General features: G+C 29.6%; 41 protein-coding genes and 1 tRNA gene (2 of these 42 cut by a window edge). 21 read left to right on the top strand and 21 right to left on the bottom strand.

Annotated features, from left to right (window positions below; translation table 11 throughout):
• The 10 genes from alaS to EYW44_RS03870 all read left to right on the top strand — a co-directional run.
• Positions 1–2054: the 3' portion of an alanine--tRNA ligase gene (alaS, locus tag EYW44_RS03825; protein WP_132722347.1), read on the top strand. It extends 562 nt beyond the left edge of the window; only the last 2054 of its 2616 coding nucleotides appear in the window; its start codon lies beyond the left edge, outside the window; the stop codon is at positions 2052–2054.
• Between the two features lie 659 nt (positions 2055–2713).
• Complete coding sequence (locus EYW44_RS03830; protein ID WP_132722348.1) at positions 2714–3517, top strand: DUF2490 domain-containing protein; 804 nt, start codon at positions 2714–2716, stop codon at positions 3515–3517.
• A gap of 12 nt (positions 3518–3529) precedes the next feature.
• The gene (locus EYW44_RS03835) at positions 3530–4402 is read left to right on the top strand and encodes an MORN repeat-containing protein (RefSeq protein ID WP_132722349.1); all 873 of its coding nucleotides are present in this window, start codon (positions 3530–3532) and stop codon (positions 4400–4402) included.
• 360 nt (positions 4403–4762) lie between these two features.
• Complete coding sequence (locus EYW44_RS03840) at positions 4763–5713, top strand: GSCFA domain-containing protein (RefSeq protein ID WP_132722350.1); 951 nt, start codon at positions 4763–4765, stop codon at positions 5711–5713.
• A 188-nt stretch (positions 5714–5901) separates the two neighbouring features.
• Positions 5902–6435 carry an OmpH family outer membrane protein gene (locus EYW44_RS03845; RefSeq protein ID WP_132722351.1) on the top strand — a complete coding sequence of 178 codons (534 nt, stop codon included), beginning with the start codon at positions 5902–5904 and terminating at the stop codon, positions 6433–6435.
• 226 nt (positions 6436–6661) lie between these two features.
• Positions 6662–6856, top strand: coding sequence for a hypothetical protein (locus tag EYW44_RS22450; protein WP_132722352.1), 195 nt, complete (start codon positions 6662–6664; stop codon positions 6854–6856).
• A 128-nt stretch (positions 6857–6984) separates the two neighbouring features.
• Positions 6985–12021, top strand: a complete 5037-nt coding sequence (locus EYW44_RS03855) for a hypothetical protein (protein ID WP_132722353.1) — start codon at positions 6985–6987, stop codon at positions 12019–12021.
• A gap of 2 nt (positions 12022–12023) precedes the next feature.
• A complete protein-coding gene (locus EYW44_RS03860; RefSeq protein WP_132722354.1) occupies positions 12024–16955 on the top strand; it encodes a papain fold toxin domain-containing protein in 4932 nt (1643 codons plus the stop codon).
• 8 nt (positions 16956–16963) lie between these two features.
• A complete protein-coding gene (locus EYW44_RS03865; RefSeq protein WP_132722355.1) occupies positions 16964–17284 on the top strand; it encodes a hypothetical protein in 321 nt (106 codons plus the stop codon).
• A 328-nt stretch (positions 17285–17612) separates the two neighbouring features.
• Positions 17613–18347: a LytR/AlgR family response regulator transcription factor gene (locus EYW44_RS03870; protein WP_132722356.1), complete on the top strand. Its 735-nt coding sequence runs from the start codon at positions 17613–17615 to the stop codon at positions 18345–18347.
• 85 nt (positions 18348–18432) lie between these two features.
• Here the strand turns inward: EYW44_RS03870 and EYW44_RS03875 are convergent, their stop codons facing one another.
• The 12 genes from EYW44_RS03875 to EYW44_RS03930 all read right to left on the bottom strand — a co-directional run bounded on the left by EYW44_RS03875 (position 18433) and on the right by EYW44_RS03930 (position 35567).
• Positions 18433–19749: a TolC family protein gene (locus tag EYW44_RS03875; RefSeq protein ID WP_132722357.1), complete on the bottom strand. Its 1317-nt coding sequence runs from the start codon at positions 19747–19749 to the stop codon at positions 18433–18435.
• Positions 19739–22939: an efflux RND transporter permease subunit gene (locus EYW44_RS03880; protein WP_132722358.1), complete on the bottom strand. Its 3201-nt coding sequence runs from the start codon at positions 22937–22939 to the stop codon at positions 19739–19741. Before EYW44_RS03880 ends, EYW44_RS03875 begins: the two co-directional genes overlap by 11 nt.
• A 6-nt stretch (positions 22940–22945) precedes the next feature.
• Entirely contained in the window at positions 22946–24058 is a 1113-nt protein-coding gene (locus tag EYW44_RS03885; protein WP_132722359.1) for an efflux RND transporter periplasmic adaptor subunit, read from the bottom strand.
• An 11-nt stretch (positions 24059–24069) separates the two neighbouring features.
• Positions 24070–24537 carry a MarR family winged helix-turn-helix transcriptional regulator gene (locus EYW44_RS03890; protein ID WP_132722360.1) on the bottom strand — a complete coding sequence of 156 codons (468 nt, stop codon included), beginning with the start codon at positions 24535–24537 and terminating at the stop codon, positions 24070–24072.
• A 103-nt stretch (positions 24538–24640) separates the two neighbouring features.
• Positions 24641–25012 carry a DUF423 domain-containing protein gene (locus tag EYW44_RS03895; RefSeq protein WP_132722361.1) on the bottom strand — a complete coding sequence of 124 codons (372 nt, stop codon included), beginning with the start codon at positions 25010–25012 and terminating at the stop codon, positions 24641–24643.
• A 3-nt stretch (positions 25013–25015) separates the two neighbouring features.
• The gene (locus EYW44_RS03900; protein WP_132722362.1) at positions 25016–28660 is read right to left on the bottom strand and encodes a metallophosphoesterase; all 3645 of its coding nucleotides are present in this window, start codon (positions 28658–28660) and stop codon (positions 25016–25018) included.
• Between the two features lie 34 nt (positions 28661–28694).
• The gene (locus EYW44_RS03905) at positions 28695–29597 is read right to left on the bottom strand and encodes a helix-turn-helix domain-containing protein (RefSeq protein WP_132722363.1); all 903 of its coding nucleotides are present in this window, start codon (positions 29595–29597) and stop codon (positions 28695–28697) included.
• 204 nt (positions 29598–29801) lie between these two features.
• A complete protein-coding gene (locus EYW44_RS03910) occupies positions 29802–30404 on the bottom strand; it encodes an START domain-containing protein (RefSeq protein WP_132722364.1) in 603 nt (200 codons plus the stop codon).
• Between the two features lie 620 nt (positions 30405–31024).
• Positions 31025–32596 carry a protein adenylyltransferase SelO gene (locus EYW44_RS03915; RefSeq protein ID WP_132722365.1) on the bottom strand — a complete coding sequence of 524 codons (1572 nt, stop codon included), beginning with the start codon at positions 32594–32596 and terminating at the stop codon, positions 31025–31027.
• Between the two features lie 766 nt (positions 32597–33362).
• Positions 33363–34583: a bifunctional alpha/beta hydrolase/OsmC family protein gene (locus tag EYW44_RS03920; protein WP_132722366.1), complete on the bottom strand. Its 1221-nt coding sequence runs from the start codon at positions 34581–34583 to the stop codon at positions 33363–33365.
• A 143-nt stretch (positions 34584–34726) separates the two neighbouring features.
• The gene (locus EYW44_RS03925) at positions 34727–35203 is read right to left on the bottom strand and encodes a hypothetical protein (protein ID WP_132722367.1); all 477 of its coding nucleotides are present in this window, start codon (positions 35201–35203) and stop codon (positions 34727–34729) included.
• A 100-nt stretch (positions 35204–35303) separates the two neighbouring features.
• A complete protein-coding gene (locus EYW44_RS03930; RefSeq protein ID WP_132722368.1) occupies positions 35304–35567 on the bottom strand; it encodes a hypothetical protein in 264 nt (87 codons plus the stop codon).
• 258 nt (positions 35568–35825) lie between these two features.
• Here EYW44_RS03930 and EYW44_RS03935 point away from each other — a divergent pair, with 258 nt between their 5' ends.
• From EYW44_RS03935 to EYW44_RS03945, 3 genes are read left to right on the top strand one after another with little or no spacing between them, the layout of a single operon-like run.
• Complete coding sequence (locus EYW44_RS03935; protein WP_132722369.1) at positions 35826–36245, top strand: hypothetical protein; 420 nt, start codon at positions 35826–35828, stop codon at positions 36243–36245.
• Between the two features lie 51 nt (positions 36246–36296).
• Positions 36297–37961 carry a tetratricopeptide repeat-containing sensor histidine kinase gene (locus EYW44_RS03940; protein WP_132722370.1) on the top strand — a complete coding sequence of 555 codons (1665 nt, stop codon included), beginning with the start codon at positions 36297–36299 and terminating at the stop codon, positions 37959–37961.
• Between the two features lie 12 nt (positions 37962–37973).
• Entirely contained in the window at positions 37974–38711 is a 738-nt protein-coding gene (locus EYW44_RS03945) for a LytR/AlgR family response regulator transcription factor (protein ID WP_132722371.1), read from the top strand.
• A gap of 78 nt (positions 38712–38789) precedes the next feature.
• Here EYW44_RS03945 and msrA read toward each other — a convergent pair whose 3' ends face one another.
• Positions 38790–39320: a peptide-methionine (S)-S-oxide reductase MsrA gene (gene msrA / locus EYW44_RS03950; protein ID WP_132722372.1), complete on the bottom strand. Its 531-nt coding sequence runs from the start codon at positions 39318–39320 to the stop codon at positions 38790–38792.
• Positions 39310–39762: a peptide-methionine (R)-S-oxide reductase MsrB gene (msrB, locus tag EYW44_RS03955; protein ID WP_132722373.1), complete on the bottom strand. Its 453-nt coding sequence runs from the start codon at positions 39760–39762 to the stop codon at positions 39310–39312. Before msrB ends, msrA begins: the two co-directional genes overlap by 11 nt.
• Positions 39763–39866: 104 nt before the next feature.
• Between msrB and EYW44_RS03960 the strand changes: the two genes are divergently transcribed.
• The 4 genes from EYW44_RS03960 (at position 39867) to EYW44_RS03975 (ending at position 43695) form a co-directional block, all read left to right on the top strand.
• Positions 39867–41099, top strand: a complete 1233-nt coding sequence (locus EYW44_RS03960; protein WP_132722374.1) for a Pycsar system effector family protein — start codon at positions 39867–39869, stop codon at positions 41097–41099.
• A gap of 136 nt (positions 41100–41235) precedes the next feature.
• The gene (locus tag EYW44_RS03965; RefSeq protein WP_132722375.1) at positions 41236–41595 is read left to right on the top strand and encodes a hypothetical protein; all 360 of its coding nucleotides are present in this window, start codon (positions 41236–41238) and stop codon (positions 41593–41595) included.
• Positions 41596–41693: 98 nt separating this feature from the next.
• On the top strand, positions 41694–42527 hold the full coding sequence (locus EYW44_RS03970) for a type IV pili methyl-accepting chemotaxis transducer N-terminal domain-containing protein (RefSeq protein WP_132722376.1): 834 nt from the start codon (positions 41694–41696) through the stop codon (positions 42525–42527).
• 130 nt (positions 42528–42657) lie between these two features.
• On the top strand, positions 42658–43695 hold the full coding sequence (locus EYW44_RS03975) for an energy transducer TonB (RefSeq protein WP_132722377.1): 1038 nt from the start codon (positions 42658–42660) through the stop codon (positions 43693–43695).
• 79 nt (positions 43696–43774) lie between these two features.
• Here the strand turns inward: EYW44_RS03975 and EYW44_RS03980 are convergent, their stop codons facing one another.
• From EYW44_RS03980 to era, 6 genes are all read right to left on the bottom strand, one after another.
• Positions 43775–46171, bottom strand: a complete 2397-nt coding sequence (locus tag EYW44_RS03980) for a GAF domain-containing protein (protein WP_132722378.1) — start codon at positions 46169–46171, stop codon at positions 43775–43777.
• 102 nt (positions 46172–46273) lie between these two features.
• Entirely contained in the window at positions 46274–49045 is a 2772-nt protein-coding gene (locus tag EYW44_RS03985) for an outer membrane beta-barrel protein (RefSeq protein ID WP_132722379.1), read from the bottom strand.
• Between the two features lie 98 nt (positions 49046–49143).
• The gene (locus EYW44_RS03990; RefSeq protein ID WP_132722380.1) at positions 49144–49329 is read right to left on the bottom strand and encodes a hypothetical protein; all 186 of its coding nucleotides are present in this window, start codon (positions 49327–49329) and stop codon (positions 49144–49146) included.
• 61 nt (positions 49330–49390) lie between these two features.
• On the bottom strand, positions 49391–50698 hold the full coding sequence (gene der, locus EYW44_RS03995) for a ribosome biogenesis GTPase Der (protein ID WP_132722381.1): 1308 nt from the start codon (positions 50696–50698) through the stop codon (positions 49391–49393).
• Between the two features lie 131 nt (positions 50699–50829).
• Positions 50830–52386, bottom strand: a complete 1557-nt coding sequence (locus EYW44_RS04000; protein WP_132722382.1) for a choice-of-anchor I family protein — start codon at positions 52384–52386, stop codon at positions 50830–50832.
• 172 nt (positions 52387–52558) lie between these two features.
• Positions 52559–53440 carry a GTPase Era gene (gene era / locus EYW44_RS04005; RefSeq protein WP_132722383.1) on the bottom strand — a complete coding sequence of 294 codons (882 nt, stop codon included), beginning with the start codon at positions 53438–53440 and terminating at the stop codon, positions 52559–52561.
• Between the two features lie 120 nt (positions 53441–53560).
• Here era and EYW44_RS04010 point away from each other — a divergent pair.
• Positions 53561–53633, top strand: a tRNA-Met gene (locus EYW44_RS04010).
• A gap of 115 nt (positions 53634–53748) precedes the next feature.
• On the opposite strand, the gene EYW44_RS04015 is transcribed toward EYW44_RS04010, so the two are convergent.
• Positions 53749–56343 (bottom strand): tetratricopeptide repeat protein, encoded by a 2595-nt coding sequence (locus tag EYW44_RS04015; protein ID WP_165872150.1) that lies wholly within the window; start codon positions 56341–56343, stop codon positions 53749–53751.
• A gap of 48 nt (positions 56344–56391) precedes the next feature.
• Here EYW44_RS04015 and EYW44_RS04020 point away from each other — a divergent pair, with 48 nt between their 5' ends.
• From EYW44_RS04020 to EYW44_RS04030, 3 genes are all read left to right on the top strand, one after another.
• Positions 56392–56844 (top strand): hypothetical protein, encoded by a 453-nt coding sequence (locus EYW44_RS04020; RefSeq protein WP_132722385.1) that lies wholly within the window; start codon positions 56392–56394, stop codon positions 56842–56844.
• Positions 56845–57042: 198 nt separating this feature from the next.
• On the top strand, positions 57043–57222 hold the full coding sequence (locus EYW44_RS04025) for a hypothetical protein (protein WP_132722386.1): 180 nt from the start codon (positions 57043–57045) through the stop codon (positions 57220–57222).
• Between the two features lie 62 nt (positions 57223–57284).
• Positions 57285–57671, top strand: partial view of a hypothetical protein gene (locus tag EYW44_RS04030; RefSeq protein WP_132722387.1) — the 5' end (the start) only. 993 nt of this gene lie beyond the right edge of the window; the window shows 387 of its 1380 coding nt (coding positions 1–387); it begins with the start codon at positions 57285–57287; its stop codon lies off the right edge, out of view.

Raw genomic sequence — 57671 nt, forward strand, 5'->3', positions numbered from 1 at the left:
ATGAAAAAGCCAAAGTAGATGGGAAGTCTTTAGTAAATGAAGATCATCCGCAGGTAGTTGAAATATGGAACTTAGTTTTCATGCAGTATAATCGTAAAGCTGACAAGTCTTTAGAAGAATTACCGTCTAAACATATTGACACAGGTATGGGATTTGAGCGCCTTTGTATGGTTTTACAAGGAGTACAATCAAATTATGATACTGATGTTTTTACACCATTAATTAGAGAGATTGAAACAATTACTGGTGTAAAATATGGAAATGATGAAAAGATAGATATTGCTATACGTGTAATAGCGGATCATATTCGTGCAGTAGCCTTTGCTATTGCAGATGGTCAGTTACCAAGTAATAATGGAGCGGGATATGTTATTCGTAGAATTTTAAGAAGAGCAATTCGTTACGGATTTACATTCTTAGAACAAAAAGACCCATTTATTTATAAGTTAGCAGAAACGTTATCTCATCAAATGGGAGCAGCATTTCCTGAAATAAAAAAGCAAGATCACTTAGTATTAAATGTAGTGAAAGAAGAAGAGCAATCTTTCTTACGTACATTAGAACAAGGTTTGGTATTGTTAGATACTATTATGAGTAATAGTAAAGGGAAAGAAATATCTGGTCGTAAAGTATTTGAGTTAAAAGATACGTATGGTTTTCCTTCAGACTTAACTTCGTTAATTCTATCTGAAAAAGGGTATACGTTTAATGAAGAGGAGTATGAAGCAGCTTTAAAAGAACAACAAGATAGAGGGCGTTCTGCAACGGCATTAACTACTGATGATTGGGTTACTTTAATAGATGATGAAGAGGAAGAGTTTGTTGGTTACGATACATTACGTGTTGATGTTAGGTTAACTCGTTACAGAAAAGTAACAACTAAAAAACAAGGAGATCAGTATCAATTAGTATTTAATATGACACCTTTTTATCCTGAAGGAGGAGGACAAGTAGGAGATACTGGGTTTTTAGAAGATGCACACGGAGACGTAATTTATATTACAGATACTAAAAAAGAGAATAATGTAATTATTCATTACACTAAAAACTTACCAAAGCATTTAAATGAGTCTTTTAAGGCAGTGGTAAACGAAGAAAGTAGGTCTTTATCGGCAAGCAATCACACATCAACGCATTTATTACATCAAGCATTAAGAACCATTTTAGGAACGCATGTTGAACAAAAAGGTTCGTTGGTAAGTAGTGATTACTTACGTTTCGATTTTTCTCATTTTTCTAAGGTAGATAAAGATCAGTTAGAAGAAATTGAAGCTTTCGTAAATGCTCGTATTCGTGAAAATCTTCCATTAGAAGAGAAAAGAAACATACCAATGCAGCAAGCAATTGATGAAGGAGCAATAGCATTATTTGGAGAGAAGTATGGAGATAGTGTAAGGGCTATTCGTTTTGGACAGTCAATGGAGCTTTGTGGAGGAACGCATGTAAAGCAAACTGGCGATATTTGGTATTTTAAAATTAAATCTGAAGGAGCAGTTGCTGCTGGAATAAGACGTATTGAAGCAATTACAAATATTGCAGTAGGAGAGTATTTTGAAGATGTAGAACGTAATTATAATTCGGTAAAAGAGTTATTGAAAAATCCGAAAGATATTACAAAGTCGGTGAGTGCTTTACAAGATGAAAATACTGCTTTAAAAAAGCAAATTGAGCAACTTTTAAAAGATAAGGCAAAGAATATGAAAGGTGATTTGAAAAATCAAATTACTGAAGTAAATGGAGTAAACTTTTTAGCAACAAAAGTTGATTTAGATCCGGCGAGTATTAAAAACTTATTATTTGAAATAGGAGGAGAAGTTGATAATTTATTTGTTTTATTAGCAACAGCACCTTCTAAAGAAAAAGCAATGTTGACTTGTTTTATTTCTAAAGATTTAGCAAATGAGAGAGGATACGATGCAGGAAAAGTAGTAAGAGAATTAGGAAAGCTTATCCATGGAGGTGGAGGTGGACAAAACTTCTTTGCAACAGCAGGAGGTAAAAGTCCAGGAGGAATTCCTAAGGCATTAGAAAGAGCAAAAGACTATATTGTATAGTAATAAAGATTAAACATATTAAAAGGTTCAAGGTAAAATCATCTTGAACCTTTTTTGATTTATAGAATTGTTAAAATAATTGCGAGTCAAATTTACTTGATAAAAGAAAGTTCTGAAGAACTGCTTTCTTTCTTAAAGTTAAACAAGTATGACTACAGAGAAATAAAAGAATGGTTTCAGCAGAATATGCCTAATGTTAAGGTGTTGAATTTTGATTCAGAAATATAAAAGAGTCAAAAAAACATTTCGTCGATTAATTTAAACCCTTCATCTACAGATTGTAAGTTTTAGAACGATTTCAGCACAATTAAATTTAGAATCCGATCTATCTTTGAAGTGTAATTAAGAAGTTCAAAACATTAATTTGTTTACATTATATAAGAGCATGTTTTTTAAAGTAAAACGTCTCACAAAATTTTTTCATTTTTTGAAATTTCCCACTTTGGAAATTTTTTTAGATTTATTTGGTTGATTAATGAAGTCTTTTGCATCCCCAATATGCAAAAGGCTTTTTTATTTTCAATTAGTTAGAAGAATTTGAATTAACATTCAATTTTAGATATGTTAAATATTTATAATAAAGAGTAGGTGCTTGCGTTTATAGAAAAATCAATAAAATTAAAATTGATTCAAAGCTATATTGAATTTGTTATTTGAGTATGAAGATTGATCGCTATTTAAAACTATATTTCTTTTTTTTTGTGTGTGTATTTGAGTTAGTACAAGCACAAGAAACCATTACATTTAAGGAACCCGTAACCAAAACATGGATTAATACTTATGGAAACATAAGATTAACCAATCGTTTTTATTGGGTAGCTCAAACACACTTTCGTTTTCAAGAAACTGAAAAAACACCTTATGTAGGGCAACTTGCTCAAATTTATAACAGGCATGCGATAGGATATATATACTCAAAAAACTTTAATGTGAGTTTGGGGGGTGTTTTAAGACTTAATTTTAATACAGATGAAACATCAACAGGCAGAAATTTAGTTCCTGAATGGAGAATATGGCATCAGTACATGTTTGCGGCTCCTGTTTCTTCTTTATTATTTTACCATCGTCTTCGAATAGAACATCGTTGGACCAAAAAGTTTGAGGATGACAGTGAGTATATTTTTAGAAATAGATGGCGTTATATGTTTAAAGCGAAGATTCCTTTAAATTCAGATAAATTTAAACCTAAAACTTTTTACGTATCCCCTGAAGCAGAATTAATTTTACAGAGTGGTAAAAAAGTGGTTGGTAGTTTAATGGAAGATTTACGATTGCATATGTCTGTTGGATATGTAGTGAGTCCGAAGCTTACTTTAGCAACAGGTATTATGTATTCTCACGGGCAAACGCTTTCAGATGCTACTGTTTTTAAACAAAGTTGGACAGCTAGATTCCATATGTATTTTTCTCTTGATCCTAGAAATATCAAAAATAAAATTCCATCAATCCATATGGATGACTAATTTTTAAAACTTATGAAATTATCAAAAACGTTAATTATCTTTTTTACAGTATTGTTGATTGTTTTAATGATTGTAACAATTAGCGGAAAGGCTAATGAGTATCATCTTCAAAAACAATTAGTGACATTAGAAAAGGATTATCATGCATCTGTAGAAAAAATCAATCAGAAGAATAGTTTGGTAAGTATCGATTCAATGTTGATAAAAGGAGAGTATGAAACTGCTTTAAATGCTTATGAAGAACAATTTTCTGATTCTGTAGTAAAAGAAGATAAAGATTATGTACAGTTTCGCATTAAAGTTGCGAAACAGTTTATGGATTTAGAGCAAAAATCACTCAAAAGAAATTTAGATCGTTCTTTAGATAAAAATGAAAACAAATCAGCGAAACCAAATGACAATAACTTGACGGTTAAAGATTATGATTCGGTGTATAATGCATTGTTAAAAACAAAGAAGCAACTTTATGAGACTAAAAATAAGTTAGGTAATAAGTCTTTTATGGATTACTTGACTTTTAAAAGCTCTAAAAAAGATAAGTTACACTATGTAGGGCAAGTTATAAGAGATAAAGCAAACGGTTATGGAATAGCAGTTTTTGATACAGGAAGTAGGTATGAAGGTATATGGAGGAATAATAAAAGAGAAGGGAAAGGGAAGTTTTATTGGGCAGATGGTGAACGATATGAAGGAGATTACAAAAATGATAGAAGAGAAGGAGAAGGTGTGTATTATTGGACAAATGGAGAAAAATATAAAGGAGGGTGGAAAAATGATAAACGTGAAGGAAAAGGAGTTTTTTATAATAAAAAAGGCAAAATAGTAGCCGAAGGAATCTGGAAAAAAGACAAGCTTGTAGAAGAGGAGGATGAAGAAAATAAGTAGTTTACATGTTTTTTGTCGTTTAGAGTTTCGTTTTATCGATTTGTTTTTGCAATTCATCTAACTATTAGGTGTTTATGACGAATATTTGCTAAAAACAATAGTTGTTGATTGTACTTTAGAAGCGTAGTTTTAAAGTTCTATTAAACATTTATTTGTTTAAACAAGATATGATGTTTGAAAAGCATCGAAATTTTTTTTCATTTTTTGAAATTTCCCACTTTGGAAATTTTTTAGATTTATTTGGTTGATTAATTAAGCCTTTTGCATCCCCAATATGCAAAAGGTTTTTTTATTTATAGTTTAAGGTATCAAATAATAGTATTTATAATTGTGCTAAATTCGTGGTATAAAACTAAGCTTGTGATTTTACAAACTCATATACCTTTAAAAAAGCAACAACATTCATTAATAGATTACTCTTCAAAATTATTTTTGTTAGGTTCATGTTTTTCTGAAAATATAGGGAATAAACTGTCGTATTATAAGTTTCAATCTAGTCAAAATCCATTCGGAATTTTATTTCATCCCAAAGCAATTGAAAGATTAATTTTAAATGCAATCAATGAAAAAAAATATACTGAAGAAGATATTTTTAATTTTAATGAACGTTGGCATTGTTTTGAAACACATTCTAATTTAAGTTCTGTAGATAAAGATGAGTTTTTAAATACTTTAAATATTTCGATAAAAGATACTTTTCAGCAATTGCAAAAAGCATCACATATTATAATTACATTAGGTACTGCTTGGGTGTATAGATATATTTCTTCGGATGTAGTAGTTGCCAATTGCCACAAGGTTCCTCAAAAACAATTTTTAAAAGAAATTTTAACGGTCAATGAAGTGTCTGAAAGTTTAGCAAGTATTTGTAGTTTGATACGATCTGTAAATAAGGAGGCTTCTATTTTGTTTACAGTATCTCCTGTGCGTCACATAAAAGATGGTTTTATAGAAAATAAAAGGAGTAAGTCTCACTTACTGTCTGTTATCCACGAAGTGATTGATCCAAGAAAAAATATACATTATTTTCCTTCGTATGAAATTATGATGGATGAATTACGTGATTATCGTTTTTATAAGGAAGATATGATTCATCCCAGTCAAACAGCTATAGATTACATTTGGAATAGATTTGTAGACACCTGGTTTCATGAATCATCATTATTTACAATGAAAAAGGTAGAGGAAATTCAAAAAGGAATAGCTCATAAACCTTTTAATACTAATTCTGATGCACACCAAACATTTTTAAAGAAATTAACTCAGAAGAAAGAAATACTCTTAAAAGAGTTTCCTTTTATGAGGTTTTAGGGAAAGATGTTGTCATATAAAAGGAGTTTTTAGATCTTTCTAAATAGAGGTTCTTTTTTAAGAGAGTAAAACTAAATGGTTTGTTATCAGGAGTACTTGAAATATTTTTTTATAAAAAAATGTTAATATTTAAAAAAAATAAATAGATTTGCGCCTGATTTTAAATATAAACGGGGGACATATTTACTATGAAAAAAATTACTTTAGGAATTGCTATAGTTGCATTGTTATTTTCTGTAATTACATTTTTTTACACTCAAGAGAGATCGAAGTTAGTGTATGTAGATGTAAATAAACTTTTAGAAGGCTACAAAAGAACAAAGGTAGTACGCGCTGATTTTGAGAAGAAAGCAAAAGTATTACGTGCTAATGTTGATAGCTTAGTTACAGATTGGCAAAAAGAGTTAAAACTATATGAAAAAGAGCGTGCTAATTATTCAAAAAAGGAGTTGCAACTAAAGCAAGAGTTATTGGGTAATAAACAGCAACAAATTAATAATTATCAACAAGCTATTCAAAAGCAAATTCAGGAAGAAGATAAAAAAGCTACTCAAACAGTAGTAAATGATATCAATGATTACGTGACTGAGTTTGGTAAGCAAAAAGGATACAAAATGATTTTCGGTGCCAGTGGAGGTGGAAATATAATGTATGCTGATAAAAGTGCAGATCTTACAGAGATTGTTTTAGAACAATTAAACGCTGAATTTGAGGGAAAATAAACATTAATGGCTAACGCTATATTTATGTTGAATAGAATGATTATAAAAATTTCTCGATTAGTCATATTACCATATAAATCTATAGGCATGTCAGAAGGTCAAGAGCTGAGAATGATGGATATACTAAGTAAGATGTTGGGAAACTTCGGGGAAAATATAAAAATTATCTATAATCCATTGCTACCAATGCCAAGAGATAGTAAAGAATCTACAAGAATTTGATACTATGATAAATGAAATTGCTTTTCATGTGTTTATATTTCAGAAATATCTCTTAGAACTCTTGAGTTATGTATGTTCAAGAATGTATAGAATTAATCATGCTAATATGATATCATTTGTATATCCAATAGATGAAAAGTTTTTAAGAAGAATATTTTTAAGTATTAATGCAAAGAATGTAGAGGTTTATGCACTATAAGTAAAGTTTAAAGTAGAAACTTAGTACAAATAACAAACGAAAAATTTAATAACAAAAGAGTTTCATTTTTTATAAGATAAATTTTATATGAGAATGATAATTAAGAATAAAAGATCAAATTATATATTATGATAAAGAATCCAATGGTGAGAAAGATCATTTTAGTTTTAGCTTTAAAGATGTGTTTTTTTGAGGGTAATTCACAAGGTCCTATATCACCAGAAGCAGGAACCTTTGAACCAATTGATGCGTCAGATATGGTTAATTTAATTACTGGAGATTTAAGTTATGTTTTACCTCTATTAGAAGTCCCTAGTCCGGAAGGAGGTTATCCAATTACATTGAATTACCATGCTGGTATATCATTAGACCAAGATGCTAGTTGGACAGGGTTAGGATGGAACATTAATCCAGGAGCAATAAACAGAAATGTAAGTGGTGTTCCAGATGATTGGAATGATGCTTTAAGTTCTTCAATTTCAAGGAGTGTAGGAGGAACTGTTAGGAATACTCAGATTTTTGCAGGAGTAGGTTGGGGAGATGATGATAGTAATTCTATAGGTTTACATGCTAATATTCAGTCACACAAGGCTTTTGGGGGGGAGACTACCTATAATTATACAATTGGTGTACAGGCAAAATTAGGAGATCATAGTTTTGGAGCTAATTATTCTAATAATGGATCATGGGGAGTAAATTATAGCGGGTTAAATTATAATTCTAATTCTGGTTTGGGAGTAACTTTATCATTACCAGTAATGGAAAATGGTCTTTATGCTAATTTATCATATTCAGCAAAAACAGGTTTGGGAGTTTCACTCAGTTCGCCAGGATTAACTCCATTAAATGATGTTTCTGTAAACTTAGTAGGTAGTAGTGGGGCAAACTCAGGTACTTCTTCGAGTGCAACAAGTATGGATTTTGGAGATATGTTTAGTATAAATTTAAATTTTGGTTTTTTTAAAATAGGAATTAAGACTCAAGAATATGATTACTGGCATTTTGATGAAAAAACCTATGGAAGTACAGGAGCTTTATATGCGGGGAAATTATCTAACACTTTAGAAAATAAAGTTTTACCTAGGTTTCATGCATTTGATGCATCTCAAAGTTTAAACGAATTTGATAGAGCTATAGAAGGATCATTAAATAATCCAACATATATAAATTATGATAAATATGATGTAAATGCTCAGGGTATTAACGGATCGATAAGTCCTTATTTATTCAATACAGGTTTTTTACATTTACCAAGTAGTTATTATGTTCGTAGAAAAACTAATTTATACGGAAAAAATACAGAGTTAGTACACCAATTTTATGATATTCCTGACCTTTATAAAAACTCACTAAGTTCAAGTATAGATCAGAATAATGGAGTAGCTTTTTATTTTAAGAATAGATATGCTTCCTATATTAGATTTAAACCTGAAGATAATGTATCTTGGACAAATGACAATCACAATAGACAGGGTAAAATTTTACAGTCAATTAGAGTTGGACAAGAATCTACAGAATATCAGGGGTATAATAGTACAAAAAATCGTTTACAAAGAGGATCTTACATTCAAACATTTACAAATAAACAGTTAAAAGATATTCCTTTTTACAATAATGGCATTGATAGGAGAAAATTTGATGAAAACGGTATCGGTGCTTTTAAAATTACTAAAGCAGACGGTTTAACTTATCATTACGCTCTACCTGTCTATCAAAAAGAGAAAATAAGCAGAGTAACTCAATATAAAGAGAATATTAATAATAAGTATACAGAAGAACAATCTTTAACCCCTTATGCAACGCATTGGTTATTAACAGCAATTACAGGACCTGATTACATAGATAAGAATGCAGATAACGAGTTAGATAGTAATGATTATGGTTATTGGGTGAAATTTGATTATGGAAAATGGTCTGATGGTTTTGGATGGAGAGTTCCTAAAAGAGGATACCATTATGGTGAAAACTCTAAAAGCTTTTCATGGGGATTAAAAGAGGTTTATTATTTGAATAGTATAAAAACTAGAACACATACGGCATTATTTATAAAGGAAGATAGAGTTGATGGAAAATCCAATGTTTCGAATCACTACAATTCTACTAGAACTAACTTGAGAAATTATAATGCAAGGTATAATACATTAGATCAGAATTTACCTGTTTATGGTGGGGCAGATGGTAAAACTTATTATCCAGGTGTATATTCGTTACAATCTCCAGATGATTTAGCATCCTATTGGACTACATATAGTATAATAAATATAGATAATGGAATGTATGCTCAGAGTTTTGCTCAAAAATCACAAAAACTTAGTAAAATAATTTTGTTAAAAAATGAAGATGTTCCTGTAAATTTATCAACTCATACAGATGGACATCCTGCATCTAAGAAAGCATCAGATATTTTCTTTAGAGAAAAAACTATCATTGTAAATGACGGACCGGGTTCTAAAGATTATAACTCAGGATGGGTGCCTTATGTTAATTCAACATATTATGGCGAATACTACCATAAAATATATGATGTAAAAGATTCGTATTATAACCTTGAAGAAAGAGCTGTTAAGATAGTTAGTTTTGATTATGATTACTCTTTAGCAAAGCAATATGACAATATTGGAAGGTTATCTTTAAAAAGTGTAAATATTAAAGGTAAAGGAGGGGTAAATGTTATACCTCCTTATGATTTTCAATACAAACAAAATACTTTAAGATTTAATAACAATGATAATAAAAACTCTTGGGGACATTATAAAACAATACCTTCTCTTTGGAGTTTAAATAAGATAAAAACCCCTGTAGGAGGAGAAATCAATATTCATTATGAACCAGATGATTATTCAAGTGAAGCAGCTTTAAGCAGAATATTTTTTGATAAAAATATAAGAGTTAAATTTGAAAAAAATAATTTCGGTGAAAAGTTTGTAAGGTTTTCTAATAGTACAGGTAATGATTCAAGACAAAATATTAATTTTGAGAACTATTTCAAAGAAGGTAGAAAAGAGTATATAGACCTATTATATTGGCAAAATGATTATATAGTAGATGTTGCTGCAGAATGTGAAGTGACCTATGTTAGTTCAAATCATTTGTATTTTAAACTTCCAAATTTAAGCAACAAATCAGATGTAAGAAAGAATTATAATTGTAGTAAAAAATCATGGTTTTTTGTTAAAAATTTTGACGGAGCTATCAATAAAACGATTAATTGGAAGGATGAGATTAATGAGACTTTATGTGATAGTAAAGGAGAGAGAATAAAAATAAGAATTACTTCATCTTATCAAAAACAAAATACAAAAGGTGGTGGAATAAGGGTAAAAAAGATTGACGTAGATAATAAATATTACACTAACTATTTTTATAGTAAAAAAGGCATGTTTTATGCGACTAGTAGTAATTATAAATCTTCAGGAGTAACAAGTTTTTCACCATCTAAACAGTTTAAAGAAATACCGTTTAAAGATTATGTTTCTTCTCCAGTAGTTATGTACGAGAATGTATCTGTTCAGAAAGAAGATGGTACTGTAAGGAAATTTAATTTTAATGTATTAAAGCCATTTACAATTCAAGGTAATACATATAAATTAGGAGACTTTTTATCTGTAACTAAAACAACTCCTATAATGGAAAATATTCCTAGAGTTCCAATTAATGATTACAGATTTTATCCAGGTTATATGCTTAATAAACAAAATTTTAAAATAAAGTCAAATTTTGAATCATTAGGTACTTTAATGTCTAGTGAAGTTATAAATGTTAAAGGACAAGTTTTAAGTAAAATAACCAATAATTATAAATTATTAGATGATGGTAGCAAAGGAGTAATCCAAGAAAACTATTCAAATGTAGAAAGAATTACAGGTTATGATGGTCAAAACCATGGAGTAGCTATAAATATAGGAAATACAACTAAATTAAATTATCCTAGTGTTATTGAAAGTATTACTCAAAGTTCTGGAGGTATTACTTCAACAAGATATTTTGATAAATTTGATATAATCACAGGTAGTCCATTAGAAATAAAAACTCAAGATAGTAAGGGTACAAAAGTAAAAACAGAAATTGTTCCTGCTTTTCATAAATATTCACAAATGGGACCTAAATCTGATAATAATAGTTATTATAAGAACATGTTATCTCAAGTAGCAGAACAACATTATTATATTTTTAAAAATGATGAATGGAAACGAATGGGATCCACTGTTACAACATGGAAAAACAATTGGCTATATCCTTTTGACGGAGGTGGAGTTGAAAATTCTTCAGACGTCTGGCGTAAGCATAAAACATTTGTTTGGAACGGAAAAATTACTGATGGGGGAATTTATGATGGTTTTACAAACTATCTTCATCGTGAGGGAGCTTTAAATACCAATTGGCTTGAAATTAGTGAGGTTAAAAAGTATAATCAATATTCTCAGCCATTAGAGGTAAAGGATATAAATGGAAATTATGCTTCAACTAAAATGGGAGATACTAACACTAAAATTATAGCAACTGCAAGTGCTGCTTATCACGAAATATATTATTCCGGAGTAGAAAATTTAGGAGGAGTTTCGGCTGCTTATCCTAACCAAGGAGGAGTATTTTTAGTAGATATAGAAGAAGGAGCTGATTTTGCCAAAAGTAGGAGAACAACTATTAAAGCTCATACAGGAAAAACTTCATTAAAAGTAGATAATATAGTAGATTGTTTTCATGTAAAATTAAAAAAATATGAACACCGTACAGGTAAATACAAATTATCTGTGTGGATTGATAAAGGAAATGAAAACAAAGCGAGGGTTTCTATTAAAGGAAATTCAGTCGAGTTTAATGGAGAGATGATATACGTTGGAGATTGGGTGTTGTTAAATCATTATATTGACTTGAAAGAAGATGGAGATTATACAATTGGAATTAGAAGTACAGGTGATGAAATATATGCGGATGATTTTAGATTACAACCTGTATATTCTAGTATGTTAACTTATGTTTATAATGAATGGGATGAAGTAAAATATATTATGGGAGCTAATGGCTTGTCAACATTTTATGTTTATGATAATGCAGGAAGATTGATAGAAAGCAAACAAGAGATCATTGATAAAGTTCAAGGAGATGGCTCGGGAGGGTTTAAAAAAGTAATGACAAACTCTTATAATTATAAAAAAAATAACTAATAATGAGAAAGATATTAATATTTAAACTAATAGTATTTGTTTTTAGTATTACTAGTTTTTTACATGGTCAAATAATTTCAAAGGTTGATGGACCAATTCCTATTGATGGAGGAGATAGATGTACTGTCACTGTAAAGTATAATAATCAACTCATTAATGGTGCTATTGTTTTAAATAGTTCTGCAAAAAGTATAACTATAAGTTTACAAACTACATGTTTGGCAGTAAAAGTATTTAGTTCATCAAATTGGTTAACAGTACCTAGTAATAATGTTTTCGGTAATTTTACTATAAACATTCCTGCGAATACATCCGTTAGTAAAAGAACGACATTTATAAGTTTACAGGATTTTAATGAAGATTTTCTAGGAGGTTTTACCATTGAGCAAGAAGGAGATTCAAGATATGTAACATATTATTTAGATTCTGATGGAGATGGTTATGGAGATTTCAATGCAGAACCAATAAATGCTATTTCACCACCATTAAAACATGTTACAAACAACGATGATCGTTGTCCAAATGAATATAGCGATAATAATAGAGGTTGTATAGACGCGGAAATCGATCAAGATTTTAATTGGACTAAATCGAAAAGATATGATGTAAATGAAAAATTAATAGGTGCTTATAAAAGTTATTTTGATGAATTAGGAAGAGGAGTCCAAACACAGGTATTCGATATTAAATACAAAAAAATATGGGCTTCAGAAACCAGGTATGATACAAAAGGAAGACCAGCTTTACAAACTTTAAGTGCTCCTGTAGCAAATGAAGTAAATAATTTATCTTTTCAGTTCAATGAAAATTTTATAAGAAAAACTAATGGAACATTTACTAATGACGATTTTGAAAATAATGATATATTAAATCCGTCTAAAGTAGGTAATCAACCTAATACATTAGGGTATTATTATAGTGAAGCTAACTCTGAAGAATTATTACAAGATATAACAGATAGACCTTACAGTAGAGCAGTATATAGTGAGTTGAATCCAGGAACTATAAGAAAAAGTATTGGAGGAAATTATTTAGATACTAATGGAAATTCAAAGGCAGATGAAAACGAATGGAAACAAGCATACAGTTTTTCTATGCCAGCTGCTCAAGAAATGTATTATGTTTATGGATATGATTACTTTCCAAAAAATTCTTCTGCAATTGATTTATATTTAAGTGAAGATTTTGGTACTTACATAAAGTCAGGTACTAGAAATGGTCCATTAGTAGCTTCTTACATTAAAGGTAAGGTTATTGAAGCGTGTGATGATATATTAGGTTATGATGAGGTTAATAGAGATTTAGGAGAAACAATACATTTAGGGGCTAATATAGAAGTTGAAGAAGGTAAAATATATTATGGCCTTTTTAATGGAGAGTATAAGTATGTACAAATAACTGCATCTTCAAATGTTAAAGCTAAAATTGAAGTAACTTATCCTCGTTTTATTCTTACAGAAGGAGGATGGGGACCTGATGGCTGTAAATATATAGCAAACCATAAAAGTTTTAATGAAAACCAAGAGGTTTTAAATGATCCTAATGTAAATATCAATTGGTTAAGAGCTACTAAAACTGTATTAGAAGATGTACATGGAAATGAATCAGTACTATTTACAGATAGTGATGGTAAAACTTTAGCTTCTGCTAGATCAGGAGGAAACTCTACTAAATATGAAGTAGTTTCGTTAATAGGAGAACAAGGGTTTGTTGATATACATATACCAAATGGATGTGAAAACACATTGACTTTTATTGGAGATAAAAATAATTACAAAGTATATAATTTAAAAACAGAAGAGCATTATACCACTACTCCTAATACTCTTGACAAAGGTTTTTATCGTATACAATACATAGGAAGTAAATTATTTACTAAAACTTCTAATTTAACTTATTTAGATATTGCAACTGATAACTCTGTAGAGATAAAGGCAGTTGAAGAAAATAGTTCAGGGGTTAAATACATGGTTAATTATTATGATTATAGTCTAAACTATCATAATGATATTGGTCAACTAACAGCATCAGTACAACCTCTAGGTTTTGACAAAACATGTTTGTCTGAATTAAGATCAAATGTAATACACAATGATAATTTAAAAAGTTCATATTCATACGATGTTTTAGGTCAGGTTTCAGCTTCCACAAGTCCAGATGAGGGAACTACTAATTTTAAATATAGAAATGATGGGCAAATACGTTTTTCTCAAAACAGCAAGCAAGCTAAGGTAAGTGAGTTTTCGTATACTAATTACGATAAATTAGGTAGACCTATTGAAAGTGGTGTTGGTACAGGAGATTTCTCTGCATTAAATCCAAATAGTAATACTTTATCCTCTTCAATATCTAAAAGAGAACAAGTTTTTACCGTGTATGATTATTTACTAAATGGAGATTTACAGTTTTTAGGATTAGATTCTGATTATGCTAATCCAACTTTTTTATCTGGTAACGTAGCGAAAACTTATAATACAACAAGTAATGGAATTGTAATATCTACTACTTATTATAGTTATGATATTTATGGTCGAGTTGAATGGTTGGTTAAAAAAATTGGTGATTTAGACAATCAAAAGAGAATAACTATAAATTATGAATACGACCATGTAACTGGTCAAGTAGCTCAAGTAATTTTTCAAAAAAATAATATAGCTGAAAAATTTGTTCATAAATACAGTTATGATGAAGAAACATACCAATTAAAAACAGTTGAAACCGTTGCAGATGGTAAAACAACTATTCATGCAGATTATGAATATTATGAGACTGGTGCTTTAAAAAGAACAGTTTTAGGTAGAGATGACATTAATACAAAAGGAATACAAGGAATAGATTATGTATATAATTTATATGGTCAATTAAAGGCGATCAATCATCCAGATTTGTCAAGCGATAAAGATCCAGGAGGTGATAATAACGATTTATTTGGTTTAACAATAGATTACTACAATGAAGATTATAAAAGAGATTCAAGATTTACTCAGTTTTCTGCTGGAAAAGATCAATTCAACGGAAACATAAAGAGTTTTACTTGGAATACCAATATAAATTCAGATAATACCAAACCTGTTCAATATACTTATGAATATAATAGAGATAATTGGTTACTTGAGGCTAAGTTTAATGGTTTAGAAGCTCAACAGCATGGTGCGCCTGAAAATTTAGTTTTAAATTCTAGGTTAACTAGTAGCTTAAATGCAAAAGCAACAAATAGTATTGTATTAACATCAGATTTTCAGGTATCAGCTTCTACTACAACTACATTTACGGCTCAAATAGTAGATGCAGATTCTAGCGAAGGTTTTGGAATTGGGGATTATGATGTTACTGATATAACTTATGATGCAAATGGAAATATAAAAACATTAAAAAGAAATAAGAATACAGAAACAGGAAGTGATAATGGAATGGACGATTTGGAGTATAAGTATAAAAATACTAAACCAAATCAATTAGATCATATAATAGATACTGAAGGATATACAGGTGTTCAAGACATAGATAACCAAAATACAGGAAATTATGTTTACAATGAGATAGGTCAGTTAATAGAAAATAAAAAAGAAAAAGTTAAATACGAATATAATGTAAAAGGTTTAGTTACAAAAGTATATTATAATGATTTAATAAAAGTTGTTTTTATTTATAATGAACAACAACAAAGACTTAAAAAAATAACTTACAATGCCTCTGGTACAGTAATAGAGAAAACAACTGATTATGTTAGGGATTTATCAGGTAACATATTAGCTGTTTATGAAAATAGAAATTTAAAAGAGCTACCTATATATGGAAACAGTAGGTTAGGAACTTATAATAAAGTAAATAAAACAAGTGTCTATGAAATAGCGGATCATTTAGGGAATGTAAGAGCTGTAATTGCAAAAAATGACAAAGGAGATGCTGCTGCACTAGTTAGTGGTACTGATTATTATCCGTTTGGTATGCCAATGCCAAATAGGAAAATAGTTAATGGAGAACCATACAGATATGCATATCAAGGTCAAGAGATAGATTCAGAGACAGGTAAAGAAGCTTTTCAGTTACGTTTATGGGATGCACGTATAGGTAGATGGATCACAACAGATCCATATGGACAATATAATTCTCCATATTTGGGAATGGGGAATAACCCTGTTACTCATATTGACCCTGACGGAGGGTTTGCAGGTACCATAATAGGTGCCATAGCAGGTGGTGTTACAGCGGCAATAAATGGTGATAGTATATTAGGAGGTATGACCACAGGAGCCATAGCTGGTGCAATGGTAGATGTAGCTATTGCTACAGGTGGTGCTGCTGCAGTTGTAATGGCTGGTGTAGCTGGTGGTGTTTTTGATAGTGTTGCCACTGATTATATTAATGGAAGATCACCTAGTGGTAAAAACGCTCTAATTTCTGGTGCACTAGGAGGAGCATTAGGTCCTTTTGCTAAATTTGTTGGAGCTAGAACAGGTTTGACTAAGGTATTTAATAAAGTTGCAAATAAAGTAATCACAAAAATTACAAATGTATCTACAGAGAATTTAATAGAGAATAGTTCTAGGTTAGGTCAAACTTTGAATAGAGCAAAGAAAGCCTCAATAATTGGAGGAGGAAGTAAAGGACATAACCTAGCTTCTAAAATAGCTTCTAACTTTAAAATATTTGAATGTGTTCAATGTGCAAATAAAATAGTATCAAGCTTAAAGAGATCAGGAATATCAGGAGAAATTTTAGAAATTAATGTTAAATCTGGACCAGGTGTTATTGGAGCACAAGTAGGAGAGGATTTTGTACAAGTTGCAACTAATGGTGTTCACAAAGCAGTTCATGTTGATGGATTAGTTTTCGATAATTTATTTCCAAATGGTATTCCTCTTGAATTATGGAAAAAAAGTTTTGAGTTTTTCCCTGGGGCAAAAGTTAGTTTTGGAAGTACAAGTTTTTAAAATATATAATGGATTCAGTAGTTTATTTAATTAAAAATATTAAAGATAAAACAGTTTTATATCTTCCTTACAGTTCTATAAGGTGTTTAAAGGCGTTTTTAATGGGGTTCTATTATTCTAATCAAAAAATGTCTAATGAATTTGATTTGCTTGAGCATGAATTTACTAAATGGATTCATGAACGATATAAAATTGATAATCACTCTTGGGATAAAACAATTGAGTTTTTTTCTCATAATGAGTTTGAAGCACTAGACAATTTTTTTAATCTTTTTGAAGAGTTCATTAAAAGTAGACAGAGTGACCCAGACCAGTTCGTGCCCGAATAAACATAAAGTAATGGTTAGTGCTCGACTCCGTCGAGTACCGTCTATGCTGAACAAATAAAATACTAAATATAGAAACTACCTTAATTTAAAATAATTGAGGTAGTTTTTTATTAATTGAAAATATATGTTTTAAGAAAATAAGGTTACCTAACTAGACTTACATACCAACAAAGAGTTTATTCATATAAAAATTACCCAAAACAAAAGAAAAACCAAATTTCCACTAAAACCATGGTAACCTTTTCACTTAACAAGCATCATAAATGAAAGTAAGGTGACTTGATAAAGCATTTTACAATTAGTTTAATGTAAACCATGGTTGTGTATAATGAATAAGATTAAGTGTGTATTAGTGGATAATGATTGTAGGGCAAGAAAAAAATTACGCTATTTATTAGAACAGTTTAGTGAAGAAATAGTTGTTTTAGAAGAAGTATCAAGTATTGATAATGCTGTATTGGCGATAAAAAGATTACAACCAGAGGTTGTGTTTTTAGATGTAGAAATGCCAAATAAAAACGGATTCATGTTGTTAGAGGAATTTACAGAAGTGAGTTTTCATGTTATTTTTACGACAGCTTCTAATATGCATGCAGTAAGAGCTTTTGAAATGAATGTAGTGGATTATTTACTAAAGCCCTTACATTTAAATAGATTGCAAAACGCTATTTTGAAAGTTAAGAAATTAATAAAAGCATCAACCAAAGAAATAATAAAGAAAGAAGAAGAGAAGAGAACTCCTAAAAAAATAGCAGTTCCTTATAAAACAGATTACGCAATTGTGGATATAAATGATGTACTTTGTATTCAGGCAGATCGTATGTATTCTAAATTACATACAAATTCAGATAAGGAGTATACTGTTGCGAAAAAATTAAGTCATTATGAGGCTATGCTGTGCAAAAAGAGCAATTTTGTAAGGTTGCATAGGTCGTGGATTGTAAACTTAAATAAAATAGAAACCTATTCTAAACGAGCGAGTGAAGTTGTTTTAGAGTCAAAATTTAAAATTCCGATTAGTAAAAGTTATAAAGAAAACTTTGAATCACTGTTTTTTGTGTAGCTTTTAAACTACTTCTTTAAGGCATAAGAGATTTTATATAAAACACCATGTAACTTTACAGAACATGGTGTTTTTTTGATTCTGATTAGAATTTTACATTTAAAATATCACCACTTAATTGTAGTAATTGTAATTCTAATAGTTTAGCATTATACTTTGTGTTATTTAAAGAAGCTTTCGCATTTAATAAGTTAATCTGAGCTTGTCTAAAATCGATAGAAGTAACCTGACCTAGCTTAAAACGTTCTAAAGTTCTATCAAAGTTATTTTGATTGGTTACTACATTCTGTTCTTGAACTTTTAAAATGTATAATTGATTTTTATAACTTCCCCAAGTGTTTTCAACACTATTCTTTAAGGTTTCTTCTTGCTGAGCCAATAAAATCTCTTGATTTTCTTTAGCTATTTTAGCATTGGCAATACTCGTTTTAGTTGCTCCTCCATCAAATAAATTCCAAGATAAATTTAATCCAGCATTTAAACCCGTTACATTTGAAGCAGCTAAAAATGAAGTAGGCGGATTTTGACTATTATTCCAGCTGTAAGAACTACTTAGGTTTAAAGAAGGTAAATAACGAGATTTAGCAGACTTTATAGAAAGATCACTGATAGCAATGTTTTTTCTATTTCTCTTTAATGTAGCATTATTTACTTTGCTTTTTTCGTACAAATCATCAAAATTAGTCAACTCGTTAAACTCAACAGTGGTTTCTACTTGATAATTTACATGTTTGTCACTTCCAAGAATGAAATTTAAATCGCGTTTAGCATTTAAAAGATCTTGTTTGCTATTTATGTAAGTAATACTATCATTGTTTAAATCAACCTCAGCATTCAATAATTCTAATTTAGTAGATTGCCCATATTCATATTGATATTTAGCTCTTTGTAATCGTTGTTTTGATATCGCAAGTGTTTCTGCTAAATTTGAAGTGTTTTCAGTAAGTTGAGCCACCTGAAAATACGATGTAAATAACTGTAAAAAAGTATTTTCAATCGTTTCTTTAGCTTCTAGTTCAGTAACATTATATGTTTCTTTTAAAATTTTATAATTATACTTTCTACCAAAACCATCAAAAAGAGTATAATTTAAATTTACGGCAGCATTGTAAGATTTGGTTACTGCACCATCAACAGTATTAACTGCTCCGCTTTGAGTAGTGATTTCTTGATTTTCGTTTCTATAGTTAGCATTTGCACTAGTAGAAATAGAAGGTAAAAAACCACTATTATAAATACTCTTATTATTATCGGCAACTTTTACATTGTTGTTAGCTACTTTTATGCTGTAATTATTTTCTAGTGTAATTTTTACAGCCTTTTTTTTAGTTAGTATTTCTTGTGCTATTAATGAATAAGAGCACATTAATATTATTGCTAGTGTATATTTTTTAATGTCCATTTTCTGCATCAAAATTAGATTCAATAATTGCTCTTTCAACTTCCTCTTTAGTAATGTTTTTCCCTGTTTTTAACCACTTAATATTAACTTTTATACTATTAAAAACAGAAAGTAACATTGGTAGCATAATAAGCGTTAATACAGTAGCTACAGCAATACCATAAGCAATTGAAATTGCCATAGGAATTAAAAATTGAGCTTGTCTACTTTTTTCTAACATTAAAGGAGCAAGACCAGCAACTGTAGTTAAAGAAGTTAAGAAGATAGCTCTAAAACGAGATTTTCCAGCTTCAACTAATGCATCATCATACTTCATTCCTTCTTTTAAATAACTATTGAATTTACCAATAAGTACCAATCCATCATTTACCATAATACCAATTAAGGCTATAATTCCTAAGAACGATAAAATACCAATGGCAAAATCATGGAAATAATGCCCCCAAACAACACCAATAAAACTAAAAGGAATTAAAATAATCAATAGAATAGGCTGACTGTAAGAACGGAAAGTAAAAGCAATTACAATGTAAATAAGCGCTAATATTACCCAACCAACTGTACCAATAGAATTGGTAGTTTTGTTTCGCTCTCTATTTTGACCTTCGTAAATTGGTGTAACAGAAGGATATTTAGAAAGTATTTCGGGCATTATTCTCGTTTTTAAATCTTCAAGAATATCTACGGCACTACCTTTAAACTCTTTTAAGTTTGCAGTAACCTGAATTTCTCGTTGTCCTTCTAAGTGATTAATAGCAATATCTCCACGTTCAATGGTATATGTTGCAATTTCTGAAAAAGGAATTCTACTACCACTTGGGGTAATAATACGCATGTCGTCTAAGTTTTTAATAGATGACCTGTCTTTTTTATCATAACGAACCCAAACTTTTATTTCATCTTGTCCTCGTTGAAAACGTTGCGCTTGAAATCCGAAGAAACCAGAACGAACTTGAGAAATAACAGATTGTAGATTTAAACCTAATATGTAAGCGTTGTCTTTTAGTGCTATTCGAACCTCTTTAATACCAGCAGGATCATTGTCTGTAACATCTTTTAATTTAGGATTGTTTACTAAAACAGTTTTTAATTCTTTTTTAGCGGCTTTCAATTCTTTGATATTGTTTCCTAACAAAGAAACAGCCACCGGATTACCACCAAAGTTTCCTCCAGAACCAAAAACTAAACTCTCAACACCATATACTTTACCAACCTTATCTTCAACTGCATTGGTAATTTCTAAAGAAGAAAAATCTCTAGCCTCTCCCGGTAATAAATTAACAGTTAAACTAGCTGTTGCACTTCCTGGACCAACTCTTCGTATTACATTTTGTACAACCTCTTCGTCACCAGTTTGTTTTTCTGTGTACTCTTTATTAACAATCCATACCTTTTTTTCAATCATTGAAATAACAGAATCAGTAACCTGTTCATTGGTTCCTTGTGGCATGTTTAAAGTAATCTGAATACGATCACTAGCAATTCTTGGAAAAAAAGCAGTTCTAACAATCCCTCCTCTAATAGAAGCAATACTTAATAATAGCACAGCAATAGGAACAGAAAAAGCAAGGACTTTATATTTTAAAGAGAATTTTAAAACAGGAACATAGAATTTATCTCTAAAACTAGATAAATAATAATCAGCTTTCTCATTTACAAAATTGAAAAAAGTATCTATTTTATTCACTTTTTTAAGCTCTCCATTCTCATGTCTTTTTCTTTCTAAAGCTTTTGAATGAGCAATATGTGCTGGTAAAATAATTAACGCTTCAACTAACGAAACAGAAAGAGTTAATAGTACAATGGTAGAAACTTCTCCGAAAAAACTTCCAATTCTTCCATCTAAAAAGAAGAACGTAGAAAAGGCAATAATTGTAGTTAAAATAGCGGAAACAATAGGAGGGATTACTTCCATAGTACCGTCAATAGCAGCTTGAATTTTCGACTTACCTAAATCGTAGTAATGATGATAAATATTTTCACCAATCACAATACCATCATCAACTAAAATACCAATCACAATAATCATCCCAAATAAAGACAATACATTAATGGTAACATCAAACTGAGCCGCAAAAATAAACATTCCAAAAAACGCAACAGGTAAACCAAAAGCAACCCAAATAGCTAATCGAACATTTAAAAATAAAGCTAAAAAGAATAATACTAATAAAATACCAACTACACCATTTTCAATTAATAGTTGAGTTCTTCCGTTTAAGGTAATTGAAGAATCACTAGAAATATTTAATTGAACATTTTGATGCTCTTGATTGTATTTATGAATGTATTCTTTGATTTTATCAGCAGAAGTTAAAAGGTCTTCATTATTAGTATTATTAACACTTACGCTAATTGCTAAATGACCATTGTAATAAATTCGATCTGGATTTTCAGACCATTTATCAGTAACATTTGCTATATCTTTTAAACGAATAATAGTACCAGAAGAATTAGCTCTAACAATAATGTTTTGCAGTTCAATTCCATAATAAGAACGATTACTAGCTCTAATTAAATAATCTTCAGCTTGCGTTTTTATATTTCCACCTGTGCTTAATAAGTTAGAGTTTTGTACTGCACTAGCTACTTCATTAAAAGATAAATTATACGCACGTAAATCTTTTTCTCTCACGGCAATTTCAATCTCTTCATCAGGAAAACCAGAAATTGTAATTTGAGAAATGCCTTCAAGAGCTCGAATATCACTTTCAACACCTCTGGCATATTGTTTTAATGATTTTAAAGAAAGATTTTCTCCACTAATTGTAAAACTAACCGTAGCAATAGTACTTTCTCGTTTCGCAATTACAGGAGGTTCCATTCCGCTAGGAAAAGAAGGGACTCTGTCTACAGCGTTTTTTACATCAGATAAAACAACATCAATGTTTTTACCTTTTTCAACCTCAACAGTTATGCTAGCACTATTTTCTCTAGAAACAGAGGTAACTCTTTCTACACCAACAATACCTTTTAAATTATCTTCTATTTTTAAAACAACACCTTCTTCTATTTCTTGAGGAGAGGCACCTGGATAGGTAAGGTTAATGTTTATTTGCTGAGAATCTACCAAAGGGAAAAAAGAAGACTTCATGCTTAAAGCTCCCATTAAACCAAATACTAAAAAAGCAACAATGGTAATGTTTACAGCAACAGGGTATTTAATAAAATATGTAATTATTTTTTTCATCAACTATTACTTTTTGCTTGTTTTTACAATCATGCCTTCAAAAGCACCTGGTAATACTTGAGTTAAAATTTTAGTATTGTTATTTAACCCTTTAATAATTACAGTTTCACTGTTAAAATGAACAGGATTAATATCAACCAAACTTAAAATACTATCGTTTTTTACAGTATATACTTTAGAGTTGTCTACTAATAATTTACGAGAAATTTCAATAGCATCTTTCTCTACTTTCGCTTTTAAATTAGCTTCTAAGTACATGCCCTCTTTTAAATCTTTGTGAGCTACTTCTATATATACTTTGATAGTTTGCGATTGTAAATCTACCTTTCCATTAACACGAACCACTTTACCTGTGTACGTTTTTGTTTTTTCTAAGTTTGTTAGTGTTACCGAGTTACCAACGACTAGTAAGTCGGCATAGTTACTATTTACAGTAACTTCCAATTCATATACAGATTCGTCAATAAATTCTCCTAGTTTTTGACCATTTCTAACCAAGGCTCCTGGTGAAACCAATGACTCTGTTAATATTCCAGTAAATGGAGCTCTTATATTATATTTACCAAGTCTAACTTCTAAATTTTTAATAGTGTAGTAAGAAGAAGTAATTCCTCTACCAGAAATGAAATACTTTTCTTTATCTGTTTTCATTTCTGGTAATTCAGGAGTACTTTTATTTACATTAAATTGTTGAAGGTAGTTTTCCCACTTATTAAATTCTGAAGGATAGTCTAATCGAATATCTGGCATTATAGAAGTCACAAGATTGAACAAGTTGTTTCTTTGCGATTGTAAGTTGGCGTAAAACTCAGCGCTATTTATGTTTAGTAACACTTCACCTTTTCTATAACGTGTACCTGCTTTAAAAGGCTTGTTTTGTTTTTTAAGTACCCCTTGTACCTCTGAGAAGATTTCGATTTTATTTTTAGCGATTAAGTTTCCGCTGGCGTTTAAAGTAATAGGAACTTCTTTGTTAACAACGTCTTCGATGAAAACGGTTTTAATGATTTTTGAAAAATTAGGCTTCCTTTTTTTCTTTTTTCCTGTAATATAGTTTCCTAGCGCAACAGCGCCTGCTATTATTAATATTCCAAGAATTGATAGAATAATTTTCCTCATGTTTTTAATAGTTATAAATGTTCTTGGTTAGCACCAAAATTGTGTTGTACTTTTTTTAAAATTGTAATCATTTGTTCTTTTTCATCACTAGTTATTGTTTCTTCCATTTTTGATAGCATATTTTTAATTATAGGAATGGCTTTTTCAAAAACTTCCTTACCTGTATCTGTTAAAAAGACTTTTTTTATTCTTTTGTCCTCTTTACTAGATTTTCTAGAGATGTAGTTTTTAGATTCCATTTTTGATAATAGGCGTGCTAAAGAAGATTTATTTCTAAAGATTAAACGTGCCAATTCATTTTGATATAACCCATCTTGATTGTATAATTTTTTTAACACAATCATTTGTTCTTTAGTGATATCTAAGTTGTCACTTTCAAAAGACTCTTGAAGGAAATAATCTATCATTTTAACAGTTTTTCCTAACCAAGGACCAATTGAGTTCTCAAAAAAATTAACAGTCTGCTCTCCTTTTTTCATGGCGCAAAAATAGATAAAACATTAAGTCGTTGCGTATGCAACGACTTAATGTTTTGTTAAAAAGATGTTATGAAAGCTTAAACAACACTTTGTTTAAGATATATTATAGTATAAAATGAAGCGCTATTAGAAGCCAACCAGCAACTAATAATAGTCCGCCTAAAGGAGTTATTGGACCTAATATTTTTAGTTTCTTCCCAAAAGCATCTGTAAGAACTAGTCCGTAAATACTAAAAGAAAACAATATAATTCCTACTGTAAAACACCACAAAGCAGTATTTAGTTCTGTATTGTACTGAAAACCTAATATTAATAATGTAATTGCATGATACATTTGGTATTTAACACCAGTTTCAAAGCTTGTTAATTGTTCACTAGTTAATTTCTTTTTTAAAAGATGTGCTCCAAAAGCTCCAAAAATAATTCCAAGCATTCCTAATAAAGCAGCAAAAACAAGTATAAATTGTTGACTCATATATTAAAAATTAAAACCTAATGAAAAAGTAAAACGAGTTCCGTCATTACCGTCAAATAGCGCTACGTTAGCAGTAAACATGTCTAAACCACTAAACCATACAGAGCCACCATAACTTGAATTCCATGTATTGGATTGTTGCGTAAAAGGACTCCAAACCTTTCCGTAGTCAAAGCCAGAAGTAACACCAAATCTCATAGGGATAAAAGCTTTAAAGTTAGCTAAACGTAAGCGTAAATCATTGGTATGGTAAAAACTTTCGGTACCTGTAAATCGTTGGTTATTATAGGCTCTTAACGATCTGTTTCCTCCTAAACTAGCTGCGTGATATATTTCAAATCTGTTTTTAAAGTTCAAATGACTTCCTATTTCTGAAGCAAAAACAAGACTCCTATTAGATACTAAGTTTTGATAAATAGCTAGAGAAGTTTTTAAATAACCAAAATGACGATTTGTATTTTCAGCATTCATTTTTGCTCCCATAACTAAATCAAAGTTCATTCCTTTCGTAGGAAAGCTATTATTATCAGTTCTATTATGATTAAAGTTTATTTCTCCACCTACAAAATAGTTTCTATCAAAAATATTGGTAGTTCCATTTGTAAAGTTTGTGATATTTCTATTAGGCGTGTTTTCTACTTTTATAGCTTCAAATGTACCTGTTAATTTAACAGTACTTCCCCAGTTAAATTGTCGTACTAAAGAAGGAGTAACGATAAACTCTTCTCTTTTTACACGATAAAAATCTAAATCGCGATTTTGATCAAAAACAGTTTCATTACCAAAGCCAAAAAAGTTAAATGCATAATTACTACTAGTAGCTCTTGCTTTTACTTCTAACATCCAGTTTCCTATAAACTCAGCAAATTCTCCAGTATAATTAATGTCAAAACCACTGGTTCCAGAATAATAGTTTGCAGTTACATTATGACGATTGTCAAAAGGTCTCTTTTTAAAACCGTAACGTGTGTGTGTAATGTTAGCACCAAAGAAAAATCCATCATCAGGATTAAAACCTAAACTAGGAAAAACGAGTGTAGTGTTGTTTTCAATATCTCTATGATTATAAGTGTTTTTATAGTGATTGTCTTCTCTTAAATCAGCTAACTCTTTACCTCCTTTTACGGTATTCTTTTTAGAGATATAATCGTATACTTTGGTTTTCTTGCTCCACCCAGATACTGAAGAAGTGTCTTCATAAGTATCGTTGTTATGTCCACCAATCAATCGAACTAAAATACTATCATCAACATCTCCAGAAATATAAAATTCATCCTCACCATTAAGTCCGTATAACTGAACCTCGTCAGTTTCATCAGTTAAGAAAATTCTGCTAAAAATTTTAATGTCTTTTCTAAATATTTCAATGCTAGTTTCATTATCATTTAATCTTTTAATAATGAATTTATCATCTTTATCTGTACCAACTACCTGAACTCTTTTCGCTTGTTTCTTATAGTATTTTGAAGCAAACTCTTTCAGTTTATTTCTTCTCGATTTAATTTTAGCAATCAATTCTTCACCATCAATATCGTAGATACTTTTAGGGAATTGCTTAATAGCATTTTCAATAACTTCATCAGTCAATTTATTCTGAATATGTTCTGCCTCTTTTAGCCATTCTTGTAAGGTTAATTGATTTAAAAACTCAGCATCAAAGAAACGAGGATAGTTATTATACCATTTCATGTTTTTGATGTCGTAATCTATTGATTGCATGTTTTTAATCAGAGGAGTATTTGTTTTTAATAAAGGAATTAAAACACCATCAAATTTAGAAAAAGGTTGGTCTCTATCTCTAGGTATTGGTCTGTAATAAGTTTTACCGTTGTCAGTTTTAAACGAAGCAAAACGCCATTGATCTTCATGGCGATCCCAATCACCAATTACCATATCAAATAATCGAGAGCGTACTGTAAAGTTTTGATCAATAGAATGTTTTCCGTTTTTTCTGATCTTTTCTAAAACATCGTAAGTACTAATTATTTTTTTTGAGTTACCAAAAGTAGCAACATCATCTCTATTACCCGCAGGACGCTCTTCTAATAAATACATGCCACCACCAAAAACATCATTATACATACCTAAAGCAGGTTGTTTTGGCATGTAGTATAATTTAGGATTTGTATGATAAATTTCAACAGCTTCAGCCATGTTTGGTATTACAAAAGCAGCATAAGGATGCGACATAGTAAAGATATCTTGAACAACATCTACTAAAAAAGTACCTTTTAAAACACCTCCCATAATTCTACTACCATCTTTGTACATAGAACGAAGTACATATTGTTTTCCATCAGGATTTTCTAAACGTAATGAGTTAGTTTGATTACCACCACCTCTTCTAATTGGTTTTAAACCACCAAAAACCTTATCTAATTCTAAAACAGGAATGGTAATTTCTTTACCATATTTATCTCTGTTTAAATTACCCCACATAAATTTGTGAAACCCATTTACATTAACAGCATCTTTAGAGTATAAAGAGGTAGTAACTTCTTTTTTATGAAGATTAAATTCTGTAAAATCAAAATCAGAAGCTCTTTTTACTGGCTTTATAATTTGTTTGCTAAACAGCAATTTGTTTTTATCTTTTTCATTAGCAGCATAATATTCAATAATTGCAGATCCGTCTTCGTAAAAGTTCAGTTTAGCATATCCATGATTACCATAAGTAAAATCAGCACCATAACCAGCTAAAGCAGCAGATTGTTTAGATCCAGATCCGCTAACTACTTGTTTAAATCCGTTATTTTCTATGTATTGTAAATTATGATCGTGACCACTTACAAAAACAATATTATCTTTAAAATCATTGGCAATCGTTTCTATTTGAAAAACAAAATCTTGATATTGTTTGTGAAAGTTATCAGTTTGAATTCCTGCATGCGAACGTAACATATTTTTAAAAGTTCCAAGAACAGGAATTGGGCTCATGTGATCTTTTACAGAATAACTACCGCCATGCGACCCGTTTGAATATAATGGATGATGTAAAGCAACAACTACATTTTTATAGCGGTTCTTTTTAAATAAACTCCAAAGTTCTTCAATAAAACGCTCACGAGTTTTAATGTCGCAATTATCATTTATTTTAGGCTCTTTGTCCCAATTCATAATAAACCAACGACTATCAACCGTAATTAAAGTTAAATTATCATTAATATCAACTTTATCTAAACCACAACCATTTTCTGGTAAAAAGGAATTTTTACCTAAAGCTTTTTCAACAATCTTTTCTTGTCTTTTTAATCCGTCTACACCATTATACCAATCGTGATTACCAGGAATAAAAATAGGCTTACCTTTAAAGTTTTTTACACTATTAATTTGAACATCTAATCGGTGTTTAGCAAGTTTGTAATCTTCATGTTTTTTAGGCGGAATTCCTAAAGGGTATACATTATCACCTAAAAATAAAGCGGTACTATTAGCAGTAGCTTGGGTTAACTCTTTTTCAAAAAAGTTTAAAGCAACTGGTTTTTCATTCATTGGTGCATTACCAGCATCACCAATTAAATAAAAAGAATGTGTAGGTTTTTTAGTAGTTGTAGTGTGTGAATAATTTTTTGATGCATACTGTGCTTTGTAGGTGGCGCATCCATATAAACATAAAAGCGCTATACCAACAACAAAAAGTTTTCTCATGTTAGTTAAAGTTGATGTGAAACAAATATACAAATTAGTTCAGTGTCCTGAATTTAGTAGGAGTAATACCTGTTTTTTTCTTAGACAATTTGCTAAAATGTTGTGGGTAATCAAACCCTAAATTATAGGCTATTTCACTAACAGAGTTTGTGCTACCTAACAGTTGATTTTTAGCACTGTTTACAATAAAATCATGAATATGATCTTTGGCACTTTTACCTATTTCTTTTTTAAGTAAATCGCTTAAGTAATTAGGAGACATATTTAACTCTTCGCCACAATATTTAACAGAAGGAATACCTAATTTATGTGGTTTTTCTGAAGAAAAATAGTTTTTAAGAAGTAGTTCAAATTCTGAAACTCTATCTTGATTAAGGTTCGTGCGAACATAAAACTGACGATCGTAATAACGATTGCAATAATCAAGTAATAATTCAATGTTTGAAATAATTAATTTTTGACTGTGCTTATCTATGTTTTGTAGGTATTCTTTTTCAATTTTTTTTACAATTTCAGTAACCGTTTCTTGCTCTTCTTCAGAAAGGTGTAAGGCTTCATGTATTTCATAATCGAAAAAAGAATATTGATGAATGTTTTTACCAAGAGCTGATTTTCTGATTAAATCTGGATGAAAAAATAATAACCATCCTTTTGCATTATTGTCTATGGTTTCATCTTCAGAAGATAACACTTGATTTGGTTTTGTAAATACCATAGCTCCGTTAGAAAAATCATATGAATTTCTGCCATAATTTATAGAGCAATATGCACCATCTTTAAGAGATATCATAAACATATTCAATAAAAACTTAGTGTTAGTGCTTTTACTAAGTATAGAAATATCTTTAAGATTTATTAAAGAAACTAGTGGGTGTTTAGGTGCAGGTATTCCAATTAATTTATGACTGTTTTCTATAGAGTCTATGTGTATAATCATAATGTATAAATTTAAAGAAAACTGTTAACCAATAAAAATATAGATGATTAACAGTTTTGAATTAGAAGATATATTAAAAGCTTAATCTTGTTTTAAAAGATTTAACTGTTCTAGATAATGATTTTAAATTCTATACTATTTAATAATAGTGTTTGTTCTTTCAATAAATTAGAATACTAAAGTTGTTTATTGTTGGTGCTAATTTTATTGCTGTGAAATACCAGTTATTAATTTATTAGCAATAGCGGCAGGACCTTTAGGAAACCAACTTTTTAATAAAAATTTAGGTACGCTACTTACTGGAGTAAAAGTAGCTGTAATAGTAAGTTTTGTTTTTTGATTCTCTAATTTTTCAAAGTGATATGAAATATCATAATTATTCATTCTTTTCACTTTAGAGCCTTTATAAGCATTAGGTTTAGAGATACCACTTACTGTAAGAGAGTTATTGGTTTTTGAAAGTTTAAATTCTTGAACAGCATCACTATTAGGCATTGGCCACGGAGCATCAAAGTAATAATAAGTAATCCAGTTATCGTTAGTTATTTTTTGAACTTCTTTACTTTCTTGTGTGTTTTCTAAAAAGTTTTTGTGTGTATTAGAGTCTCTTAAATATTCAGCTGCTTTTTCAAGCGATATATCTGTAGTAGTTTCGGCAATATAATGTATAATCTTACCTTTTTCAGTATTTGTAATTTCACTTTTTACAATTACTTTACCGTTTTTAGATGTTTCTGTTTTCCAGTTTCTTTGTGCTAATAGAGTAGTGGTACAAAGAATTAATATAAGTGACATTATTTTATTCATGGTATAATAGTTTTAATTATACCACAAAATTAGTTTTGAAATACAGCAGAAAAGTATACGTTTTACCGAATGATGTATACAAATTACTTATTGTTAATGTTATAAGTGTTTTGTTGGTTAAAAAAGAATAGATAACTATACTATGTTTGAAGTTGTTGTTTAACTAGTTAAGTTGATGAAATTAGTATTAGATGTAGGCATTTTTCTTATAACAATGATTTTAGCATTGCTTATGTTATCATATTTGTTTATAAGTACATATTCTGTTGTTAATTTTAGTTAGCAGCGCTTCCTTATGGTTTACAATGCTAAGTTTATCACCTAGCATAGCTCTCAATGAGTGCACAATGTTAAAAATTTTAACTAACACGGCTTCCTCATTGCCTACAATGTTAAAGTTTTTAACTAGCAGCGCTTCCTTAGTAACTACATTGTTAAAAGTTTTAACTAACACAGCTCCCTCAGAAAGAACAATTACAATCTAATTGATATTATTTAAAATCTTGTTAGAAAAGGAGAAGAAAAGCAGAAAAAAGATAGCGTATGTATAAAGTCTTTTTAAAAGTGAATAAAATTTAAATAGTTGTACAATAAGGTTCTTAAAGATAAGTAAACTCTTATTAAGAACTACACGATAACATAGAGCAACCTATTTTATTTTTAGCCCAATCTGGACGCTTGGCAAACCATTTTTCATTTTCAGGCTGCTCATTATATGGATTTTTTAATAACTGATATAATTCATCTATTAATTGATAATTACCATTATTAGCATCATCAATAGCTAATTGTGCCATATAATTGCGTAAAACATATTTAGGATTTATAGCATCCATTTTTTCTTTACGTTCACTATCTATTAGTGTTTCGTTATTAATAGCTTTTATGTAGGTAGTTAACCATTTTTTCCAGCTATCAGAAACCTCTCCTTTTAGTTCTTGTGTATCATAAAAACTATAAGTGATCTTATTTAAAGCAGTTTCAGTAGTGTCTTCTTTAGTTATGTTGGCAAGTAATCTATAGAATATGGTGTAATCAGTTTCTGTTAGTTGTAATGTTTTCTCTATTTCAGCAATAATGTTAAGACTATCGGTAGTCTTAGTATCATATAAGCCAAGTTTGTGCCTCATCATTTGCTGATATTTTTCAAGATATAGGCTTTCATAATCATCTAAAATAGCTTGTAACGGATCTACTTCATCAATTAACGGATAAAGAGCATTGGCAAGTTTATACATATTCCACATGGTAATGTATGGTTGGTTACCAAATCGATATCTTCTATTTTGAGCATCAGTAGTATTTGGAGTCCATTCATAATTAACATCTTCTAACCAACCGTAAGGTCCGTAATCAATGGTTAATCCTAGAATAGACATGTTATCAGTATTCATTACTCCGTGGACAAAACCAACACGTTGCCAATGTACTACCATTTCAATAGTGTTATCTCTAACAGCTGTTAAAAAATCGAGGTATTTTTGTTTTCCTTCGGATGCAATTTCAGGATAAAAATGTTGAATTGTATAATCAGTAAGTAATTGTAGCGTTTGATGATTTTGACGTGCCGATAAAATTTCAAAATTACCAAAACGAATAAAGCTAGGAGCAACTCTGCACACTACAGCACCTTTTTCGTAAGCAGCGTTACCATTGTACATAACATCTCTTAAAACCTCATCGCCTGTTAAACTTAAAGATAACGATCGAGTAGTAGGCACGCCTAAATGATACATCGCTTCACTACATAAATGTTCACGAATAGAAGAACGTAAAACAGCTAAACCATCGGCTCTTCTTGAATAAGGAGTTTCACCAGCTCCTTTTAATTGTAAAGCCCATTGTTTTTGATTGTGCTCTATTTCAAAAAGATTGATAGCGCGTCCGTCACCTAATTGTCCTGCCCAATGTCCAAATTGATGACCGCCATAACACATGGCATATGGATGTGTGTTTTCGAATACTTCGTTTCCAGAGAAAACAGCTAAAAATTCATCCGATTGAGTATCTTCTTTTGTCAATCCCAAACTACTTAAAAGTTCTTCTGAAACATGTAAAAGTTTAGGCAGTTTCGTTTTTTTAGGTGTTACATATGAAAAACAAGCATCTACAACTTGTCTACGTGAGTTTTCTAAAATTTTGTCAGCTGGTAACTCTTTAGAAAATGTGTTTTGAATGTTAAGTTTCATGATATTACAAAGGTAGAGTATATAATTTAAGGAATGTTTTTGATGTTGTTTTTATTTGAAAATTATCTGTTTACAAATAAAAAGTTAGTGCTATTTTATACTTCTTTGTAGAGTAAGCTGATTTTAAACATGTTAATAAATCATAAAAAATGCTTTTTTATTAACACGAAAACGGTTAAGTAGTATTGGTGTGTTTTTGTGAGTATTTATTTTTTTTAACTTCAAATCAATTATAAATCAAATAAATTATGAAAAAAACATTTTAAAAGCAATTAAAGCTACTATTCTTTCAAAAAAAGAAACTCAAACTATTGTAGGAGGTTATTTAGGAGGAAGTGGAAATTGTTATTTCAGACCTTGTGGAGGAGAACAAAATAAAGGACCACAAACAGGAAGGACATGTTCTAGAGGAAGTGGAACATTTTTTGCGCTTTATGTTTACAAGCCAGATCCTACTTATGAATGTATTGACGGGTAGGTTACAGGTTTTGTAATCAAAGTCTCAACAGAGCATGTGAAATAAAAAAAAGAAACATTTTTCTATTCATAATTATAGAGCGTAAAAACTTGCTAATTCTGCTATGAGGCAGTTCTTTATTAGTATACAAAGATAGATTATAACTTGGGGGCTAATAAATAAAAGAACAAGAAAACTACAATACTATTATTGTAGTTTTTTTGAGTTTTTAAAACCAAACGATAAAGATAAAATACAGGCTGGTTTTAGGTAGCGTATATATAACGAACTTAATACGTTTTTTGGTAAGTATTAATCTATTAAAGAAGATTGAAAATATGCTTTGTTTTCTAAACTCTTATGAACAGGACATTTACTTGCAATTTCCAGTAAACGTTTTCTTTGATCTTCATCTAAATTTCCAATTAGTTTTATCTTTTTTGTAAAAAAATCATGCCTATTTGGTTTTTCAACATCAATACCTATTTCTTCACTAGTTTTCTTAGTTCTTGTTACATGAACTTGCACTTCTTGTAAATCCCAATTTTTTCTATTCGCATACATTTTAAGTGTCATGGTTGTACATGCAATTAAAGCAGCATTTAAATAATCAAACGGAGAAGGACCAAAATCATAACCATCCACAGAGGCTGGTTCATCTGCAATTAGTTTATGATTGCTAACTTTAATATTTGTTGTAAAATTATCTTCTACCAGGTTTAAGTGTCCAACAGCTTGTTCGTTGTTTAAAGATAAATTCACATTTTCTTTTTTAGAAAAATAACGTTGTACCCATGTTCCAATAATATTACCCGCATATTTACTGTCATCTGGATTTGTTAATAAATGATCTGCGTTATCTAGAGTAACAAAACTCTTTGGATGACGAGCGTTAATGTATATTTTTTCTGCATTTTTAATACCTACAACAGTATCAATAGGAGAGTGGAGTATTAAAATAGGTTTTCTAAGTTCTTTTACTATTGAAGGTAAATCTGTTTTACCAAAATCACTTACAAAGTCTTTGTTTATTTTAAAAGGTCTTCCTCCAATATTAACTTCTACCTCTCCTTTCTCTTCAACTTCATGTAAACCATGAGAAAATAAATGAGTAACATGTTCAACCTCTGCAGGTGCGCCAATAGTGGCAACTGCTTTTACATTACTCAATTTTGATGCAGCAGTAATTACAGCTGCACCACCTAAAGAGTGTCCTACTAAAAGAGAAGGTGCTTGGTAGTGTTGTTGCATATAATCACTTACCGCAATTAAATCAGAAACATTAGCAGAGAAATGACTTTCTTGAAATTTACCTTCACTTTTACCTAAACCGGTAAAATCAAAACGAACAACACCAAAACCATAGTTTGTAAGTACTTTACTAATGTTTCTAACAGCGCTTAAAGAGCTAGAACAGGTAAAGCAATGAGCAAAAATGGCAAAAAAATTTGGTTTCTGATTTACAGGTAATTCTAAAACAGCGTTTAACTGTTGTCCTTTTTTATTTGGTATGGTAAGTGTTGATCTTTTCATTATTTAATAAGTATTACGATTTTTTTGTCGTATTTAATTAAGTAAACTTACTAAATAGAAAGTTCTTTAAAATAAAGAAGACCTCCCCGAAAACAAAAGGTTAACAAGGAGGTCAAATTAACTAAAACTTATATTTAAATTTATTAAACTTCAATTAGTTTAATATCATATCCACCATTAATAGCTGCTATTAGTTTATCTTCTTTATGACCTAATCTAGGCATAAAACTCTCAGGGAATTTAGGGATGTTGCAATAGAAAAGTCCTCCGTTTTCATGTTCAGGTTTCCAAGAAACAGATGTTGAATCATGTTTGCTACCAAAAATTCTCCTAAACTCTCCTTTGAATTTTACATCAATTCGTTTTCCTTTTTTTCTATCTCCATGAGGATAAAAAGCCCATGTGTAGTAACCTTCTCTTGTAAAACTTCTGTTAGATTTATTAATAACAATAGCATCTTCTGAGTTGTCTACTATTATTAAAAAATGTTCTTCATTAATTTTAGTGTTTTTAGGGTAGCCTAAATATTGATTTGGTCCTAGTTGCATAATGTATCTTTTTCCTCTTGGTCCTCCTAATTTGACTAAGTCTGTGTCTAAAAGAATTTCGTTATTTTCCATTTTAATTGATTTAATATCCTTACTCATTTGGCTTTTCGGGTTCCGCCTCGTTTGTAATAGTGTCTGATCTCTATTTTTAACACGAATGCTATTAAATAACTTAAATTTTTATAGCTGTTCCTTTGTGAGTATACTCACCATTATCATGAAATCTAATTGTAGTATCTGATTTTATGTACCATGGACCGTTATTATTAGGACAGTCCTCTACATACATTATTACTCCACGATTATTGTCTTTTCTGGTCCAGCTTTCCGTTTTTTCAATAGGGATGACGTAAGATTTTGTTTCTCCTCCATCTGTCCATTTATTTACAGATACTTTAATAGGTCCTAATGTTTCATTAATTACAGTAATACTCATCTTATTAATTTTTAATATCCTTACTCGTTTGGCTTTTCAGGATTCGCCTCGTTTATAATAGTTTCTAATCTCTATTTTTTAGAAAGTAAGAATAGCGCTATTCGTTGTTTTCTGATGGTAAAATTATTATAGAAAAGCCTTGAAAATCATTTAGAATAAGCGAGTGCGTGTTAGAAATTCGTGAACGATGAAAAATAAGGTACGACTGTTTTTTTGTTAAAAAGAATTATATTGCAGTGTAACCTACCTATTATAATTATGAAATACACAATTGAACAAAAGACTAGGAATAAGATTAAGAATGTAACTGTTAAAAGAATTGCTAGGTGTAGACCAATTATAGAGATAGAAAACCATACTTCGTTAGGACCTTTTGTAAGAGTAACACAAAGTGAACAAAATAAACATTATGTATATGTTTTAGCGTATTTTAATAGAAGAGTGAAAAATTTCATTATAAGAGACGAAAGTTTTCCTACTATTTATATAGTAGCTGGAGATAAATCAACAAACATAAAAAAGAAGAAACAAGATTTACTTTGTTTTATAATTGAATTAAAAGATGTAGTATGCCCAGGTGATAGAGTAGATATAGAAATTGATTTTAATCAAAAGATGGAAGGTGGTGTAGGGGAGCCAACCCGAGGTACTGTAGCTACTCCTCCTGTTAAAGATTAAATATAATAGCGTGTTTTGAGATACTGTTTTTTATTTTTCTTTTTTCTGAATATGTTTTGTTGTTTTAGTCAAACTTCATATGTAGAAGATTGGTTTTTAAATGAATGTGAGCAGTGTTTGTTTTTGTCTGATAAGAAAGTGTTATTGCCAGATAATGAGTTGAATGCGTGGCATAATGCAAGAGTTGCATTTTTTAAAGACGATTACAAACAAGCAAATTATTACTTACTAAAAGATAATTTAGGAAAAGAAGAAGAGAAAACTCTTTTAAAAGGTCATATAATGTTGGGTTTAGGTGTTTATAATAAGGCAATGTCTTATTTTAAGCATAAGTCGCTATTAAATAATAAAAGTTATGAATTGATATTACAAAAGAGTTTGATAGACGGTTTTTATGCAAATAAACAATATGATTCTGTTGCCTTTTATTGTAAAAAAATATTACAGACTAATAAAGTTTCGGTTAAGTTAGAAAATGAAGTACGAGAGCTTTTAGCTTACATTAATTTGTTACATAAGGATTTTAAAGGAGCAGAATTTTCTTTTCAAAAATTATTATCTAATTATAAGATTAATAACGATTCTATTGCAATTGCTAGGGTGTATTCGAGTTTAGGAAATTTGTTTTTTGAACAGTATAAAGACAATAAGGCAAAACAGTATTTTGATTCAGCCTACATAAAAAGTAGATTTTTAAAAAATTTAAAGTTAAAACGAGATATAGTTTATAATTTATACATTGTATCCGAAGCTTTAAAAAAACATAAGAAGGCAGTTAGTTATTTAAAAGAGTATAATGTATTAAAAGACTCTATTCAAACAGAAAAAACAATTTGGGAAGTAGCTCAACATAAAGAGGCTATTAACTTAGCAAAAAAACAAGCAGAGGTTAATAAAAAAACAGCAGAACGTAATATACTTTTTATCGTGTTTGTAAGTGCTCTCTTATTATTAATTACCATTTACTTTTTTTATAAGAAACTACAAAAGCAACATTTTAAAATAAAAAGGCTTAATGAAGAATTGGCAACGGCAAATAAATTAAAAAATCAGGTTTTTAGTATAGTTGCTCACGATTTAAGAAGTCCTGTAGCATTATTAAAGCAAAAATTTAATTTGTCAGCTAAAGGTATTGATGCTAATACAGTAGCAATAGATAAAGGAGTGATGTCTTTAATAGATTCGTTAAACTTTTTATTAGATAATTTATTAAACTGGTCCTTAAGTCAGTCTAACTTATTAAATGTGCAAAAAGATTGGTTTCCTTTATATCCTGTAATGCAGCAGATAAAGTATCAATATGAGTCACTAATTAATGAAAAAGAGATAAAGTTAACTATTGATAATATTGAAAGTGTTTTACTATTTGGAGATATGGAATTGTTTAAAATAGCAATTAGAAATTGTTTAGACAATGCGGTAAAATTTACACCTAAAGGCGGAAGTATTAGAATTACGGGAGAAGCGGAAAAAACATTTTTCAAACTAAAAATTCAAGATTCAGGAGTAGGAATTCCAGAAACTATTTTAAAAACGCTTTTTGAATTAAATGTAAAGAAAGCACAAAAAGATACTACTGGTAGAAAGAGTTCTGGTTTAGGATTGCATTTAGTTAAATCTATGGTAACTTTAAATGATGGAGAAATTAGTATTAAAAACAATCCAAAAGGCGGAACAATAGTAAACATTTTGGTTCCTTATAAAATAATAGCTTAGTAAGAATGATATATGGATAAATTGAAGATTTTAATTTTAGAAGATACAGTAGAGGAGGCAAGTGTATTACAAATTGTATTGGAAGAAAAATATACTATCATAGGTATTGCTAAAGATTTTAATGAAGCAGTAGCTTATTACCATATTCATAAGCCAGATATAGCTGTTTTAGATATTTTTATTGAAGGGGAACGAGAAGGAATTAGGTTTGCAGAGTATGTAAATAATACGAACCCTATTCCTATTTTGTTTTTAACTAACGCAAAAGATACTATTACTTTTTCTTCTGCTAAAAAGACCAATCCATATAGATACATTTTAAAACCTGTAGACGCTTTAGGGATTCATTTTAGTATAGAATTGGCTATTGAAAATTTTATAAATGGTGTAGGAAAGTTATCAACTAAAGAAAATACGGTGTTAAAAGTTAAAGAAGAATTGTATATTAAAAAGAAAGCTTCTTTATTTAAAGTAGCAATTGATCATGTAAATTATGTAGAGGCAGATGATAAATATTGTCATATATATTTAAAAGATACTAAGTTTTTAGTACAGAAAAGCTTAACTAGTTTAGAGGAAGAGTTTTCTGAGTTATTAATACGTACCCACAGAAAGTATTTGGTGAATAGGGATCAAATTAATCGAATAGATACAGCTGATTATAATATAATTTTAAATAACGGTAGTACAGTTCCTTTAAGTCAGCGTCATAAGAAAGAAGTATTAGAGTTATTTAAGATATTAAAATAACTTCCAAGAAAAACAAAAAACTACAATACCAAATATTGTAGTTTTTTGTTTGTGTAAATTGGATTAATTTACAGTTGTTTATTTCAGTTTGTCAGCGTACAGCTTACGCAGCTTTGCTAACTTAGGAGTAATAACGAAGTTACAATACCCTTGTTCTTTATTATTATCATAATAATTTTGGTGATAGTCTTCGGCAGCATAAAAAGTAGGTAGTTCACTTAATTCCGTTACAATTTGATCATCGTAATAAGGTTGTACTTGCTTAAAAACTTCTTCTGCAATTAACTTCTCAGTATTATCATTATAATAAATAACAGAACGATATTGTGTACCAACATCGGCACCTTGTTTATTTAAAGTAGTAGGATCATGAGTTGTCATAAAAATGATTAAAATCTCCTCAAATGATATTACTTCAGAATCATATGTAATTTGAATTACTTCTGCATGACCTGTTAAGCCAGAACAAATTTCTCTGTAAGTAGGGTGTCCAGGAACATTTCCACCAGCATAACCAGAAACAACTTTTTCAACTCCTTTAATTTGGTTAAAAACAGCTTCGGTACACCAAAAGCATCCACCACCAATAGTTGCTATTTTAGTTGCCATCTTTTTCTAATTTTAAAGAGAGAGAATTTACACAGTAACGTAATCCGCTAGGTTCAGGACCATCAGGAAATACGTGTCCTAAATGAGAATCGCAAGAATTACATAAAATTTCAACACGAATCATACCATGAGAAGTATCTTTGTGGTATTTAACAGCATTCTCTTGAATTGGTTGTGTAAAACTAGGCCACCCTGAACTAGATTCAAATTTAATTGTAGAATCAAAGAGGGGAGTGTTGCAACAAGCACAACTATACTTTCCAGATTCAAAGGCAGAACAATGCTCGCCAGAAAAAGGACGTTCAGTTCCTTTTAAACGTGTAATTGTAAATGTTTCAGAGTCTAAAATTTCTTTCCATTCAGCATCTGTTTTTTCTACTCTATTACTAGGAGTAGGATTACCGTTTACTGTAAAACGGATAATATCTTTCCAAGTTAACATATTGTATTTTTAATTTAATTTTTTTGTCGTTTTGTAGTGCTAAAAATTACATTATTGTAATTGATAAAGTTTGGTTACTTTTACCTATACTAAATTACTGATTTATGAGCACTCTTTTAGAAAAAGCGGAAAGTTTTGTAGTAGATTTATTAAACACAAAATTAGATAGGAAGTATGTATATCACGGATTATCACATACACTTAGGGTTGTAGAAAAATCTAAAGAGTTAGCAGAAGAGAGTGAGTTGAATGAATCTGATAAAGAAATTTTATTGATAGCTGCTTGGTTTCATGATACTGGTTTTACCAAAAAAGCAGATGCTCATGAAAGAGAAAGTGTATTAATAGCTAGTGATTTTTTAAAACAACAAGAAGTTTCTGATGAGTATATAAAACAAGTATCTGATACCATTTTAAGTACTGAAATGGGTATGGAACCGTCTGGCGAGTTAGGTAAGATTTTAAATGATGCAGATTGTTCACATCTAGGTAGTAAAAATTACACTGATTTTTCTCAGTTGTTGCAAAAAGAAAAAGAGTTATCGGGTGAGGAAAAAATCTCAGATACATATTGGTTACGTCAAAATATTGATTTTTTAACAAATCACCACCGTTTTTATACGAATGTAGCTATTAAAAAATGGCAAAAGCAAAAGAGTAAGAATTTAGCTCAGCTAGTAAAAAGTGAAAAAAAGATAAAGCAAGAGAGTAAAAAGTTATTACAAAAGAAAGAAGAGTTAGATTTTAAGAAAAGCAAAATAGAACTTCCAGAAAGAGGAATTGAAACCATGTTTAGGGTTGCCTTGAGAAATCACATAACTTTAAGTGATATTGCTGATACAAAAGCCAATATATTGTTATCGGTTAATGCTATTATCATTTCCATGGCATTATCTACACTGATACCTAAGTTAGATAATCCTTCAAACGGATATTTAATTATACCTACCATTTTATTCGTGTTTTTTACAGTGGTATCTATAATATTGTCTATCCTGGCTACAAGACCTAATATTACTCAAGGGAAATTTACTAAAGAAGATATAGCAAATAAAAAGGTAAATTTAATTTTCTTTGGAAACTTCCATAAAATGAGTTTACCTGAGTTTGAATGGGGAATGAGCGAAATGATGAAAGATAGAGATTATTTATACGGATCGCTTACAAAAGATTTATACTTTTTAGGATTAGTATTAAATAGAAAATATAGCTTGTTAAGAACAACATACACTGTTTTTATGATAGGTATTATAGTGAGTGTGTTAGCTTTTGCAATTGCTTTTTATTTACAAAGCAATCAAAATGAAATAAATTCAGGAATTAGTGCTTTTTTATGAATATATGTTAATGAAATAACGTTTTAAAGGGGTGGAAATGCTAAAAAAGAATGTAATCCTTGCGGATAAAATAAAAAGACGTATATTTACAATCGTTGATGTACAGTAAATTACAATTTTTTATACCCCCCAATTTATGAAAAATATAGTCATTTCTTTATTTTTTCTATTCAATTTTGTCTTCGCTTTTTCACAGACAAAAGAAGACTACAAAAAAGCCTTAGATCTCATCACAAAGGGCTTTAATGAAAAAAATGCTTCTTTAATTCATCAAAAATTCACTCCAGATTTAAAGAAAGAACTTCAAGAAAACACCTTCAAGAAAACAATAGATAGTTTGCATACCGATAAAGGTGCTATGTCTACGTATGAATTAATCATGGAGGAAGAGAAAGAAAAGAATTATTTAGTCGAATTTGAAAATGGTTCGATGTTAATTCTTATTCATTTATCTCCGACAGGAGAAATATCTATGTTGAAAATTAAGGATTACTAGTTTTTAGTAGTCTAGAAAGTAATCACAATCAAATAAGAAATTTGAATCCTCTTTTCTATAGAGTTGATCTTAATAAAACAAAAAAATATCAAATTATCATGAGAAATTTAAAGGAAAAATATTTAACCCTAGCATTATTCTTTATAGCGCTCTTATCTTTTTCTCAAACTAAATATGGTTCGTTAACATTTAATAAAGCCGTAAATATATCAGGTAAACAGAGAATGCTAACTCAAAGAATGGGGAAGATCTATTTGTATCTTCTTGATAATCCAAACGATTTTAAAGCCAAAAAAGATTTAAAAATCACGAAGATTATTTTTGAAAAACAGAATAACATTTTAGCTCAAAATGCAAGTGCAGATTTAACTAAAAACAGATTAAAAGAAGTACAAGATACATGGGCTAAATACAAGCAGTTTTTAGCTTCAGAACCTAACCAAGGAGATGCAGTAAAAATTATAAACACCAATTCAACTATTTTAAAATATGCCAATAACGTAGTAAATGCTATAATTTTAGAAGCAAAAAATAATTCAGAATCTTCGGGTACTGGATTGGCAGAAGAAGACAATGAATTAAAGGAGATTATAAATAAATCAGGAAGACAACGAATGTTGTCGCAAAGATTAGCATTATACTATTTTGCTAATAAACCTAATTTAAAGAATTCAAATACTGAAAGTAAACTTAAAAATGTATTTATTGAGTTGGATAGTGCGTTAAATGATTTATTAATATCAAGTTTTAACAATGAGAGAATTGATGAATCATTGGGTGATGTGATGGAGCAGTGGGAAACAGTAAAAACAAATAGAGATAGATTTTTTAAACAAGGTTATAAAGACGAAGAGGTATATAAATTAAGTAATGACTTAACTAAAAAGTTTAATAGAATTACTAATTTATATGAAAAGGTAAAAGTTGAATAATAATAAATGTTGAATTAAAACTAAATAAAAGGGATTATATGAAGGTAAAAAAGTAAAGTAGTTTAAGGGAAAATTAAGTTAAGTCGGTTGAGTATTTTTTAACTCCCCAAAATCAATTAAAATAAATATTATGATTTTTAAAAATTATTTAACCATATTTTTTGTATTTGTAGGATTTATATCTACTTCTCAAAATAAAGTGTGTACAAGTGCAGCTGCAGGTGATGTTACAGATATTAACACAATTGGTAAATGTGCGATAGAAAACTTTAAGAAGTCCAAAAAAACAGAATATATAAAGGTATCTACAAGAAAAAGATATGTGAGAAGACGAACTCCATCTTTAAAAGGAGTAAAAAAGAATATTAATGCTATTGCTAGAATTAATAGGTTTACAGCAAGTAATGTTGAAGTGTTACCTATGTTTAATGATTGTGTATCTGCTTCTAGTGACCAGCAGCTTAAATGTTTTAATGATCAGATAGATAAACATGTTTCTGATAATTTACAATACCCAGAGGAAGCTTTAAAAAAGGGAATTGAAGATAAAGTATTAGCAACTTTTACCATAAATACTACTGGTGAGGTAATTAATATTAAAACTGAGAGTGCTACTAAAAATCAGTTGTTAGAGGATGAGGCAAAAAGAATTGTTAAAGCTTTGCCTAAATTTACACCAGCGAAACACAAGGGAATAGTTACAGATATTAAGCATAAGGTTTTTGTGAACTTTAATTTATCTTTTGATAACAAGAAGGTTAATGAAGGTTTTCCGATTAGTAGTTCGGATGAAGGTTTAATTAAAGAACATGTAAGGTTCGATATGGTTAATGAAGAACCAGTTTTTATTGGTTGTGCTGATTACGGAGCTGAAGAGCAGAAAGAGTGTATTAAGGAAACTATTGTAAATAATATTGTTGATAATCTTATTTATCCATTTGATGCTGCTTCTGAAGGTATTGAAGGTAGAGTATGGGTTCGTTTTATTGTTGATACAGATGGTTATGTTAAAAATATAACTACAACAGGAGGAACAAATACTGAACTTTTAGAAAAAGAAGCAGAAAGATTAATCAAGTTATTGCCTAAATTCCTTCCAGGAAAACATAATAATGACTATGTTAATGTAGAGTATTTTATACCTATAGATTTCCAATTGGATGAATAATTAAACAGTGAATAAAACAAAAATAAAAAGGTCGATTTGAAACTTCAAAATCGACCTTTTTTTATGGTATATGTTTATACTATTTTAAATCTTTGATTAATTCATCAATAGAAATAGTACTTTTTTTCTCGGTAACTTTAGTAGTATTTTCGTCTTTATAGATAACCTCTACTCTGATAGCCTTTAACCCAGATACACCTTGTAAATCTTCAATGTCTAAAAGTTCTACAGCACCTAATTGATTTTTGGATTGTAAATATTTAATATACTTTAAATACTCGTCAGCGTCTCTGTTTTGAGAGTATACAATAGAAATTTTACCAGGTACAGTTAATCTTTCGTTGGTGCCTTTTATGTGAGCTTTATCAATTCGTTTTTTAATAATTTCATATCGAATATTATAAGCCCCATCAACATCAAATTGTTTTTCATCCATTCTAAACTCTATAGATAATGGATTGCTGTGTACTAAAATTAAAGAAGCTACTTGTAAATCGTGCTCTAACGATTTTCTTAAATTATTAGCAACAATTTCCATTTCATAAGTGGTTTGCAGTTGCCATAATCTCAGATTGTATAAGTATAGAGAGTCATATTTTTTACTTTTAGTAATAGACTGTCCAATATACATGTTATATTCAACACCATCTGTTTTGTATCTTTCAAAATAGTGTGGAAAAATAGCTTGAGCTTCTTCTTGCTTTTTGTCAATAAACTTAGCTAGCTTGTCGTTAATTTTTGTAACGCTATGCTCGTAGTTTTTACGTTTGTTGTAAACTACTTGTAAATCGCTATCTAGCCCGCTTAAGTATTCGTTAACAATTTGAGTTAACTCCTCATTAATTTCTTTGATATGATTAAAAACAGGATAAATTTCTCGTTTTAAAAAGTCTAAAATAGAAACTTCATCACCGGCTTTAATACCATTATTTACTGCTAGCAAATACTCATTTACCCTATACATTAATTCATCGTAAATAGGTAACGTTTCTTTTTTACAAGCCTCTTTAAGTACGTTTATAGCTGCTTTTAATTGTGTTTGTAAATCTTCTTTAATAGCTTGATTTCTTGCTGTAGAAGATCCTCTAATATCTAATTGTCCGTATAAAGGATAGACGTCTTTAAAAGTGATTTGTTCAATTTTAGCATCTTCATCTTTGTAAATGGCATTCTGATAATTTTCTGCAGCATCATAAAAACGCCACTTTACTGAAGGGTGAATTGAGGTATAATACTCTTGAATTGTAGCTTCAAGAATATTTAAAAACTCTTCAGATTTTCTTTCTGCAGCAGCTCTAAAAACAGGAATAATATCTTTAAGCTTTTCCTTATTTACAGAATTCAATTCGTAAGCTCTAGGAGAAGCTATTTCAAGTAATACTAAATCATCATTTGAAGCAGTAACAGGAATTAGAATAATACTTTGAATATTTTTTTGAATTAAACGAAGAGAAAGTTTATTACTGTTTGTACGCTCTTTATATTTATTGGTGTCAGATAATACTACACTTTTGTTTTCTCTAAAAATTTGACCAATTAAATGATCGCAAAAATATTCGTTACATGTAATTTCCGTATCGTAGTCTAGTAAAATACTCTCCGATCTTTTAACGGTTACATGTCCTTCACTAATATTACTTACATCAAATACAGAATATCCAACTTGTAAATCTTGAATGGCAAAGAAGTTTCTGAGGTTATCTTGTAACCTTTCTGTCATTTCTGTATCTTCTTTCCCTACTAAACTATCTTTTATTGAAGCTATGGTTTCATCTGGAGTAATGTCAAACAAATTCATTAAACCAAAACCTTTAAATATATAAGAATTTGGAGGGAATTTCTCCTTCCATATCTCTATGTTGTCAAAATTATCTAAAAGAAGTTCAATGTCTTCTTTTGTTATTTCTGGAGCGTCTTTTGTAGCAGCAATCTCCATAAAATCACCATTAAAAGCTACTCTATAGTATCTTGTGATTCCAGCATTAACATCAGGGATATCAAAATAAAAAGGACGTTTTAAATCAACAGGGCGATTATAAATAGTTGCAAGTATTAAAGTACATGCATAAATATACATGTCGTCTTGTTTAAAGTTTCTAACTTTAAACTCATAATCTTCACCTGCGTTTTTTAAAATGTTTTCAAACCTTTCTGTAAACTTAAAACATAAAAAAGTAAAAGGTAAAGTAGCAGCTTTTATTTCATTTGTTGTAAGTATTTCTGGAAACAACGTTTCTAAAAGTAGTTCTATAAGTTCACTGTGTTTTTCTAAAAGAGAAAAATCGGTGAACCCTTCAATAATTTCAGGAACATCGTCAATTTTCTTTACCATTTCTAAAGCAGACTGATGGTAAGGATGATTTTTATATGCTTCATCAGTGTACTTTTTATATACTTCGTATATTTTTTTGAAACTGATGTTAATTTGCAGTGGTAATTCTAATTGTGGCGTGTCATAAAAGCTTCTTATCGTCATTTTCTTTGCCTTTTTAATAAATACAAAATTACAAAATGTATTATTTAGTCGATATATCTAGCGAAAAGTTACAAAAAAATACTCAGATAGTTGATTTTGAGGTTAAAAGTTGAAATTATATTCATTTACTTTCCCTTTTTTACCTAAACTATTAAACTTCCAGCTAAAGCCAAGCATAAAATATTGTTGTAGCACAGTACTTTCTGTATCTTCAATATAGTTTGATGCAGTTCTTCTTCGGGCATTGGTGTTTTGATTTAGTAAATCATAAGCTTTTAGAGTAATTGAAGCTTTGTCTTTTAAAATAGAGTAGGCAAGTGTAGAGTTCCAAAACCAAGCAGCTCTATTAAAACCAATAACATTTGGATTAAAAGAGTATCGAACATCATTTCGCCATTCTAATTTTTTAGGAACATTAGTACGTGTTCTAATATTTAAGGAATGACTAGTGAAATTTTGTAATTGATTAACCTCGTTGTTAAAAGTGGTTTTTGTAAAGCTGATTTCGTACCTAGGTTCAATAGATAAGACTTTATTCCAAGTAAGTTCAAAACCTAAATTAGGAGTTAGTGAGGTTGATTTAGATATATTTTTTACTTCATTAAAAAGATTGATGTTTTTAGAAAAACCAGAATTTATTCCTATTCTAGCATTTACGCTAGTAATAGAGTCTAATTTGAATCTTTTGTTATAATTAGCGCCTCCCCAGAAATCATAAGCTCCATCAACATTTTCATAGGTTGTAGTACTAATTAAATTATCATCTATAGAAGTTTTATTTACAATTTGATTGTTTTTTAAATTACCACTGATATATGCAAAGAAGCCAGTACGTTTTTGCCAGTTGTATTTGTTAATATTTAAATAAACTCGATGTGATTGACTTGGTTTTAAGTTTGGGTTACCTGTAATTAAGTTAGAAGGATTTCTAACATTGGTAAAAGGTTGTATTTGATCTATTGAAGGAGGATTATTATCTATGGAATAATTCAAATAAATTGATCCGTTCTTTTTTAAGCTGTATCTTAAATTTGTGCTAAAAAGTAAATTGTTGAACGTTCTATTTAAATTTAAGTTAGGACGTAATTTATCTAAATTTTCTAAAGTTCTGTAAACCTTTCCCATTTCAACGCCAATATTAAATTTTTTAGATTCAAATTCTAGCGATAGAGAGGGAGTGGTGGTAATATCATTATATTCAAAATTAGAGCTCAAATCAATATTAAAATCTGAAAAACTATTGTCAGCAGCATTAAAATCAAAAGTGCTGTCAATATTTTCTCGTTCACTTCTTGAGTAGCGATACTTTGCATCAATAAACAGTTTTTTCTCAAGTATTGGTATGCGATATGTTAATCTTGAGCGAATACTGTTTAAATCATCAGAAACAGTACTTTTTTGATCTCTAATTTCTGTGCTTGCATCAGCTCCAAAAATCTCAATAATAGAGTTGTTGCGTCTTTCTCTGTCAGCAGTTCTAACTCTATTGGTAATAACAGCCTTTAAAAAACTCCCTTTTCTACCAAACTTTTTGGTAATACTAATGTTGTTTTCAAAGCTTTTGGTTTCAGAATCAGAGAAATTAGTGCTAGAAAAACGATTGGTTAATACCGAGTTTTCATCTAAAGATTCTTCGTTTCTATTACTGTTTTGAGTTCGAGAATTAAAAGTGAATTTTGGTCTGATGTTGATTAAAAAGGTAGAATCAATTTTAATATCTAATTCAGTATCAAAGTTATGATTCGTATTATCGCTATTACTTACAGAAGTGGTGTTGGTAAAATATTGTCGGTCTGGTAAATTATAAGCTCTATTATTTTTTGAAACATCGTTTGAGTTACTTTCAGAAAAAATATAATTAGCATTAATATCAAAACCTTTTTTATATTCATCAGCATACGTAAAGCCTCCAATTTTTGAAGTTACAATACCATTTCCTCCGCCAAAAGATCTTCCGCCAACACTAAAAGATCCGCCACTACTCATCCACATGCTACCGCCACCATACATTTTTTGTATTTCACCAAAGCTAAATCCAGGAGAATTAATGTTGTTTGTTCCTGCAATTAAACTAAATCGAGTATTATTATTAAAACGATTAACCATAGTGGCGCCTTCATATCTTTCGTCTGTACCACCACCAACAGTTACTCTACCAAACCAACCTTTATTGTTTTCTTTTTTTATGGTTAGATTAATAGTTTTATTGTTTGCATCTCCTTTTTCACCTGTAAAAGCTTCAGATTTAGATTTAGAATCTGTTATTTGAACTTTTTCAATAATTTCTTTGGTAAGGTTTTTTGTTGTTATGGTAGGATCATCTCCAAAGAAAGGTTTTCCGTTTACTAAAACTTTATTTACAGGCTTTCCATTTACGGTTATTTTACCTTGTTCATCTACTTCAATTCCGGGTAGTTTTTTTAGTAAATCTTCAACATTAGCATCTTTTTTGGTTTTAAAAGATTTTACATTAAACTCCAAAGTATCTTTTTTAACAGTAATAGGAGCTCTAGACTTTATAACAACTTCATTTAAAAGATTGGATTCTTCTTTTAAAGAAATTACACCCAATTTTATGGTTGATTCTTTATCTAATGAAACTAATTTACTGTAATTATTCATTCCAATAAAAGAGATATAAAGTTTCATGTTTTTATCATATGATTTTCCTTCTAGTGAAAAATTACCCTTTTCATCTGAAATAGTATAGGATAAAACGGTACTATCTTTTACTTTTTCTAAATGAATAGTAGCAGCCTCAATAGGTTTTTTATCTTTTTCTGATTGAATTGTTCCTGTGATGTTAAATCTGTAGGATTGAGCACTTGCCGATAAAAGGGAAAAAATAAATAATAAAAAAAGTAGCTTTTTCATAGTCTTTGTTTACTGTTTTTTAAAACAACAAAGAAAAGAAAAAACTACTTTTAAACCGTTAAATATTGTTAAGGTTTGTTATAAAACCTTGCAGGTTATTAGCATCTTGCGTAACAAGCGTCTCTAAAAGCTACACAGTTAGCGCCTCCAGAGATAAAACAATTAACATAAGCGTCAATACAATCTACAACACAGTCGTTAATTTCATAACCACCTGTAATGCTTTTACTTTCTTGGTTTGATAATTTCTTTACTCCTTTAAGAGAATTGATTTTTTTGATCATAATAGTTGATTTATTAAGTTGAACTAAATATAGTGAAATTTAATAAATCTTTTGTAGCTATCTATTTCTGTCTGAAATAAATACTAATAGGTACACCATTAAAATTATAATGTTCGCGTAGTTGGTTTTCAACAAAACGACGATACGGATCTTTTATATATTGTGGTAAATTAGCAAAGAAAGCAAATTGAGGTGTATGCGTTGGTAATTGCATACAATATTTGATTTTTATAAACTTACCTTTTGTTGCTGGAGGAGGCGTTTGCTGCATAATCTCCAACATAGTTTCGTTTAATTTACTTGTTTGAATACGACGTTTTCTATTTTCGTGTACTTCAACAGCAGTTTCTATAGCTTTAAAAATACGTTGTTTTGTTAGTACAGAGGTGAAAATAATTGGTACATCTGTAAATGGAGCGATTGTTTGTCTGATTTTCTTTTCAAAATCACGCATAGTATTGGTTTCCTTTTCAACCAAATCCCATTTATTTACAAGAATAACAACTCCTTTTCTGTTTTTTTCTGCTAGCCAAAAAATCTTTTCATCTTGACCTTCAAATCCGCGAGAAGCATCTACCATAACAATGGCAATGTCACAATGTTCAATAGCACGTACAGCTCTCATTACTGAGTAGAATTCTAAGTCTTCTTTTACTTTAGATTTTTTACGAATTCCGGCTGTATCTACTAAGTTAAATTCAAAACCAAAACGGTTGTATTTTGTGTCGATAGAATCACGTGTAGTACCTGCAATATTGGTAACAATATTTCTATCTTCACCAATTAAGGCATTTATAAACGATGATTTACCAGCGTTAGGTCTTCCTACAACAGCAAATCTAGGTAATTCACTTACTTCTACATCTTCAGCTTCTTCAGGAATTTTTTCAACAATAGCATCTAATAAATCACCAGTACCACTACCATTAATAGATGAAATAGTGTGATAATCTCCTAAACCAAGATTATAAAATTCTACAGCATCAGCATCACGCATTGCGTTGTCTACTTTATTTACAGCTATAAAAAGAGGTTTTTTAACTTGACGAAGAATTTTAGCAACCTCATCATCCATTGGAGTAATTCCTTGTTCTACATCTACAACAAAAAGAATGATATCTGCTTCATCAATAGCAAGTTGTACTTGTTTTCTAATTTCTCCTTCAAAAATATCATCAGACCCAACTACATATCCACCTGTATCAATTACAGAGAACTCTTTTCCGTTCCATTCTGATTTTCCGTAATGACGGTCTCTTGTAACACCACTTACAGAATCTACAATAGCTTCTCTACGTTTTACTAATCGATTAAACAGGGTAGATTTACCTACATTAGGTCTTCCTACAATTGCAATAATATTACTCATGCTGCAAAGGTAGCGTTTCTATAAAATAAAACAACTATTGATTGGTGCTCAATAGTTGTTTTTTAGATTTTTATTACGTCATTAACTCATGTTTGATTTAAAACGACGATTTATTCAATCATAAAATTGAATTATTGCATGTTTTGATAAATACTAACCGTTCCGCTATCTTCATTAGAAACTAAAAGTAAATCTTTTCCATTAGGGCTATCTTTGGCTGGAATTACTAATAACCCTTCAGGAGCTTCATCACCATCATTCGAAAGAATTGCCAAAAAGCTAGGAGCACTCGGGTTTGTAATATCGTATACCATCACTTGGTCTGTACGCTCTAAACCTACAAATAAAATGTAACGTTCATTACCTATGTTTAAAACCTCTACAGCTTCTGGTTCAGCACCTTTATCGTCACTTCTTCCATCTTCATCATTAAAAGTAGCAGGAGTTAATTCTAATGTTTTTTGTGAGATACTATTTCCACTATCGTAGATTAAGCTTCCATTTTCAGACCATATACTGAAAGAACGAGCTCCGTAAGAGTATAACTTGTCATAATCACCATCATTGTCTGTATCACCTAAGTCTAAGGCAATTTTCAAACGACCTAAATTTTCTTCTTTTTGTAATTCGTCGGCATTAGGAAACGCTGTAGGATCTAAGTCTATTTTTTTGATACGCTTTTCGTTTACAAAAATATCTTCATCATCATCTTCGTCATCAGTTCCTTTGTCGTCTATATATTCTCTAGCATCACCTTCGTTAGCAGAAATAATATATCCTACACCATTAATGTTTACATAAGTAATAGCATCTGGTTGGTAAATTCCGTATACAGGAATGTTTCTTAATTCTTTTTTATTGTCTTCGTTACTAGGATCAATTTCATTACCAGCTGCATTGTAATCTTTAAAACCTAAAGGATAAATAGCTTCAATAGTTTTAGATTCTAAATTAACTTTTGCAATTCCGTTGTTTTCTTGTAAAGAAACCCAAGCTGTTTTAGAATCGTCAGATATCGTAATATATTCAGGTTCTACATCAGTAGCAAGGTTTGCACCAGGGCCAAAAACTCTAAAACCGTTCGCTTCTAAACTAGCTTCCTGACCATTAAAAGCTGTAAAATCTAAAGTACTTACTTGTTTACTTTCTATATTAATAATACTTACACTTCCTTCAGGATCATTTGTGTAAAGTGAATTTGGTTCTCCTTCGTTGGCACATACCAATAATTTACCATCTTTAGAAAAAGTAACCATATCAGGTAAAGCACCTACAGTAAAATCGCTAATTAATTCATTATTTTCAGCATTGTATAAAGCAATTTTACCATTATTTTGCTTAACTTCAGCTTCTATAGCAATTGCAATTTTACCATCATAAGCAGAAATACTATTTGGAGCACCAGTATTGATAGTTATTGAAGATAATTTTTCAGTAGTTTCTACATTAGATAAACTGTATACAGAAACTTCTTTAGATTCAGAGTTGATAACAAATAATTTTTTTGTTTTAGTATCATAAGCTGAAATTTCCGCAGCACCTTCACCACCAACTTTTATAGTGTTTGAATATTTAAAGTTTACATTAGTATTGATATCAGGGTTTTGACCTGGAGAAGGGTTGTCATCTTCACATCCTACAAAACTAATTAGACCAACAGCTAGTACTGTTTTAAATAAATTTTTCATTGATTGATATTTTCAACAAAACTTCATTTAAAACATTAATTAAAGGTTACTATAATTAAAATGATTTGTTATAAATAATTGCACAATGTTAACTAACTTGTGTAGGTTGTTAAGTATTGATTAATAAATTATAAAATGTGCTTTTTAGGTAATAAATATGTTGTAAACAGGTTTATTCTTTATAACCAAAACGACGCAATTGTTTGTCGCTAGATCTCCAGTTTTTATTTACTTTAACATACAACTCTAAGAAAACTTTTTTATCAAAAAAATGCTGTAAACTCTTTCTTGCATCTGTACCTACACGTTTTATAGCACTTCCTTTATGACCAATTATAATGCCTTTTTGAGTTTCGCGTTCTACCATAATAACCGAACGAATTTTAATAATGTTTTCTTCTTCTACAAAACTTTCGGTTTCAATCTCTACAGAGTAAGGAATCTCTTTTTTGTATTGTTGAAGTATTTTTTCACGAATAGTTTCGTTTACAAAAAAACGTTCTGGTTTATCTGTTAATTGGTCTTTAGGGTAGAAGGGAGGAGAATCTGGTAGTAACTCAATAATTTTATAAAATACATTTTCTACATTGAATTTTTCTAATGCAGAAATTACATATACAAATGAGTTTGGTACTTTACTTCGCCAATATGCAATTTTCTCATTAACTTGTTCTGGTGTTGATAAGTCAATTTTATTAAGAAGTAGAATTACAGGAATTTTACTATCAATTATTTTTTTGAAAAAAGCTTCGTTTTTAAGTTCTTTCTCACCAACCTCTACCATATATATTAATACATCAGCATCATCAAAGGCAGATTTTACAAAATCCATCATAGATTCTTGTAACTCATATGCTGGTTTTATAATCCCAGGAGTATCAGAAAATACGATTTGATAATCTTCACCATTTACAATTCCCAGAATTCTATGTCTGGTAGTTTGTGCTTTAGAGGTGATTATTGAAAGTTTTTCGCCTACTAGGGCGTTCATTAAGGTTGATTTACCAACATTAGGGTTTCCTATAATGTTTACAAATCCTGCTTTATGTGTCATATTGCAAAGGTAATTGTTTTTTACGGTGGATATTACATGTTAAAACAAATACTTTTGTTAAAAAAGTGTAATTATTTATTGTGTATTCAAAAAAAGCTCGTATATTTGCACCCTCAATATCGCGGGATAGAGCAGTAGGCAGCTCGTCGGGCTCATAACCCGAAGGTCACAGGTTCGAGTCCTGTTCCCGCTACTAGATTTGACAAGGCTTTCAGGATTCTGAAAGCCTTTTTTGATTCTCTTCCTAAAACATACCTAAAACATTTTTAAGGATATTTGTAAGTGCACACTTTTTTAGATATCAATATTTAAACTCTTTTAGAGTATATAATTTTATATGACAAGTTTTTATAATATTCATAATATTTAACTATGGATATCATTATTAAAAATGTATCTATACTTTTAGATAAAATTTTACCATACAAATTATTATTAAAAAAAAAGCTTTTTTGTTTTTTAGATAATAAATTCCTGCTAAACTTTGATTTATTAGTCGTTATGTGATTTATATTTCGATATATTTCTTTGATAGAACCTTCTTTAGATATAAGTCTCTCTAAATATAAATCAACTAAAGAATATTGTTCAAGATAAGTGTAATGGAAAATATAGATACTATTCAATTTAGGGCTATTAGGATTCATTTTACGAATTTTCTTTAGGTATTCATAAGCTATTTTGTGATCATTTTTAAAGTATAAATAAAACCCATGGAGTTTTTCTAATATTTTTATTTTTTCTTTTTTATTACTTGTTTTTATAGCCTTTTTATAATAAAAAATTCCCTTTTTAAATTTTCCATACTTAAAGTATAAATCGCCTAAATAAGCTAATATTATATAATCTTTAGGAAAATAATCATTGGCTTTCAAAAGATAATAAAGCGCTTTTTGAGGATAAGATAATTTTAAATAGAACTCTATAAATAAAAGATAAGTTTTTTTAGTTTGTTTTGTTATTTGATTAACTTTTAGAGATTCGTGCAATTTTTTTTGTGCATATTTCAACCCTAATTTATATCTCCTTATTTTTAAATATGCAAAACTTAATTCTAAGTAAATTTCGATAAAATTTGAATCTATATTTACAGCTTTTTTTAAATAGTAGATTGCTTCTTTGTATTGTTCTCTTTGTATATAAATCTTACCTAGATAAAACAACATTATTGGATCTTGATTTAAGTACCTGTCCTCAATTAACAATTTTAATGCTAAATCATAGCGTCCACTTTTAAATTCTAATACCCCTTCAATTCCAGGTCTATTTAAGAGCTTAGATAAATTTTTAATTATTGTTAAATGAAAATAAAACTTATAATCAATACGATGTGTTGTTTTTTTTATTGGTTTTGTTTTGATAGCTTTAATTGAAGGAATAGAGACTAAAGCTATTAAAATTTCTTTTAAGTAAAAATTAAGATTTGAATCTGTATTACTCGTTTTACTAGTAGTTGTTTTACCTAAATAGATTCTTAGATAATGATTTTTTATCAACTCAATTCCTTTCTCTTTTTTATCAGTGATACCTACTTTATAATTACCTAGTACATTAAGATGGATGTTAGATTCAGGAATAACTGAAACATAAGCTTTCTTATCTTTTTCTATTTGTTTAGGTAGGAACCATAAATAAATATTATCATTTCTCTTACTTGTTTCTCCAAGATGTAGTTTCCAATTAAAATTATAATTAAAAAGTAAATTTACAATACTAAATATTCCATTTTCTACTCTTCTTAATCCGATTAGCTCTTCAAAATTTTTATAAATTTTATTTGTCTTTTTTCTTTCTATTTTCTTTAAATTAAAATTAAATGCTAAGATTAAGCCTATAAGTGCTTTTTCCCATATTATATCTTCATTTTCATGTATTAAATTAATTAATATTTCACCTTTATCATCTGTGAAGTTTTCAATCATAGAAATTGAAATTGCGCTGACCAGTGCAATCTTATAAATTTTATTAATTTTCTTTGATTCTAATATGAACTTTATTTGCTCTTTTAAACTTGGGGTTAGTTTTTTAGCCTTGATTATTAGACTAAAAGTTTCTTTAAATAATGAAAAAGTTTCTTCTTTATTTTTAATTATTTTTTGATAATGATTGAGTATTTTTATATGGTCTTCATTATAACGTTTTTTTATGTGAATTAAACTTTTTTTGTAATCAACCTTATTGTCTTCGGGTAGTTTAGAGACTATCTGGTTACTTTTTAAAATGGGAGAAGCACCTATTTGATTTCTTTCTATATTTTTCAGAATTTGGAACATTCCTTCTTGATTCTCTAAAACTTTATAAACTTTCTCAGTACCTTTTTTAGTTACTTCAATAGATTCATTAATTTTCGCTTCTAGTGTTTCATTATCGTCTTCTTTATAGATTTCAAAACCACCTTCTACTAAAGCAGAAATAATTTTATTCTTCAAAAATTTTATTTCTTTTCCTTCTTCTTTCCCTTCAAATTTCAAAAAGAAATGACTCCATCCCAAGTATCCAGCGAAAATAGCCATATAATCAAGTACTACAGTACTTATATCTCCTTCATTAGAATTAAACTCTTTATTAATAAAATTTATTGATTTTTGATCACTAGGAGTGCAGTTTTTAATACTCTTTACTTTAGAACCAGATACAAAATCTTGGAATTCCTCAGAATAAAGAAGAAGTTCACAAGCATCTTTTTTATTGTTTGCTTCAATAGATTTATTGCTACCATCCTTTGTGATAGGATATTCTGTGTTAAATACTATCTTGTATTTCTCAAGAAAGATTGATACATAGTTTTTGATTTTTTGAATTGCAGTTCCTGTTTCTATATTACTTCCATATAGCTTTTCTATTTGCATATTTACTTCTTCTCTTAACCTTTGTTTTCTTTCAGGGGTCTGTTTAAAATCCATCATAAAAGTATTGACAATATTCTTTTTTGAATTTATTATGTATTAGCTATGAATATACAAAAAACCGAAGAACGAATTTTATATGTACCTAATACACGTGAAGGGATTCATCTGTTTAATGGAGAGCCTACAGCCTCTCAAAAGGTATTAAGTATAATAAGTCAGGAAGGTATAGATCACATTGATAATAGGCTTAAGAACTTTTTAGACCAAGGAATTGAAAGATATGGTTATGAACATAGAATTAATTATGGATTTCATCCTCATCAGCGATTTTTTGATGTACAAGAGCAAATTTTAATCAATGTGAAGGCTGTAATTTCAGAGAAAGAAGAGAAACAAAACTATTCAATTACTCTAGCTGAATCTCATTCTGATATCATATGGCAAAATTTTCTTAAGTCAATAAAAGAAACAGAGGGGGTAGAAAATCAAATTGCACACATAAAAAGATTTGGTTTAAGAAATCCTTATCGAAGAGAAAATTATTTTGATGAATAAATACTAAAAATCCTCTCCCGTTTTTAGACAATCCTCTGCGTCAAAATGTAAATCCACTATTGAATTTTTGTAATCGGTTGAATTTATTTCTTCTATCTATTTGTACCTCATATAATTGTGCTGTTGAATTCAACATCCATGGATTTTTTATGAATGAGTTTTCAGGAAGTACAACTGAAAGCAAAAAATTAAAACAAGATGTTAATAGCACAAGAAATTACACAGATAATTTTAAAAGGAGGAGGTACTTATCAAGGAATAAGAATACCATCACCACAGACACATGGAACGACTACCCAACAAGTAGCGTATGCAAGATTAACAGCAGAGAGAATTTATAAGGAAAATAAAGAATATTTCCACCTACTGTTAGAGTAAACAAAATTAAAAACAGAACTCTCACAAGCAACACCTTGTGAGGGTTTCAAAAGATAGTATTTATGAGATTTAAGTTTTCAAGTATAGGTAAAAGACGAATGCTATTCGGGAAGCCTAAAAAAGCAAGAAATGCCATAGAAGGTATTTTGCACACAACGTCAGATATGATTTTCCAAAAGGGAAAAGATTTTTTTAACACGCTCGGAAGTAAATCTTTGGATTTAGTAAGTTTTAGAGGTGTGTGGTTAGAGAAGGTTATTGCGCATTTTAATTCTGCGATTACAGATTTTCAGAAGCAGATTTCTGCCTCGGTAGCACAGTATAAAAAAGCAGTACGTAAGAGCTATTACAAGCAAAGAGAATTATACGATTTAGTAGCTTTAAAAGACGAATCTGAATTAGTAGAACCAGACCAGTTGGAAGAGATACAAGAAGACAAAGTTTGGTTT

It is taken from the genome of Tenacibaculum sp. M341 (assembly GCF_004337695.1).
Lineage (GTDB): Bacteria > Bacteroidota > Bacteroidia > Flavobacteriales > Flavobacteriaceae > Polaribacter.

Bases quoted from the DNA above. Each gene is read 5' to 3' on its own strand.
- EYW44_RS03830 (WP_132722348.1), top strand. From the start codon at position 2,714: ATGAAGATTGATCGCTATTTAAAACTATATTTCTTTTTTTTTGTGTGT.
- EYW44_RS03835 (WP_132722349.1), top strand. From the start codon at position 3,530: ATGAAATTATCAAAAACGTTAATTATCTTTTTTACAGTATTGTTGATT.
- EYW44_RS03845 (WP_132722351.1), top strand. From the start codon at position 5,902: ATGAAAAAAATTACTTTAGGAATTGCTATAGTTGCATTGTTATTTTCT.
- EYW44_RS22450 (WP_132722352.1), top strand. From the start codon at position 6,662: ATGATAAATGAAATTGCTTTTCATGTGTTTATATTTCAGAAATATCTC.
- EYW44_RS03855 (WP_132722353.1), top strand. From the start codon at position 6,985: ATGATAAAGAATCCAATGGTGAGAAAGATCATTTTAGTTTTAGCTTTA.
- EYW44_RS03860 (WP_132722354.1), top strand. From the start codon at position 12,024: ATGAGAAAGATATTAATATTTAAACTAATAGTATTTGTTTTTAGTATT.
- EYW44_RS03865 (WP_132722355.1), top strand. From the start codon at position 16,964: ATGGATTCAGTAGTTTATTTAATTAAAAATATTAAAGATAAAACAGTT.
- EYW44_RS03870 (WP_132722356.1), top strand. From the start codon at position 17,613: ATGAATAAGATTAAGTGTGTATTAGTGGATAATGATTGTAGGGCAAGA.
- EYW44_RS03875 (WP_132722357.1), bottom strand. From the start codon at position 19,749: ATGGACATTAAAAAATATACACTAGCAATAATATTAATGTGCTCTTAT.
- EYW44_RS03880 (WP_132722358.1), bottom strand. From the start codon at position 22,939: ATGAAAAAAATAATTACATATTTTATTAAATACCCTGTTGCTGTAAAC.
- EYW44_RS03885 (WP_132722359.1), bottom strand. From the start codon at position 24,058: ATGAGGAAAATTATTCTATCAATTCTTGGAATATTAATAATAGCAGGC.
- EYW44_RS03890 (WP_132722360.1), bottom strand. From the start codon at position 24,537: ATGAAAAAAGGAGAGCAGACTGTTAATTTTTTTGAGAACTCAATTGGT.
- EYW44_RS03895 (WP_132722361.1), bottom strand. From the start codon at position 25,012: ATGAGTCAACAATTTATACTTGTTTTTGCTGCTTTATTAGGAATGCTT.
- EYW44_RS03900 (WP_132722362.1), bottom strand. From the start codon at position 28,660: ATGAGAAAACTTTTTGTTGTTGGTATAGCGCTTTTATGTTTATATGGA.
- EYW44_RS03905 (WP_132722363.1), bottom strand. From the start codon at position 29,597: ATGATTATACACATAGACTCTATAGAAAACAGTCATAAATTAATTGGA.
- EYW44_RS03910 (WP_132722364.1), bottom strand. From the start codon at position 30,404: ATGAATAAAATAATGTCACTTATATTAATTCTTTGTACCACTACTCTA.
- EYW44_RS03920 (WP_132722366.1), bottom strand. From the start codon at position 34,583: ATGAAAAGATCAACACTTACCATACCAAATAAAAAAGGACAACAGTTA.
- EYW44_RS03925 (WP_132722367.1), bottom strand. From the start codon at position 35,203: ATGGAAAATAACGAAATTCTTTTAGACACAGACTTAGTCAAATTAGGA.
- EYW44_RS03930 (WP_132722368.1), bottom strand. From the start codon at position 35,567: ATGAGTATTACTGTAATTAATGAAACATTAGGACCTATTAAAGTATCT.
- EYW44_RS03935 (WP_132722369.1), top strand. From the start codon at position 35,826: ATGAAATACACAATTGAACAAAAGACTAGGAATAAGATTAAGAATGTA.
- EYW44_RS03940 (WP_132722370.1), top strand. From the start codon at position 36,297: ATGTTTTGTTGTTTTAGTCAAACTTCATATGTAGAAGATTGGTTTTTA.
- EYW44_RS03945 (WP_132722371.1), top strand. From the start codon at position 37,974: ATGGATAAATTGAAGATTTTAATTTTAGAAGATACAGTAGAGGAGGCA.
- msrA (WP_132722372.1), bottom strand. From the start codon at position 39,320: ATGGCAACTAAAATAGCAACTATTGGTGGTGGATGCTTTTGGTGTACC.
- msrB (WP_132722373.1), bottom strand. From the start codon at position 39,762: ATGTTAACTTGGAAAGATATTATCCGTTTTACAGTAAACGGTAATCCT.
- EYW44_RS03960 (WP_132722374.1), top strand. From the start codon at position 39,867: ATGAGCACTCTTTTAGAAAAAGCGGAAAGTTTTGTAGTAGATTTATTA.
- EYW44_RS03965 (WP_132722375.1), top strand. From the start codon at position 41,236: ATGAAAAATATAGTCATTTCTTTATTTTTTCTATTCAATTTTGTCTTC.
- EYW44_RS03970 (WP_132722376.1), top strand. From the start codon at position 41,694: ATGAGAAATTTAAAGGAAAAATATTTAACCCTAGCATTATTCTTTATA.
- EYW44_RS03975 (WP_132722377.1), top strand. From the start codon at position 42,658: ATGATTTTTAAAAATTATTTAACCATATTTTTTGTATTTGTAGGATTT.
- EYW44_RS03980 (WP_132722378.1), bottom strand. From the start codon at position 46,171: ATGACGATAAGAAGCTTTTATGACACGCCACAATTAGAATTACCACTG.
- EYW44_RS03985 (WP_132722379.1), bottom strand. From the start codon at position 49,045: ATGAAAAAGCTACTTTTTTTATTATTTATTTTTTCCCTTTTATCGGCA.
- EYW44_RS03990 (WP_132722380.1), bottom strand. From the start codon at position 49,329: ATGATCAAAAAAATCAATTCTCTTAAAGGAGTAAAGAAATTATCAAAC.
- der (WP_132722381.1), bottom strand. From the start codon at position 50,698: ATGAGTAATATTATTGCAATTGTAGGAAGACCTAATGTAGGTAAATCT.
- EYW44_RS04000 (WP_132722382.1), bottom strand. From the start codon at position 52,386: ATGAAAAATTTATTTAAAACAGTACTAGCTGTTGGTCTAATTAGTTTT.
- era (WP_132722383.1), bottom strand. From the start codon at position 53,440: ATGACACATAAAGCAGGATTTGTAAACATTATAGGAAACCCTAATGTT.
- EYW44_RS04015 (WP_165872150.1), bottom strand. From the start codon at position 56,343: ATGGATTTTAAACAGACCCCTGAAAGAAAACAAAGGTTAAGAGAAGAA.
- EYW44_RS04020 (WP_132722385.1), top strand. From the start codon at position 56,392: ATGAATATACAAAAAACCGAAGAACGAATTTTATATGTACCTAATACA.
- EYW44_RS04025 (WP_132722386.1), top strand. From the start codon at position 57,043: ATGTTAATAGCACAAGAAATTACACAGATAATTTTAAAAGGAGGAGGT.